This window comes from Streptomyces sp. TAA204, assembly GCF_000424965.1.
Window position 1 is genome coordinate 115,344 of the sequence record NZ_AUKW01000018.1, and the last position, 57,201, is coordinate 172,544.

Genomic DNA, 57,201 nt, shown 5'->3' on the forward strand with positions numbered 1-57,201 from the left:
GCGCCGAGTCGGTCGCGTAGTCCAGGGCGGAGAAGGAGTCGTCGAAGAGGTAGATCCCGGGGCGGTGCACCAGGACGCGCGCGATGGCCAGCCGCTGGCGCTGCCCGCCCGAGACGTTGTTGCCGCCCTGCCCGATGTGCGCTTCGAGACCGCCGTCCATGGCGGCGACGAACTCCCGTGCCTGGGCGACATCGAGGGCCTCCCACAGCTCCTCGTCGCTCGCGCCGGGACGCCCGTAGCGCAGGTTGGAGGCGACCGTGCCCGTGAAGAGGTACGGATGCTGCGGCACCAGTCCCACCGTCCGCGCCAGCAGTTCCGGATCGAGTGTCCGTACGTCCTTGCCGTCGATCAGCACGGTGCCCGCGGTGACGTCGAACAGCCGCGGCACGAGCCCCAGCAGTGTCGACTTGCCGCTGCCCGTCGACCCGATCACCGCCGTCGTCCCGCCCGGCTGCGCCAGCAGGTCTATCCCCTCCAGCACCGGCGCCTGTGCACCGGGGTAGCGGAACCCCACGCCGCGCAGCTCCAGGCGGCCCGACCGGCGCAGCGCCCTTACGGGATCGCTGGGCGGCATCACGCTGGAGGCGGTGTCCAGCACCTCCACGACGCGTTCGGCGCACACCTCGGCGCGCGGCACCTGTATGAACATGAAGGTGGCCATCATCACGGACATCACGATCTGCATCAGGTACGCGAGGAACGCGGTGAGGGCGCCGATCTCCATCTCACCGCTGGCGATGCGGTGCGCGCCGAACCAGACGACCACGACGCCGGAGAGGTTCACGACGGTCGTGACGGTCGGGAACATCAGCGCCATCAGCCGTCCGCTGCGCAGCTGCACGTCCATCAGGCCGGCGTTGTGCTCGTGGAAGCGGCGCTGCTCGTAGCCGTCCTTGACGAAGGCCCGGATGACGCGGATGCCGGTGATCTGTTCGCGCAGGACCCTGTTCACCCCGTCGATCCGCTTCTGCATCGTGCGGAAGAGCGGACGCATCCGGGCCACGATCAGTCCGACCAGCACGGCGAGCACCGGCACCACGCCCAGCAGCACCGAGGAGAGCGGCACGTCCTGACCCAGAGCCATGACGATGCCGCCGACGCACATGATCGGTGCCGACACCATCAGCGTGAACGACGTCAGCACCAGCATCTGCACCTGCTGGACGTCGTTGGTGGTGCGGGTGATCAGCGAGGGTGCGCCGAACTGGCCGAGCTCGCGCGCCGAGAAGGACTGCACCCGGTCGAAGACCGCGGCCCGGATGTCCCGTCCGATGGCCGCGGCGGTGCGTGCCGCGTAGTAGACGGCGCCGATGTTGCATGCGACCTGGACGAGGGAGACCGCGGCCATCACGGTGCCCACCCGGAGGATGTGGCCGGTGTCGCCCAGGACCACGCCGTTGTCGATGATGTCGGCGTTGAGGCTGGGGAGGTAGAGCGTGGCGGACGTCTGCACCAGCTGGAGCAGCACGAGCAGGGCGGCCGGGCGCCTGTACGGGCGCAGGTGATCGCGGAGCAGACGTATCAGCACATGGGTCCCCGTGGCGGAAAGAAGATCGGGATCGGTTGGGTGGTCCTCTCCATCTTCGAGCACGCGGTGCGGTGGCGAACCCAACACGGGGCAAAGAGCGCGCTGATCGCTCCGGGCTGAAAGCCCGGTGACGAGGGTCCCGGGCCCGTGCGTGCGGAGTCGCCGGTGTGCGGAGCCGGTCCGGGTGCGGCCGCCGTCAGTTCCCGAAGGCCCCCGGGTGGGCCTCCTCCCGGACGGTCACGTACTGCTGCCGTACGGCCTGCCCCGCGGGAAGATCCTCACCCGGGTCGAAGACCTCGCACTCGGCCTCGGGCCACCGCGGGGGCTGCGAGCCGCCCTTGAGAGCCCACGCCGCCTGCCTGGCGGCGCCGACCGCGGTGTAGTCCGCGGGCCGGGGCACGACGACACGCGTCCCGAACAGGGCCGGGGCGGAGCTCTGCACAGCGGGCAGCCCGGCCGCCTGTCCCAGCAGGAAGAGCCTGCGCACCTGGACGCCCCGTCCGCGCAGTACGTCCAGGGCGTCGGCGAGACCGCACAGCATGCCCTCCACCGCCGCGCGCGCCAGATGTTCGGGCTTCATGCTCTCGCGCCGCAGACCGTGCAGAGAACCGGCCGTGTGCGGCAGGTTCGGGGTGTGCTCGCCCTCCAGGTAGGGCAGCAGCACCAGTCCGTACGCTCCGGGGCTCGACTGCTGCGCCAGTGCGGAGAGTCCGTCCAGGTCGGTGCCGAGAAGCTCTGCCGTCCCGCGCAGCACCCGTGTCGCGTTCAGCGTCCGCACGGCGGGAAGGTGCATGCCGGTGGCGTCCGCGTAGGAGGTGATGGTGCCCGTGGGGTCGGTCAGCGCCTCGTGGTGCACGGCGAAGACGGACCCGGACGCGCCCAGTGATATCACGGCGTCCCCCGGGCCGAGGCCCAGTCCGAACGCGGCGGCCATCGTCTCGCCCGTACCGGCGGAGATCAGCAGCCCCTCCGGGGTGCGTCCGGCGGGCTCGGACGGGCCGATGACGTCCGGCAGGCCGACGCGGTGACCGAGCGCCAGCTCGACCAGATCGGGGCGGTAGGACTCCGCCATGGCCGACCAGTAGCCGGTGCCGGAGGCGTCGCCGCGGTCGGTCGTACGGCGGTAGGGGCGGGCCATCAGCTGCCACACCAGCCAGTCGTGCGGCTGGAGTACCTCCGCGACCCTGGCTGCGGCTTCCGGCTCGTTGCGCGCGAGCCAGCGCAGCTTGGAGACCGGATGACTCGCCTGCGGCACGGCGCCGACCGCCTCGGCCCACGCCTCACGGCCGCCCAGCGAGTCGACGAGATCCGCGGCGGCGGGCTGCATCCGTCTGTCGTTGCCGAGCAGCGCCGGCCCGACGGGCGCACCGGAGGAGTCCAGGGCGACCATGCCCTGCTGCTGCGCGGAGACGCCGATCGCCTGTACGTCCGCGAGCTGCCCGCTGCTCGCGGCACGCCCGAGGGAGATCAGCCACGACTGGGGATCGTCGCGTTCCGCGGGGTGCTCGGCGTGACCGTGCTTGACGACGGCACCGGAGTCGGCGTCACAGACGACGATGCGTGTGTACTCCGCTGAGCTTTCCAGACCGGCGACAATCCCCATGGCCGGAATGATGCCCTACGTGCGCTCGCGCCCCGGATACCACCCTCGGCCCACGCGGTCTGCTCATGAGGGCCGATCGGAACTAGCGTGGTCGGGGTGGACGTAGATGCGAAGAATCCGCTGCTCGAGTGCTCCCTGGACGAACTGCGCCGCCGCAGCAGTGCGAAGTGGCGTGTGCATCCCCCGGATGTGCTGCCGCTGTGGATCGCGGAGATGGACGTGCGGCTGGCCCCTCCCGTCGCCCGGGCGCTGCACTCGGCGGTGGAGAGCGGGGACACCGGGTACGCGATGGCGGAGGAGTACATCGCGGCGCTGGGAGAGTTCTCCGAACGGCGATGGGGATGGACGGTGCGGCCGGAGCGCGCGGCGATCGTGCCGGACGTGATGGCGGGGGTCGTGGAAGTGCTGAAGCTGATCACCTCCCCCGGTGACGCCGTGGTGGTCAACTCCCCTGTGTATCCGCCCTTCTACCAGTTCGTCTCCCACATGGGCCGCAGAGTCCTCGAGGCGCCCCTGGACGCGGAGGGCCGTGTGGACACCGGCACCCTCGCCGAGGCGTTCCGTACCGCCACGGCCACCGCCACGGCCACGGCCACGGCCACGGGCGGAGGCGGGGGCGGCCGCCGGGCCGCGTACCTGTTGTGCAGTCCGCACAATCCCACCGGCACCGTCCACACCGCCGGCGAACTGGCCGCGGTGACCGAGCTGGCGGACAGATTCGGCGTACGCGTCGTCGCCGACGAGATCCACGCGCCGCTGGTGCTGCCCGGGGCACACCATGTGCCGTACCTGTCGCTGCCCGGCACGGAGCGTGCCTTCTCGCTGATGTCGGCGTCCAAGGCGTGGAACCTTGCGGGACTCAAGGCGGCGGTGGCCCTCGCCGGAAGTGACTCCGCCCGTGAGCTGGCCCGGATGCCGGAGGAGGTCAGTCACGGTCCCAGCCACCTGGGCGTGATCGGGCACGTCGCGGCGCTCCGGTACGGCACGCAGTGGCTGGATGCGCTGCTGGCGGGACTGGACCGCAACAGGCGGCTGCTGACGGAGCTGCTCGGACGCCATCTCCCGGACGTACGCCACCGGCCGCACGAGGGGACGTTCCTGGCGTGGCTGGACTGCCGCGCCCTGGGCCTCGACGACCCCGCGGCGGCGTTCCTGGAGCGGGGCCGCGTCGCCCTCATACCGGGACCGGCCTTCGGTACCGGGGGCGAGGGGCACGTGCGGCTGAACACCGCCACCTCGCCGGAGATCCTGGAGGAGGCGGTACGGCGGATGGCGTCCGCCGTGTGACCCCTGCCCGGCCCCAGGTCCCGCCTCCAGCCCCGCCTCCGCCTCCGGCCCCGCCCCCGCCCCGGTCCTCCCGCGGACCGGTCCTCCCGCGGACCGCCGCGGCCTCCTGGAGCCGGAGCGTCAGGCCGCGGCGCGGAGGTCGGCGAGCACGAGATCCCGCATCTCGCCCGGGACGACGCCCAGTTGCCGGAACATCCCCTGTGAGATCTTGTCGTCGCCGCGCAGCAGGGCGAGCACGATGTGCTCGACACCGATGCGCCGGTCCTTGCGCGCGACCGCTTCCCGCAGCGACAGCTCCAGGGCCTTCTTCGCTCGGCCGGTGAAGCGGATGTGGCCGTGCGGTCCGGCCGCACCGGGGGTACCGGCGGGGGTACCGGCCGCACCGGGCGGGGCGGCCCCGGCGCCGCCCGTGCCCTCCTCGCGCCGGCGCCCGAAGGGGAACCTCCGCCGGGGCTTCGTGCCGGGATCGCCGGGGGGAGTGTCCAACGCGCCGTCCCCGAAGGAGCCTTCGGCGCGGCGCCGGATCTCGTCGAGGTCGATGCCCAGGGACTTCAGCGCCTCCGCGTCCTGGGGGCCCAGCGCGTCCCCGCCTCCACCGACCACGCTTGCGACGGCGGCACGGCAGTTCTCGCCGGTGACCCCGAGCCGTACGAGCGTCGCGGCTCCCGGCTCGCCGGACTGCCGTACCGCGGCGAGCAGCAGATGCTCCGTCCCGATCCAGTCGTGACCGAGGCCGCGTGCCTCTTCCTGTGCTCCCACGACGACTTCGCGGGCGGTGCGTGTGAATCGCTCGAACATCCTCGCCTACCTCCTCGCGTGCTTCTTGTGCACGGCCTGCCTGCTCACGCCGAGCGCCGCCCCGATCTCGTCCCAGGACCAGCCGTGGGCGCGGGCGCTGTCGACCTGGAGTGCTTCCAGTCGGTCGGTCAGCCGCCGCAGTGCGGCGACGGCTCGCAGTCCCACGTGGGGATCTCTGTGCAGGGCGGCCTCTGCGGTGTCCACTGCCTCTTGTGCGTCCGATGCGGCCATGCTGTCAACTTAGGATGACAAGCGGTCGATGTCAACTTTCATTGACGAGAGGGGGCTGTGCCGCGGTGCACCCGGCAGGTTCGGCGCCCCGTGGTCCGTCCCGTGGTCCACGGTGGGTCGGGTGTGCGGGGTGTACGGGTGTCTGCGGGACGCACGTCGCCGCTGCCGCCGACGGGCCGGAGCGCGTCACGGCGCGCCGAGAGCCGAGGAGTTGATGCCGGGTGCGGCGAGGGCCGTTCCGGGAACCGGTGCTCACGCACCGTCCGCGCGGGCACCTTCCCGGGAAGGAGGAAGTGCGGTTCCCTCCGGGGGGGGCCTGCTTGTCGCGCCGCAGGTCAACACCCTTTTCCGGGGGAGGGGTTGAGTGGGGCGGGTGGGACTCGAACCCACGGCCGACGGATTATGAGTCCGCTGCTCTAACCGGCTGAGCTACCGCCCCGTACGCCGGATCACGCACATCTGTGCGCGCGGCGTCTGCCGCAGCATAGCTGCTCATACGATCTCCCGCCCGTGCCGGGGGGAGACGTACGGGAGGGAGGACTCCGAGTACCCGGTGATCGGTTCCCGTCCTTCCCAACGGACTTGTCCAGCACAGAAAAAGAGCCCCTGCCGGGGCTCTTTCGGGTGCTCCCGCGACTGGACTCGAACCAGTAACCTGCCGGTTAACAGCCGGCTGCTCTGCCGATTGAGCTACACGGGAATGCTCTGCGTGGACGCGCCCACCTGGACTGGTCGGCGTTCCCTCGCTGCGGGCAATACATTAGCGCATGCCAGGGGGTACTCCGAAATCGGTATCGGTGCGGCCCCGTGCCCACCGGGAAGCTGATGGAATCGGCATATCCGAGAGATCCAATAGAAGGGTGGAGCCATGCGCTACCGGCTCACGTTCGTCGCTGGACTGGCCGTCGGGTACGTCTTCGGTACGCGTGCCGGCCGCGAGCGCTACGAGCGTCTTCGGCAGACGGCACAACGGCTGGCCGAGAACCCGGCTGTACGCAACGCCACCGAGACTGCCGCGCAGACCGGCCGCGAAGCCGCCACGAAGGCGGCCGGCATCGTGTCGGAGAAGGTCGGGCACAGGCTGCCCGACTCGGTGAGTGACCGTGTGCGGTCACTTCGCGTCCACAGGACACCTCTGGACGACGACTGGGGAACGGGCAACAACTAGGGTCCTGCCGGCAAGGTTTGCCGGTCACGGCGTCAGTCCCTCGCAGCAGCGCACCACGGCGGGTGGCCCGGGAAGGTGCCGGGCCGCCCGCCGTCGCGTCGTGCGTGCCCCGCAGCCGGGCCGGCCGGGCGCTGTCAGGCTCCGCCGGTCGCCGGTCGCCGGTCGCCGGTCGCCGGTCGCCGGTCGCCGTGCGCCGTCCGTGGACAAGGTCAGGGGCCGGGGAGCGGGCGCGCCAGCGCGGGGTCGAGCAGCGGCGCCAGCAGGTCGCCATGGCGCTCCAGCCGTGCGGGCAGCTGCGGGGCGAGGAAGAGGAGATCGTCGGCAGCCCGCGCGGCGGTCAGCTCGTCCCAGGTCAGCGGGGTGGAGACGCTGGGCCTGTGCATGGCGCGGAGCGTGTACGGGGCGGCGGTGGTCTTGGACGCGGCGTTCTGCGAATGGTCGACGAAGACCTTTCCCGGCCGCAGCGCCTTCGCCATCCTGCTCAGCGCCAGGCCGGGCAGTGCGGCCTCCGCCTCGACGGCCGCGCTCTTCGCGTAGCGGGAGACCGACGACGACGGTGTGACCTCGATGGGCGCCAGGAGGTGCAGCCCCTTGCCGCCGGAGGTCTTGGGCAGGGCGGTGATCCCGTCCGCTTCGAGCCGTTCGCGCAGCCACAGGGCGACGGTGCGGCACTCCAGCACGCCGGCTCCCGGTCCGGGGTCGAGGTCGAAGACCAGGCGGTCCGCCCGTGCCTCGTGCTCCACGCGCCACTGGGGGGTGTGCAGCTCCAGCGCGGCCAGGTTGGCCGCCCAGACGAGGGTGGGCAGGTCGTGCACGAGGACCTGGTGCAGCGGGGTGCTGCTCACCTCGGTGATCTTGCGTACGGTCACCCAGTCGGGGGCGCCGGGGGGCACATTCTTGGCGAAGAAGGCCGTGGCCTCGACGCCGTCGGGATAACGGAGGAACGAGACGGGGCGGCCCCGCAGGTGCGGCAGCAGCGCCTCGGCGACGGTCACGTAGTAGTGCAGGGCCTCACCCTTGGTGAATCCGGTGGCCGGATAGAGCACCTTGTCGAGATTGCTGAGAGCGAGACGGCGGCCCTCGACCTCCGTGTACGGCATACCCTGAGAGTCCCATAGAAGGGACGAACCATGCGATCCATCTGGAAAGGGTCCATTTCCTTCGGGCTGGTCTCCATACCGATCAAGGTGGTTTCGGCCACCGAGAGCCACAGCGTCTCCTTCCACCAGGTGCACACGACCGACGGCGGCCGCATCCGCTACAGGAAGGTGTGCGAGCTGGAGGAGAAGGAGGTGCCCCGGGAGGAGATCGGCAAGGGATTCGAGACCGGGGACGGGACGACCGTGCAGCTGACGGACGCCGATTTGGCCGCGCTGCCGCTGCCCACCGCCAAGACCGTGGACATCCTCGGCTTCGTGCCCTCCGAGGACGTCGATCCGATCCAGCTGGACCGTTCGTACTACCTGGCGGGCGACGGCCGGTCGGCAGCGAAGCCGTACGCGCTGCTGCGCGAGGCGCTGAAGCGCTCGGGGAAGGTCGCGGTGGGCAAGCTGGCGATGCGCGGCCGGGAGAGCCTCGGGCTGCTCAGGGTCTACGAGGACGTGCTCGCGCTGCACACGATGCTCTGGCCGGAGGAGATCCGGTCCGTCAGCGGGGTCGCGCCCGAGGAGGACGTCACGATCCGCGACGCCGAACTCGACCTGGCGGACACGCTGATGGAGACGCTGGGGGACCTGGACTGGTCCGAGCTGCACGACGAGTACCGGGCGGCGGTCGAGCAGCTCGTCACGGCCAAGATGGAGGGCGTGGAGACGGGGCCCGGCGAGGAGGCCGCCGCGGCGCCCCGGAAGGGACAGGTCGTGGACCTGATGGCCGTGCTGGAGAGCAGTGTGCAGGCGGCCAGGGAGTCCCGGGGTGAGGAAGGCCGGGAGGCCGAGGCTCCGGACGCGACCGTGCACGAGCTGCGCGGGGGGCAGAAGCCCGCGGCCAGGAAGAGCTCCGGCGGGGCGAAGAAGGCGGCCGGGAGGGGGGCGTCCGCGAAGAAGGCGCCGGCGAAGAAGGCCACGGCGAAGAAGGCGGCCGGGACGGCGGGCGCGAAGAAGTCGGCCACGGCGAAGAGCTCCGCGAAGAAGGCGTCGTCCGGGGGGAAGGCCGCGGCGAAGAAGACCACGGCACAGAAGACCACGGCACAGAAGTCCGCAGCGAAGAAGGCGCCGGCGAAGAAGGCCACGGCGAAGAAGACCGCCCGTGCGCGCAAGTCCGCCTGAGGGACGGACGGAGCTTGCGGCGGCCCGAGGCGGGCGCCCGCGGGCATTGTCGGCTCGGCGGTGCGGTGACTAGGCTGTGTTCGCGATACCGGTCAACTTTCGGTATTTCGAACCAGGAGGTTCACGCACGGAACGAGCAAGGGGAGGGCGGGACATGGGTCGTCTCGTGCCGGCCGTAACCAGGGCCCTGGACATATTGGAGCTGTTCCTCGACAGCGACGGAACCCTCTCCGCGCCCGAGATCACCCGAAAGCTACAGCTGCCCCGCACCACCGTGCACGAACTGGTGACCACCCTCACCGCCCGCAACTACCTTGTGCAGCCGCCCGGTCAGCCTGGACGCTACCGGCTGGGTGTGCGCGGCTATCAGCTCGGCAGCCGCTACGCCGAGCAGCTCGACCTCGCGGCCGAGGGGCAGCAGGTGGCGCGCAGCGTCGCGGACACCTGCGAGGAGACCGTGCACGTGGCACTCCTCGAGGGCCGCCACGTCATCTACATCGCCAAGGTCGACAGCACCCACGCGGTGCGCATGGTCTCCGCGGCCGGGCGACGGCTGCCCGCACACTGCACATCGGTGGGGAAGATGCTGCTCGCCTCGCTGCCCGAGGAGGAGTCGGAGGCGAGACTCTCCGGGGCGGAGCCTCTGGAGGCGATGACACCCGACTCGATCACTTCCCCCGGGGCGCTCCGTGCCGCGCTGGAGGAGATCCGTGCGCGCGGTGTCGCGGTGGAGCAGCAGGAGTCCAATCCGGACGTCAGCTGCGTCGCCGCACCCGTACGGGACTCGGCCGGGCAGGTCGTGGCGGCGCTGAGCATCTCCGTGCCGATGATCCGCTGGAGCGAGGAGCGCCGCGGCGAGCTGGAGGCCCTGGCGGTCAAGGGCGCGGCCGAACTGTCCGCACGGCTCGGTCACCGGGGGGCGGGCTGACCGTACGGCACGGGTCACGGACGTCGTCGAAGGAGCTGGAGGCAGCGGTGAGCGGTGTGCGCGCGGTGGAAGCGGCAGCAGGGGCCCGGGCCCTGCTGGGGGAGGGGCCGACCTGGGACAGCGCGCGCGGGCTGCTGATCTGGGTGGACATCCTCAACTCCCGTGTCCACACCTTCGATCCGTCCGACGGTGCCCGGACGGTCATGGCGACCGAACAGCACGTGGGTGCCGCGAAGCCGCGTGAGGGCGGCGGCCTGGTCGTCAACCTCCGGGACGGCGTGGGGCTCTACGGCCCGGACGGCGCGTTCTCATGGCTGCACCGTGAGGTCGTACCGGGACGGCGGGGCAACGACGCGGCCATCGCCCCGGACGGTGCCCTGTGGGCCGGGACCATGGCGTACGCCGAGAAGCCCGGCGGCGGCGACCTCAAGCGGCTGACCGGGGACGGCACGGCGGTGACGGTGCTGCCGGAGGTCACGGTCAGCAACGGCACGGGCTGGAGTCCCGACGGCCGGCTCATGTACTACAACGACACCCCCACACGCCGCATCGATGTCTTCGACGTGAGCGGTGCGGACGGCGGCCGCCCCTCCGAGGTTTCCGGACGCCGCACCTTTGCGCGGATCGAGGAGGGCGACGGCTGGCCCGACGGGCTGACGGTCGACGCCGACGGCTGCGTATGGGTGGCGCTCTGGGACGGCGGTGCCGTGCGCCGCTACACACCGGACGGCAGGCTGGACCGTACGGTTCGGATACCCGTTCCCAGGCCGACGGCCTGCGCTTTCGGAGGTGCGGAGCTGCGGGACCTGTACGTGACGACGGCGAGTGTGGGAACGGACACTTCCGCCTGGCCGCTGGCCGGGTCGCTGCTGGTGGTGCCCGGGGCGGGGCAGGGACTGCCGCAGCCGGCCTTCGCCGGCTGAGCCCGGGCGGACGGCCGTGCCGCTCCGGCCTTCCCCTAACCCCCGTCGGGGGGATCCTCGCCCAGCATGCGCTGCAACAGGTCGCGCAGTACGGTCCGTTCGGCGGGGGTGAGCCCCGCGAGCGGCTCGCGGGCGAAGTCGAGTGCGGCGCGGAGCCGCCCGGCCATGGCGACGCCCTCCTCGGTCGCGGCGGCCAGCTTCACCCGCCTGTCGGCCGGGTCCGAGCGGCGCGCGACGAGACCGCGGGACTCCAGCCGGTCGACTATCCCCGTCACGTTCGACGGCTCGCACTTGAGCGTGCGCGCCACCTGCCGCATGGGTGTGGGCTCGTGAGCCAGCAGCGTGAGGACGCGGGCCTGGGCGCCGGTCAGCGAGTGGTGGGCGGCTGCCAGTTCGTACTCGTCGTGGTAGCGCGCGACGACCGTGCCGATCAGCTCGACGACCTCCCGTGTGACGGGGTCGGGGTCGATTCTGCGGGTACCGGCGGAGGAGCGGGAGGCCATGAGGGCCACTGTAGCGCTTTGCTTGACAACATGAAACATCAAGGTGCAGGGTTCTTTCAGTACATGAAGCATCTTGCTCGAACGTCTGACTCGAACGTCTGAGAGGCCACCACCATGAGCTCGCCCGAGACCCTCCCCGCGACCGGCCGGGAATGGCATCTGATCGCCCGGCCCCAGGGCTGGCCGACCAAGGACGACTTCGCGCTGCGGGAGGGTCCGGTGGCGGCGCCCGGGGAGGGGGAGATCCTGGTCCGGAATCTCCATCTGTCCGTCGACCCGTACATGCGCGGCAGGATGAACGACGTGAAGTCCTACGTCCCTCCGTTCAAGCTCGACGAGCCGATGACCGGAGGAGCCGTCGGCATCGTCATCGCCTCGCAGGCCGAGGGATTCGCACCGGGCGACCACGTGCTGCACGACCTGGGCTGGCGGGAGTTCGCGACGCTCCGCGCCCGGTACGCCACGAAGGTCTCGGCGGACCTCGCCCCGCTGACGAGCTATCTCGGCGTCCTGGGCATGCCGGGCCTGACCGCTTACGCGGGACTGCTCGAGGTGGCTTCCCTGAAGGAGGGTGACGCCGTCTTCGTGTCCGGAGCGGCCGGGGCCGTCGGCAGCGAGGTCGGGCAGATCGCCCGGCTCAAGGGCGCCTCGCGTGTGATCGGCAGCGCCGGATCGGACGAGAAGGTGCGCCTCCTCACCGAGGAGTACGGCTTCGACGCCGCCTTCAACTACAAGTCGGACTCCGTGACGAGCCAGTTGAAGGACGCCGCGCCCGACGGCATCGACGTCTACTTCGACAACGTCGGCGGTGACCATCTGGAGGCCGCGATCAGCGTGCTGAACGTGCACGGCCGCGCCACCATCTGCGGCATGATCGCGCAGTACAACGACACGGAGTCGCCTGCCGCCCCGCGCAACCTCGCCATGGTCATCGGCAAGCGGCTGCGTCTGCAGGGCATGCTCGTGATGGACCACGCGGATCTGATGCCGCAGTTCTTCGAAGAGGTCTCGGGCTGGATCCGCTCGGGCGAACTGAAGTACCGCGAGACGGTGGTGGAGGGCGTGGAGTACGCCGCGGACGCCTTCCTCGGTCTGCTCAAGGGTGAGAACACCGGCAAGATGATCGTCAGCCTCGGCGACTGACGGGTACGTACTGCAGCACACCGAGCAGGCCCGGCCCTTCGGCGGGTTGTGAGGTCCCACGACCCGCCGACCCCGGCGCCGCGGGGGTGGTTAGGCTCGACTCCGGCCGGACGGTTTCGGGCGCGAGGCCCCGGTCACGCCACTGAACAGGAGGATTTCATGTCCATCCAGCCCATCGACGTCAAGTACACCGCGGTCGCCACCGCCGAGAACGGCCGTGACGGCCGGGTCGCCAGTGACGACGGCAAGCTCGACGTCGTGGTCAACCCGCCCAAGGAGCTGGGCGGCAGCGGTGCCGGCACCAACCCCGAGCAGCTCTTCGCCGCCGGTTACAGTGCCTGCTTCCAGGGCGCTCTCGGCGTCGTGGCCCGCAAGGAGAAGGTCGACCTCACCGGCTCGACGGTGACGGCCAAGGTCGGTTTCGGCACCACCCCGGAGGGCGGCTTCGGCCTCAAGGTCACACTCGAGGGGCACATACCCAGCGTGGACGCGGCAACGGCCAAGGACCTGCTGGAGAAGGCCCACCAGGTCTGCCCCTACTCCAACGCCACCCGCGGCAACATCGAGGTCAGCCTCGGCGTGGCCTGACGCGCAGCGCCTGCGAGCACAGCACCCAGGCGCGTACAGAGGAGGGCCGCACCCTGTCTTCCGGGCCCGTCCCGTGGCGTGCGGCCCTCAGTGCTGCCTGGGGCCTTTCCTCCCTGGCCCGGGTTCCCGGCGCGGCCGTGCCCCCGGCCCGTGTTCCCGTCCGAAGCGGGGCGGGAACACGGGCCGGCTCCGGGTGCCCGAAGCGGCGGGGTGTGCGGCCGTCCTGCCGTCTCACTTGCCGCCTACCCGTCAGGAACCCACCTTCCGCTTGTTCCAGACGTCGAAGCCGACGGCTGCCAGCAGCACCAGCCCCTTGATGACCTGCTGATAGTCGGTGCCGATCCCCACCAGCGACATGCCGTTGTTGAGCACGCCGAGCACAAGCCCGCCGATCACCGCGCCCAGCACGGTCCCCACGCCCCCGCTCATCGACGCGCCGCCGATGAACGCCGCGGCGATGGCCTCCAGTTCGAAGTTGATGCCCGCCTGCGGTGTGCCCGCGTTGAGCCGTGCCGCGTACACACAGCCCGCGAGTGCCGCCATGACGCCCATGTTCACGAAGACGAGGAAGGTGACCCGCTTGTCCTTCACACCCGAGAGCTTGGCCGCCGCCTTGTTGCCGCCCAGCGCGTACACATGCCGTCCCACCACGGCGTTGCGCATCACGAAGCCCAGCCCGATGAGCAGTACGCACATGATCAGCAGCACCAGGGGGACACCGTGGTAGCTGGCCAGAGTCAGGGTGAAGGCCACGACGGCCGCCACGATCGCCGCACACTTCAGCAGCCACAGATTGAACGGCAGCACCTCGAGCTCGTACGCCAACTGCCGCCGCCTGTCCCGCCACTCCTGGAAGAGCACGAAGGCGAGGACGACCAGACCGATGACCAGAGTGGGGTTGTGGTACTGGGTGTAGGGGCCCATCTCCGGGATGAAGCCCTGTGCGATCTCCTGGAACCCCCTGGGGAAGGGAGCGATCGACTGCCCCTCCAGCAGGATCTGCGTACCGCCGCGGAAGAGCAGCATCCCCGCCAGCGTCACGATGAAGGAGGGGATGCCTACATAGGCGATCCAGAAGCCCTGCCAGGCGCCTGCAGCCGCGCCGATCAGCAGCGAGAGCACCAGCGCCAGCACCCACGGCATGTCGTGCCTGACCATCATCACCGCCGCGGCGGCACCCACGAACGCGGCCAGTGAACCGACGGACAGGTCGATGTGGCCGGCGATGATCACCATCATCATGCCCATGGCCAGGATCAGGATGTAGCTGTTCTGCTGGACGATGTTGGAGACGTTGTTGGGCAGCAGCAGCGAGCCGTCCGTCCATATCTGGAACAGCACGACGATGAGTGCGAGCGCGACGAGCATGCCGTACTGGCGCATGTTGTTGCGGACGGTGCCCAGCAGCAGCGATCCCGCGGACGTCCCGCCGCCTGCGGGCGGTTCCGGTCGGTCGCCGGAAGGGGAACGGGTTTCGGTCGGTGTCGTCATCTCTCGGCCCTCAGCTCTTGTCACTCGTGCCGTCGGCGCCCGCGCCGGTGCTGCCGCTGGTGTCCAGGGTTTCGGTCATGTGCCGCATCAGGACCTCCTGGGTCGCGTCCTGGCGCGCGACCTCTCCGGTGAGCCGGCCGGCCGCCATCGTGTAGATCCGGTCGCACATCCCCAGCAGTTCGGGCAGTTCGGAGGAGATGAAGACGACCGCCTTGCCGCCGGCGGCGAGCTGGTCGATGACCGTGTAGATCTCGTACTTCGCGCCGACGTCGATGCCGCGCGTCGGCTCGTCGAGGATGAGCACCTCGGGATCGGCGTTTATCCACTTGCTGAGGACGACCTTCTGCTGGTTGCCGCCGCTGAGCCGCTGGACCTGCTCGTGGACGGTGGGCGCCTTGATGTTCATCGAGCGCCGGTAGCGTTCGGCGACCTGCCGCTCCGCGTGCTCGTCGACGACGCCGCGCCGGGCGAGCCCGCCGAGCGAGGCGAGGGAGATGTTGCGGTTGATGTTGTCCGCGAGGTTGAGCCCGTAGGTCTTGCGGTCCTCGGTGACGTAGGCGATGCCGTGCGAGATCGCCTCGGGCACGCTGCGGGTGAGCACTTCGCGGCCCTCGACCTCGACCGTTCCGCCCGCGTACTGACCGTAGGAGCGGCCGAAGACGCTCATGGCCAGCTCCGTACGGCCCGCCCCCATCAGCCCGGCGATGCCGACGATCTCGCCGCGCCGCACCTCGAGCGAAACGCCGTCGACGACTTTGCGCTGATGGTCGATCGGATGCCGTACCGTCCAGCCGTTCACGGAGAGGGCCACCCGGCCCGCGTCCTTGCCCTCGTAGAGGGTGCGTGACGGGAAACGCTGGTCCAGGTCGCGGCCGACCATCCCGCGGATGATGCGGTCCTCGGAGATCTCCGGCGCGTCACCGGGGCGTTCGCGCACGGTGAGTGTCTCGATGGTGCGTCCGTCGCGCAGGATGGTGACGGAGTCGGCGATCTGCCGGATCTCGTTCAGCTTGTGCGAGATGACGATGCACGCGATGCCCTGTGCGCGCAGCTCGCCGATCAGCTCCAGGAGCTTGCGGCTGTCCTCGTCGTTGAGCGCGGCGGTCGGCTCGTCGAGGATGAGCAGCTTCACCTCCTTGGAGAGCGCTTTCGCGATCTCCACCAACTGCTGCTTGCCGACACCGATGTCCGCGACGCGGGTCTGGGGCTTGTCCGGCAGACCCACCCGTTTGAGGAGCGCCTGGGCGTGCCGGAGCGTCTCGCTCCAGCTGATCACGCCGCGTGTGGCGTGCTCGTTGCCGAGGAAGATGTTCTCGGCGAGGGAGAGGTAGGGGACCAGGGCGAGTTCCTGGTGGATGATGACGATGCCGCGCTGCTCGCTCGCGCGGATGTCCCTGAAGGCGCAGGACTCGCCGCCGAAGAGGATCTCGCCCTCGTAACTCCCGTGCGGATGTACGCCGCTGAGCACCTTCACCAGCGTGGACTTGCCCGCACCGTTCTCGCCGCAGACGGCGTGGATCTCGCCGGCGCGCACGGTCAGATTGACGTCGGAGAGCGCTGTGACGCCGGGAAAGGTCTTGGTGATCCCGCGCATCTCCAGCACGGCCGGTGCGGCGGCCGTCGGTGTCTCCTGCTCCGCCGGGGCCGTCACTTGAGCTGCCCGGCCTTGTAGTAGCCGTCCTCGACCAGCCGCTGGGTGTTGGACTTGTCGATGCTCACCGGCTTGAGCAGGTAGGCCGGTACGACCTTCTTGCCGTTGTCGTAGGTCTTGGTGTCGTTGACCTCGGGCTTCTCGCCCGTGAGTACCGCGTCCCCCATCTGCACCGCCTGTTCGGCGAGTTTGCGGGTGTCCTTGTAGACGGTCTGGGTCTGCTGGTCGCGCATGATCGACTTCACCGAGGCCAGTTCGGCGTCCTGGCCGGTGACCAGGGGGAAGGGCTTGTCCCCGGAGCCGTAGCCCGCGCTCTTCAGCGCGGAGAGTACGCCGATGGAGATGCCGTCGTAGGGCGAGAGGACGGCGTCGAGGTCCTCGGACCCGTAGTTCTTGCTGAGCAGGTCGTCCATCCGCTTCTGCGCGGTCCCGCCGTCCCAGCGCAGCGTGGTGACCTGGTTCATCTTCGTCTGCTTGCTGCGGACGACGAGCTGGCCCTTGTCGATGTAGGGACGCAGTACCTTCATCGCCCCGTCCCAGAAGAACTTCGTGTTGTTGTCGTCGGGGGAGCCGGCGAACAGCTCGATGTCGAACTTCTCGTCCTTCTTCTCATCCAGCTTCAGCTTGTCGACGATGTAGCCGCCCTGCAGTTCGCCGACGCGCTCGTTGTCGAAGGAGGCGTAGTAGTCGACGTTCTCGGTGCCCAGCAGCAGCCGGTCGTAGGAGATGACGGGAACATCGGCATCCTTCGCACGCCTCAGTACGTTCGTGAGCGCGGAACCGTCGATGGCCGCGACGACGAGCAGCCGGTGCCCCTTGGCGATCATGTTCTCGATCTGGGCGACCTGGTTCTCGACCTTGTCGTCGCCGTACTGCAGATCCGCCTCGTAGCCCGCGTCCTCGAACTGCCGTGCCATGTTCCTGCCGTCGGCTATCCAGCGCTCGGACGACTTCGTCGGCATGGCGAGGCCGACGGTGCCGCCCTTGCCCTTCTCGGCCTTGTAGCGGCTGCCGCCCTTGGCCTCCTGACCGCAGGCGGCGAGTGAGCCCGTGAGGAGCGCCGCGGCGGCGAGCGCGGCGAGGGGTGCGGTGCGCCGCCGCCGGGGCGGGGACGCCCGGCCGGGTTCACGGCCGGGTCCGGGTTCGGTTCCGGGTCGGGTTCCGGTCTCAGGGCCGGGACCGCCAGCGGGGTCGGGGGTGCGGGTACCCATGGTCAGTTCCTCTCGGGAAGCGGGAATCGCTGAAGTTCGCCCGGCAGCCGGGATCCGGGCGGCGACATGCCGCCGTCCGCTCCGAGCCGGGCGAGGAGATCGAGGGCGAGCCTGCCGCGCCGGACCCGCTCGCGTGCGGAGCTGAGGGCGACGTCCCGCAGCTGCGCGCCGTAGGGGTAGATGCCGGGCGCCTTGCTGAGACCGAACTTGAGGTAGATCGGCGCACCGCGGCGGACCAGTTCGGCCGCCTCGTACATCCGCACGTACCCGCCCAGGTCGTCGGGCGCCTCCAGGTAGAAGTCCATAGGGGCGGCGCTGACGCGGCGTATCTCGGTCAGGTGTTCAAGGGTCAGGTCGGAGGGGATGTTGAGCGAGTCGGCGCCGAGGCGTTCGTACACGCTGTACGCAGCCGGGTTGACCGGGCCGATGAGCGCGGACACCTTCAGGGTGGTTTCGGCGGGCAGTTCGCCCGCGGCACGCATCCGGTGCAGCACCCACAGGACGCCCTCGTCGGCCACCAGCAGGCAGCGCACGCCGAGTCCGGTGGCCCGCAGCGCGTCCTCGACGCAGCCGGCCACGGCGTCGTGGCCGCGGGCGCGAAGGCCCCCGCCCCCGGAGTCGCTGCGGGTTGCGGCACCGATGTCCCACGTGCCGCGCGGTCCGGTGAACAGGCACAGTTCGATGTCGTGCTGTGCGCAGACACCGACCATCTCGGTGATCTCCGCGTCGGTCAGCATCCACACGCCGCTTCCCTGGCTGATGCGGTGGACGGGCACCTGGAGACGTGCCGCCTCCTCGAGCACGGCGGCCAGTACTTCCGGTCCTTCGCACGAAGGCACCTCGGTGCGCCAGGTGCCGCCGTCCGGGAAGGTGTGCGGTGAGGCGTCGGACGGGTCGGGGGCGGGGGCGCCCATGCCCACGGCGGCGAGGGCGTCGGCGCCTGGGCGGCGGGGAACCGGGGAGGCGGGGGGCACGGTGCTCCTGAGGGTCGGGGGTTCGGACTCGGGGCCGGGTTCGGGGCCGGCAGCCGGAGCCGGAGCCGGGGCAGAGCGCGGGGAGCGCTCCTTCGGGACGTTTTCCGCCAGTACCGCCGACCGGGATCGGCCCGGCCGGTCCGGCGGACGTGGACGAGTGAACGGTTCAGGGCCGCAACAGCACCTTTCCTACGCCGGGTTCACCACTGCCCACGAGCCGGACGGCCTCGCCGAAGCCGGTCAGCGGCAGTTCGTGCGTGATCAGCGGCGCCGGGTCGAGCAGGCCGGTGCCGAACGCCCGTACGGCGAACGACCAGGCAGCCGGCGGAGCACCGAAGACCGAGCGGACGGTCAGCTGGCTCACGGACAGGTGAACCGGATCGATGCCCTCCGCGCCCGGTCCGAACATGCCGGTGAGCACGGCCCGTCCGCCGCGCCGTGCGAGCAGGCAGGCGTCCCGCGCGGTGGTGGGCGCGCCCGCGGTCTCCACGACCAGGTCGTATCCGTCCGCCGCGATGTCGGAGTCGCCCGGTGGACGCACGTGCGTGGCGCCCATCGTCAGAGCCTGCTCGGCACGGGGTACCCGAGGGTCGACCGCGAGCAGTTCCAGCGGGGAGTACGCGGCGAGCAACTGCACGGCGAGCAGCCCCAGGGTGCCCGCCCCCAGCACCGCGATCCGCTCGCCGGGCCGTGGTTCGCCCGCCGTCACCGCCGCCGCGACGACGGCCGCGGGCTCCAGCAGTGCGGCGGCCCGCAGGTCGGCGTCGTCGGCGAGGAGGTGCAGCAGCCGGGCGGGCAGTACGAGGAAGTCGGCGAATCCTCCTGGCCGGGTGAAGCCCGTCTCCTCGTAACCACTGGTGCACAGGCTTGTCGCGCCCTCCCGGCAGCGCTCGCAGCGCAGACAGGCCCGGAAGCCCTCGGCGACGGCCTTCCGGCCGACGAGCAGCGGGTCGACACCCTCGCCGACCGCGTCGACCGTCCCCGACCACTCATGGCCCGGGATGACGGGATAGCGGACGTAGCCCGGAGCGCGGGTGCCGTCGTGGACCTCGCGGTCGCTGGCGCAGACGCCCGCCGCGTGAACGGCGACCCGTACCTCTCCGGGACCGGGCCGGGGCAGGGGGCCGGTGACGAGGCGGTGCCGTCCGGGGGCGTCGACCACCACGGCCCGTGCGCCGGAGAGGGCGTGAGTGCCGTCCTCGGAGGCACTGTCCGTGCCGGTCATCCCCGCTCCCCTCGTCCGCTGTTCGGGTCACGCTTCTCCCAGCCCTCGGCCCACAGATCGAACCGGGCCTGCTGCTGGGGGAACTCGGCCGCAGCGTCGGTGTCCAGCTCGACGCCCAGCCCGGGGGCGCTGGGCAGTTCGAAGTAGCCGTCGACGACCTCCGGGGCCCCGGTGACGACCTTCTTGATCTCGGCGTCGGCGAAGTCGTTGAAGTGTTCGAGGATCTTGAAGTTGGGTGTGCAGCCCGCCAGTTGAAGAGAGGCCGAGGTCAGCACCGGGCCGCCGACGTTGTGCGGGGCGACGAGTGTGTAGTGCGTCTCGGCGGTGGCGGCGAGCTTGCGGGCCTCCAGGATTCCGCCGATGTGGCCGACGTCCGGCTGGATGATGTCGGCCGCCTGCGACTCGAAGAGTTCGCGGAACTCGATGCGGTCATGGACGCGCTCACCTGTAGCGACCGGCACGTCCACCTTCCCGGCCACCTTGGAGAGGGCCTTGAGATTCTCCGGCGGCACCGGCTCCTCCAGCCACGCGGGCGCGAAGGGCGCCATCTCGCGTGCCAGCCGCACCGCTGTCGAAGGGCTGAACCGTCCGTGCATCTCCAGCATCAGCTCGGTCTCCGGGCCGATCGCGTCCCGTACGGCCTCGATGAGCGACACCGCGTACCGGGTGCCCGCGTGGTCCAGTTCGAAGTGGCCCGTGCCGAACGGGTCGATCTTCAGGGCCCGGTAGCCGCGCTCGACGACCGCCTGCGCCGCCTTGTGGTACGCCTCCGGGGTGCGCTCCGTGGTGTACCAGCCGTTCGCGTACGCCTTGACCCGGTCCGTGACCTTTCCGCCCAGCAGCTGCCAGACCGGGACCCCCAGTGCCTTGCCCTTGATGTCCCAGCAGGCCATCTCCACGCACGCGATGCCGGACATCACGATCTCTCCGGCACGCCCGTAGTCGCCGTACTTCATGCGCCGCACCAGATCCTCGACGGCGAACGGGTCGGAGCCTGCGATGTGGTTGGCCTCCGCCTCGCGCAGGTAGCCCACGAGGGCGTCGGTGTGGCCGAGCATCCGGGTCTCACCGATTCCGGTGAGACCGTCGTCGGTACGGACCCGGACGTAGGTGAGGTTGCGCCAGGGCGTACCCACGACGTGGGTGCTGATTCCGGTGATGCGCACGGCAGTCGGCCCTCCACACACATTCGCTGTTCGAAATTTCGACTATCGTTCGAAATGCTGTCGCGAATGTATTGAGGCTCGCAGAGCCGCGTCAATGGGTGGTGCACCGATGTTTCCGGCCACCGTCAGCCGCTGCGCTCGCGCTGCTTCCGACCGGTCGCCCCGGACGAACGCCGGAGGGAGTGCATGGGCGGACGCGCCCGTGGAGAACTGCCGGGACTACCCGGGCTGCTGCCCGTCGCGGGCGGTGATCCCGCGATAGGCGAGGTCGGCGAGCTTGCGCTGCCCGGCCTTGCTGGGGTGGAACCAGTCCCAGCGGCTGAGTTCGTTCTTCGTGAAGCGGTAGCGGAAGACGGCGCCGCCGTCGTAGCGGCAGCGAGGAGACTTCGCGCACTCCTCCTGCAGGACGGTGTTGTACGAGACGACCCGCTCGTGGACCTTCTGCCGGCGCGCCTGGGCGGCCTGGGACATCGACTGCGGGTCACGCAGCATCGACTGGCAGATGCCCAGTCCCCATACCTGCTCGCCCCAGGCGTCGCCGCGTCCCTGCTCCCACAGGCGCATCAGGTTGGGCACGCTCGCCACGTACACCTGGGTCTTGGGCCGTGCCTGGCGCAGCGTACGCAGTGCCTCGCTGAAGTCGGCACGGAAGTCCTCCACCGGCGTCATCCGCCCAGGGGTGGACCGGCACGCGTCGTTCGCGCCGGCCAGCACGGTCACAAGCTCCGGCCCCCGCCGTGCCGCGCGCTCCATCTGGGAGGGAAGGTCGGCCATCACGGAGCCGCTGACCGCGTAGTTCCAGCTGTTCTTCGAAGGGGCCTCGCCGATGAGGCGGCTGGCGAGGCTGCGCACCGCGGAGTCGGTCCCGGTGACCCAGGAGGCGCGTGCGCAGTCCTCCAGCAGTGAACAGGCGTCGAAGCCCTGGGTGATGGAGTCGCCGACCGCCGCGATGGACGACGGGTCGCGGTCCCACTCGGGAGTGGGGGAAGGGGAGGGGCGCGCGCTCTCGTCAGGGCGCTCCCCCGTGAGGCTCCCGCTTCCACCGCCCAGGAGGACGGCGAGGGCGATTCCGCCGATGAGCACCACGGCGAGGGCGGCGAGCGCCACGGCCCGCCCACGACGGGTTATCCGTACGCCGCCCGCTCCCGCGGCGCCCGCCCTCCAGTGGCTCTTCGGCATCTGCCCCCTCATCTCCCCGCTGTCGGTCCGACGGTACGTCACCCGGGGTCCCCGGGCGCGCGATAGCTTTGACCCGTGCTCTCCCGCAGGATGCCCGCTGTGCCGGGGCGGGGGCGTACGTTCGGCGACTGCTGAATATTACGCCGCGTCACCTCATGTCCCTTTCGGGGAGAATTGGCGCCAATGGTGTTTACTATTCGTAACCTCGGCGCTGATGACGAAGTGACCGGTGGTGCAGGATGTCAGGCGCCGGCCCGGCGCGTGACCGGCAGTAGTCGAGGCAGTCGGTGAAGACGCCCCTCGAACCGCACTGGAGGTCCCGGTGACGACACGTGGAGTTCTGTACGTGCACTCAGCGCCCCGCGCGCTGTGTCCGCACGTCGAGTGGGCAGTGGCAGGGGTTCTCGGCGCCCGCGTCAACCTCGACTGGATCAGACAGCCGGCGTCTCCCGGTACCTGGCGTGCGGAGTTCTCCTGGCAGGGCGACCCCGGCACCGCCTCCAAGCTCGCCTCAGCCCTGCGCGGCTGGCACCTCCTGCGCTTCGAGGTCACCGCGGAGCCCTGTTCCGCCGCCGAGGGCGAGCGCTACAGCTCCACCCCTGAACTGGGCATCTTCCACGCCGTCACCGGCATGCACGGAGACATCCTCATCCCCGAGGACCGGCTGCGCGCCGCGCTGGACCGCGCCTCGCGCGGTGAGAGCGAACTCGAGGCGGAACTGGCCAAGTTGCTGGGCAAGCCCTGGGACGACGAGCTGGAACCTTTCCGCTACGCGGGTGAGGGTGCCCCGGTGCGCTGGCTGCACCAGGTCGTGTGAGTCCCTTCCGCCGCCTCGTCCGCTAGCTTGCCCTCATGCCTGAAAGACTCTCAGTGGCCGTCCTCGGTACCGGAATCATGGGTGCCGCCATGGCCCGCAACCTCTGCCGTGCCGGACTCGACGTCCGCGTCTGGAACCGGACCGCGGCCAAGGCCGAACCGCTGGCCGACGACGGGGCCCGCGTCGCCGCCGGCCCCCGCGAGGCGGTGGAGGGCGCCGAAGTGGTCCTGACGATGCTGCACGACGGGCCGGTCACCTCGGAGGTCATGCGTGCCGCCGCCCCGGGGCTGCGCTCCGGCACGGTGTGGATGCAGTGCACGACCGCCGGCGTCGACGGACTTCCGCCGCTGGCCGGACTCGCTCATGACTACGGGCTCACCTTCGTCGACGCTCCCGTTCTGGGCACCCGGCAGCCCGCGGAGTCGGGACGTCTGCTCGTACTGGCGGCCGGTCCGGCGCACGCACGGGCCGGGCTGTCGCCCGTGCTGGACGCGGTGGCCGCCCGTACCGTGTGGGTGGGTGAGGAGCCGGGGGCGGCGACGCGGCTCAAACTGGTCTGCAACAGCTGGGTCCTGGCGGTCACTCACGGTGCCGCCGAGGCACTGGCGCTCGCGGAAGGGCTGGGCGTCGATCCGCAGGACTTCCTCGACGCGATCGAAGGCGGCACTCTCGACATGGGCTATCTGCGGATCAAGGCGGACGCGATCCGCTCCGGAGACTTCCGGCCCAGCTTCGCCGTCGGCACGGCCGAGAAGGACGCACGGCTCATCCTCGCGGCGGCGGAGGAGGCCGGGGTGCGGCTGGACGTCGCCGCGGCGGGTGCGGAGAGATTCCGGCGGGCGGCCGAGGCGGGCCACGCGGACGAGGACATGGCCGCCTCCTACTACGCCAGCTTCCCGGACAGGCACGCCGGGAACTGAGCGCGGGGACGTGTCGAGACGGGTGAGGGGGCGGCCCCGTCGGGGCCGCCCCCTCACTTCGTGCGGCGCGTTGTGCCGGACCGGCCGGGTCCTCAGACCGTACGGAAGGCCAGCACCACGTTGTGACCGCCGAATCCGAAGGAGTTGTTCAGGGCGGCGATCGTGCCCCCGGGAAGGGAGCGGGCCTCGCCCCGGACGATGTCGGCGTCCGCCTCAGGATCGAGGTTCTCCAGGTTGATGGTCGGCGGTGCCGTGCGGTGCCGCAGGGCCAGGATCGAGGCGACGGTCTCGATACCGCCCGCGCCGCCCAGCAGGTGGCCGGTCATCGACTTGGTGGCGGAGATGGCCATGTGGTCGGTGTCGTCGCCGAAGACCTTCCGCAGCGCCTTCAGCTCCGCGATGTCACCCAGGGGGGTCGACGTCGCGTGTGCGTTGATGTGCATGACCTCGGACGGCTTGAGGTCGGTGAACTCCATCAGGTTCTGCAGTGCGAGGGCGATGCCGTTGCCGCTGGGCTCGGGCTGGGTGATGTGGTGGCTGTCGGCCGAGATGCCCTGGCCGACGGCCTCCGCGTAGATCCGCGCACCGCGCTTCTTGGCGTGCTCCGCCGACTCCAGCACGACGACGCCGGCGCCCTCGCCCATCACGAAGCCGTTCCGGTCGGCGTCGTACGGGCGTGAGGCGCGCTCCGGATGGTCGTTGTCCTTCGACATCGCCATCATGTTGCCGAACGCCACGATGGGCAGCGGGTGTATGGCCGCCTCGGTGCCGCCCGCGACGACGACGTCCGCACGGCCGGTGCGGATCATCTCCACCGCGTAGCCGATGGCCTCCGAGCCCGAGGCGCAGGCGCTGACCGGAGTGTGCACGCCGGCACGGGCGTTGACCTCCAGACCGACGTTCGCGCTGGGGCTGTTCGGCATCAGCATCGGGACCGTGTGGGGAGAGACCCGCCGCACGCCCTTCTCCCGCAGCACGTCGTACTGGCCGAGCAGCGTGGTGACACCGCCGATGCCGGAGGCGACGACCGCCCCGAGGCGGTCGGGCGAAACGGATGCGTCCTCACCGGCCTTCGCGGTGAAGCCCGCGTCGGCCCAGGCCTCGCGGGTCGCCACGAGCGCGAACTGGGCGGAGCGGTCCAGCTTGCGTGCCTGGGGGCGCGGAATCGTCTCGGTCGGCTCCACCGCCACCTCGGCGGCGATCCTGACCGGCAGTTCGGCCGCCCAGTCCTGGGTGAGCGGGCCGACACCGGAACGTCCGGCGAGCAGACCTTCCCAGGTCGATGCGCTGTCGCCACCCAGCGGTGTGGTTGCGCCGATACCGGTGACGACCACGGAGTGTTGGGTCGTGTTCACTGGAATTCTACTCTCCACTGGTAGAGGGTGAGCCTGCGGACCACCTCACCCGCGCCCCGGGACGGAGCCCGAGGGCGCGCGGCGGATGGCGACAAACGCGCGGGCGGTTGTCTTCAGCTCTGGTGCTTGAGGATGTAGTCGGTCGCGTCGCCGACCGTCTTGAGGTTCTTCACGTCGTCGTCCGGGATCTTGACGCTGAAGCGCTCCTCGGCGGCGACGACCACCTCGACCATGGACAGCGAGTCCACGTCCAGGTCGTCGGTGAAGGACTTGTCCAGCTGGACGTCCTCGGTGGGAATACCGGCGATCTCGTTCACGATCTCGGCGAGACCCGCGACGATCTCTTCCTGCGTGGCGGCCATGTCGGCGCTCCTTCGGTGTTCTTGCGTGTTCCGGATGGTTGGCCCCACCGACCCGTACGGCGCTGTACGGAGGTGTGGATCTTGACTAGGGGAGGGTAACGACCGTTGCTGCGTAGACGAGACCTGCCCCGAAGCCGATGACCAGTGCGGTGTCGCCGCTCTTGGCTTTCCCGGTCGCCAGCAGCCGCTCCATCGCGAGCGGAATCGAGGCGGCCGAGGTGTTGCCGGTGGTTTCCACGTCGCGGGCGACCGTGACGTGCTCCGGCAGTTTGAGGGTCTTCACCATCGAGTCGATGATCCGCATGTTGGCCTGGTGCGGAATGAAGACGTCCAGGTCCGCGGGGGAGACGCCGGCGGCGTCGAGAGCCTGCTGTGCGACCTTGGCCATCTCGTAGACGGCCCAGCGGAAGACCGTCTGGCCCTCCTGGCGGATGGCGGGGAACTTCTCCATCACGCTGCCGTCGCGGTAGGCGTCCCACGGCACGGTCTGGCTGATGACGTCCGCCTTGTCGCCCTCGGAGCCCCACACGCTCGGGCCGATGCCGGGCTCCGTGGCCGGACCGACGACGACGGCGCCCGCTCCGTCCCCGAAGAGGAACGCGGTGGAGCGGTCCGTCAGATCGGTGAGGTCGGACAGCCTCTCCACGCCGACCACGAGGACGTTGTCCGCGCTGCCGTCGACGATCATGCCCTTGGCGATCGTGAGGCCGTAACCGAAGCCCGCGCAGCCCGCGTTGACGTCGAAGGCGGCGGCCTTGCCCGCGCCCATCCGGTCGGCGATCTCCGTGGCGATGGACGGGGTCTGCTTGAAGTGGGACACCGTGGCGACGACCACGCCGTCCACCTGCTGCGGGGTGATGCCCGCGTCGGCGACGGCCTTGCCCGCCGCAGTCAGCGACATCTCGGCGACCGTCTCCTCGGGGCCGGCCCAGTGGCGGCTCGCGATGCCCGAGCGGGAGCGGATCCACTCGTCGGAGGAGTCGATGTGCTTGAGGATCTCCTCGTTCGTCACGACACGGGTCGGGCGGTAGCCGCCGACGCCCAGGATGCGGGCGTACGGGGCACCTTTGGCAGGCTTGATCTTCGCGGTCATGCTCTCGAGCTCCTTGAGGCTCAGGCGGTCTGCGTGTGCTCTGCGATCAGCTCGCGCGCCGCGTCGAGATCGTCGGGTGTCTTCAGTGCCAGCGTGCGGACGCCCGGGAGTCCCCGCTTGGCGAGACCGGTGAGGGTGCCGCCCGGGCACATCTCGATCAGGGCGGTGACGCCCATCTGCTGGAAGGTCTCCATGCACAGGTCCCAGCGGACGGGGGCGGAGATCTGGTTGACCAGCCGCCGCACGACCTCGGAGCCCTCGGTGACGGAAATGCCGTCCAGGTTGGAGAGCCAGGGCAGCACGGGATCGTGGACCTCGGCGCCCTCGACGGCGGCGGTCAGCACCTCCACGGCCGGTTCCATGTGTTCGGTGTGGAACGCGCCCGCGACCTTCAGCGGAATGACCCGGGCCTTCTCGGGACGGTCCTCGGACAGCGCCGCCAACTGCTCGGCGGTGCCCGCGGCGACGATCTGGCCGCCGCCGTTGATGTTGGCGGGCGTCAGGCCCAGCGTCTTCAAGTGCGCTGTCACGGTCTCGTGTTCACCCCCGAGCACCGCGGACATGCCGGTGTCGGTGACGGCTGCGGCCTCCGCCATGGCACGGCCGCGTGCCCGTACGAGCGTCATGGCGTCCGATGCCGAAAGTACGCCCGCCACGGAGGCGGCGGCCAGTTCGCCGACGCTGTGACCGGCCACTGCGCCGATCGCGCGGGCCGGTGCCGGCTCCTCGAGGAGCGCGCCGGCGGAGACGAGGCTCGCCGCGACCAGCAGCGGCTGGGCCACCGCGGTGTCGCGGATCTCGTCCGCGCCGGCCTCGGTGCCGAAGTGCACGAGATCCATGTCGATGGCGGCCGACCACTCCGCGATCCGGTCGGTGACGCCGGGGAGTTCGAGCCAGGGCTTCAGGAGGCCAGGCTTCTGAGCGCCTTGGCCGGGAGCGACGAGTACGAGCACTCTTTCACTCTCCCTTGCCGACCCTTGTCCGCGCCGGTACGGAGCGGTACGAAGAACCGGGAGGCTAATTGTCGGAGCCCGACAAACGAGCCGTACGAGTCTAAGGCTGGCTCGAGAAGTCCGTGAGACGCCCCAGAATCAGAGCGATACGGAGCGTGAAGGCGGAGCGCACGTCGGAAGGCGACCACCCGGTGACGTCCGTCACACGTCGCAGCCGGTAGCGCACGGTGTTGGGGTGCACGAAGAGCATTCTCGCCGCCCCTTCGAGACTGCTCGCCTGTTCCAGATAGACGCTCAGAGTCTCCAGCAGCGCGGAGCCGGCTTCCTCCAGCGGTCTGTAGATCTCCTCCACCAGAAGGTCTCGCGCGGTGGGGTCGCCGGCCATGGCGCGCTCCGGCAGCAGATCGTCCGCGAGGACGGGGCGGGGCGCGTCCTGCCATGCGGCACAGGCCCGCAGTCCGGCCGCGGCGGCCTGCGCGGAGTGTGTGGCGGCCAGCAGGTCGCCGACGACGGGTCCGGCCACGACGGGGCCGGGGGCGAACGGTCCGATCAGGGACTTCGCAGCGCGCAGCGGGTCGTCGGACCCGCCGGCGACCACGACCAGACGGCTGCCCAGCACACCCGTGAGCACGTGCAGTTTCGCGTGCCGGGCGGCCCGCCGTATGGCCTCGACCGTCAACTCGCTGTCCCCGTCGGGCGCCGTGCCGAGGACCACGGCCACGTGCTCCGGGGAGTTCCAGCCCAGGGCGGCGGCGCGGGAGACGGTGCCCTCGTCGGCCTCCCCCGACAGCAGCGCGTTGACCACGAGGGACTCCAGCCGGGCGTCCCACGCGCCGCGGGCCTCCGCCGCCTGCGCGTAGACCTGCGCGGTGGCGAAGGCGATCTCCCGTGCGTAGACGAGCAGCGCCTCACGCAGCACCGACTCGTCGCCGGGCGCGGCGACCTCGTCGATCGCCGTCTCCACGACCTCGATGGTGGTGCGCACCAACTCCACGGTCTGCCGCAGGGTGATGGCCCGGGTCAGCTCGCGCGGTGCCGTGCCGAAGACGTCGGTGCTGATGGCCTGCGAGGTCTCCGGGTGCCGGAACCACTCCGTGAAGGCCGCGATGCCCGCCTGGGCGACGAGTCCGATCCACGAGCGGTTCTCCGGCGGCATCGCGCGGTACCACGGCAGCTGCTCGTCCATGCGTGTGATCGCGGCGGCGGCCAGCTTGCCGGAGGACTGCTCCAGGCGGCGCAGAGTGGCGCTGTGCGGGTGCTCCGCCCGCTCGGACCGGTCGTCGGGTGGTGGGTTCGCGGAGGGATCTGTGGATTCGGGCACATGCCAAGACTGCCTCATCGGACGGGGGGAGTGGGGGCGGGGGCGGACCTGCGCAGCCGCGAAGCGGATTAACGTGGGCACATGCTTCAGGTGTGGCGGGCGGCTGACCGGTATCGGGGCGGTGACGCGGCGGCGGGTGTCGACACCCGGCACGCCTTCTCCTTCTCGGGTTTCTACGATCCGGACAACACCGGCTTCGGGCAGCTCGTGGCATGCAACGAGGAGCGGCTGGCTCCGGGGGCGGGCTTCCCCGAACACCCGCACCGGGACGTGGAGATCGTGACGTGGGTCGTCGAGGGCGAACTGGAGCACCGGGATTCGACGGGCCGCTCCTCGTGCGTACGTCCCGGGGACGTGCAGCGGCTGGGCGCGGGCAGCGGCGTGCGGCACAGCGAACGCAACGCGGGGGAAGGGCCGCTGTGCTTCGTGCAGATGTGGCTGGTCCCCGGTGTGCGCGGCGGCAGCGGCCCGGAGGGGGCTGACGAGAGCGTCGAGCCGGAGTACGAAGTGGTGCACGGCATCGCGGACGGCACGCCCTTCGCGGTGCCGCGTACGGATGCGGTGCTGCACGTGCGCCGGCTGGCGGACGGTGAGCGTACCGCCGTCCCGGACGCGGCGTGGGTGTACGTGCACGTGGTGCGCGGATCGGCCGGGATCAGCTCGGGTGCCGTGGAGGACGGGGCCGGGGCCGGGGATCGGAACGGGGCCGGGGATGAACTGCTGCTTGCCGGCGACGCCGCCCGTATCACCGACGCGAGGGACCTGGAAGCGCGGGGTGTGGACGGTCCCGTGGAACTGCTGATGTGGGAGATGCACGCGGAGCCCGGTTACGGCTGAGGCCGCGGGGCCGGGCTCCGCGCGCGGTGCCGCGTGAGCGGCTGCCCGGTGTGCGGCCGCCGCGCGGGAACGTGCCGCGGGACGGCGGCTTTCCGGGCGGCGGCAGCCGTCACCCGGCGCGCAGTCCGGCCAGCACCGCGTCGGTGAAGGGCGGCCATGCGTCGACGGCCCACTGCCCGAAGTCGCGGTCGGCGAGGGCGACGCATGCCGCACCCGCGTCGGGGTCGACCCACAGGAACGTTCCCGACTGGCCGAAATGCCCGAAGGTGCGCGGCGAGGAGGAAGCGCCCGTCCAGTGCGGGGCCTTGCCGTCCCTGATCTCGAACCCCAGCCCCCAGTCGTTGGGTGACTGGTTTCCGTAACCCGGCAGCACCCCCTTCAGCCCGGGGAAGACGACCGAGGTCGCCTCGTAGAGTGTCGCGCTGGAGAGGAGCCGCGGCGCGAGCAGTTCGGCGGCGAAGCGTGCGAGGTCGTCGGCGTTGGACACGGCGTCCTTGGCCGGGGAACCGGGCAGTTCGGTCGCCGTCATGCCCAGCGGCTCCAGTACGGCCTCGTGGAGGTACTGCGGGAAGGGGATCTCGGTGACCTTCGCGAGATGGTCGCCCAGCGCCTCGAACCCGGCGTTGGAGTAGATGCGCCGCGTGCCCGGTTCGGCCATCGGGCGGTCTTCGTCGAACGCCAGCCCGGACGTGTGGGCGAGGAGGTGGCGGACGGTCGCACCGGCCGGGCCCGCGGGTTCGTCCAGTTCCACCGCGCCTTCCTCGACGGCGATCAGCGCGGCGTAGGCCGCGAGCGGCTTGGTGACGGAGGCGAGTGCGAAACGGTGGTCGGTGGGTCCGTGGTGGCCGGTGACGGCGGGTGTGCCGTCGCTCTCGAGTGTGACGACGACCGCCGCGGCGGTCGGCACCGGCCAGTCGTCGATCATCCGCAGGCTGTCCATGGCTCCCGAGCGTAACGCGAGGCGAATTGGCCGGAACTTTGCGCTTGCTTGGAGCGCACTCCAGGTCCGTAGCGTTCACTTATGACTGTGACGGAGACGGAGACAGCGGACGAAGCGGTCGAACCGGACGTGTGCGTCACGGGAGAGGCGCCGCACCCCAGACCGGACGGCCAGGACCGCTACACCATCAGCGAGGTCGCCGCGATCTGCGGTCTGAGCGCTCACACCCTGCGCTGGTACGAGCGGATCGGCCTGATGCCGCACGTGGACCGGTCCCACACGGGGCAGCGGCGCTTCACCAACAGGGACCTCGACTGGATCGGCCTGGTCGGCAAGTTGCGGCTCACGGGGATGCCGGTCGCGGACATGGTCCGTTACGCCGAGCTCGTACGCGAGGGTGAACACACTTTTCCCGAGCGGCACGAACTTCTCGTCGCCACGCGCGAGGACGTGCGGCACCGGATCGCCGAACTGCGGGAGACACTCGCGGTACTCGACTACAAGATCGACACCTACGCCGCGCGCCGTCCGTCGCCGCCGGCGCACGAGACGTCCGGGAGGACGGCATGAGCACGCACTCTCGCGGCAGCGAGAAGATCGCGACCGTACGGCTGGGCACCGGCGGCCCCGACGTGGGCGTGCAGGGCCTGGGCTGCATGGGCATGAGCTTCGCCTACGGGCCCACCGACGCCGACGAGGCACGGGCGACGCTCGAGCGGGCCCTTGAGCTGGGCGTCACGCTCTACGACACCGCGGACATGTACGGGGCGGGGGAGAACGAGAAGTTCATCGCGCCGTTCGTAGGGGCGCACAGGGACGAGATCACCCTGGCGACGAAGTTCGCCATCGGTCACGACCCGTCCGATCCTCACAGGCGTGTCATCCGCAACGACCGCCCGTACATGCGGGAGTGCGTCGAGGGCAGCCTGCGCAGGCTCGGCGTCGAGGCGATCGACCTGTACTACATGCACAGGCGGGATGTGAACGTCCCCGTCGAGGAGAGCGTCGGCGCCATGTCGGAGCTGGTGCGGGAGGGCAAGGTCAGGCACATCGGACTGAGCGAGGTGACGGCCGGCGAACTGCGCGCGGCGCAGGCCGTCCACCCCGTCGCGGCACTGCAGTCGGAGTGGTCGCTCTTCAGCCGCGACGTCGAGGGAAGCGTGGTGGACGCGGCCCGTGAACTCGGCGTCGCCTTCGTGCCGTACTCGCCGCTCGGCCGGGGCTTCCTCACGGGGTCCTTCGCGGACGCGGAGAAGGAGCTCACCGGCGACGACTTCCGCCGCGGGCTGCCGCGGTTCACAGGAGGAAACGCGGCCGCCAACGCGGCGCTGCTGGAGCCTGTACGGCAGGTGGCCGACGCGCACGGTGCGACGCTCGGACAGATCGCGCTGGCGTGGGTGCAGCAGCAGGCGCGGCTGCACGAAGGGCTGACGGTCGTGCCGATCCCGGGCACCCGCAGTCGTACGCGGATCGAGGAGAACACGGCGGCCACCCGCATCGAACTGACCGAGCGGGAACTGGCGTTGCTGGAGCCCATCGCCTCACGCGTGGCGGGCGACCGCTACGCCGACATGTCCTTCACCTCCGCGGGACGGGAGTGACACCGCGCGGCGGGCGGGCAGCGCGTGCCCTCCCGGTGCCCGCGCTCAGCTCGCAAGCCCGTGCGTGCACTGCGGGGACGTGTCCGCGCAGCGCACCGCCCCGTACGAACCGAGGGCGATCGCCGCGAAGCTGATCCGCGAATCCGCTCCGGGCCGGAGATATCCCGTGTGGCCCTCGGCGCGCGCGGAGGAGACCACCCGCGCGCCGAAGCCGTCCGCGGCCGGGTCGGCGCCGTGCCCGAGGCCGAGTAACCGCACGTTCGGCACCCGGCCGATCCAGTCGCCCTCGGCGCGGGCCGCCCAGATCCGTACGCGCGTGCCGAGCCCGGGCGCGGAGCGCACGTGCATGCCGGGCGAACCGAAGACGACGAGATCGGCCGCCTCCTCGCGGGTCAGCGCGTGAGCGGCCTTGCCGCACACGACGGACCCGTAGCTGTGGCAGAACACCGCGGGAGCGGGCGTCCCGGTACGGGCAAGGCCCCGCAGGAATCGCTCCAGACGGGGCGCCCCCGCCTCGGCCAGGCGTGCGGTGGCCGCGTCGGGGCCGAGTCCGACGGGCGTGGTGTAGCCGGCCCAGGCGATGACGGCGGTCCGGGTGCCGGGCTGCTCCGTCGCCATACGGGCCCGCAGCGACGTGGCCATGCCCGCCGGTGTTGCGTACCTGTCCCGGGCCGGGCCGGCGAACGTGGCCAGGTCGATGTCCGAACCCGGTACGAGGACCGCCCTGCGCTCAGCGTCCGTCAGATTCCCGAAGACCTCGGCAACCTGGCCCCGTCCGCGCGGGTCGAAGGCGAGGATCTGCCGCCCGCCGGCGAGGAGCCGGGTGTACCGGGCTGCCTTCGCCCGTGCCCGCTGCTGCTCCGGGGCGGACCGGCCGGGGCCGGCAGCCGTGTGCCGCAGACGTGCCGACTCGGCACGCAGGGCACGGCGGTTGGCCGCGTACCGAAGGGACACCGGTGCGCCGTCGAGATTTCCCACGACGAGGGGATGCCTTCGTGCCAGTGCCTGCCGCTGTTCCCGCCCGAGGCCGGAGAAGAACGCGGCGAGGCGGCCCGGACCGGTCCGGTGCGGGTCGGGCAGGGCGCGTCCCAGCGTCGCGCTGTCGGCACGCCAGGAGGCCGTTCCGGGTGGCGGCCCGGTGACGGGGGTCTGCTGCGATCCGGCCGCCCATCCCGCTGTGGCGGCGACGACGGTGCAAACGAGCGCGGCGGCGGTCAGTGCCCGCTTCAGGCGACGCTTCATCCCGTTCCTCCCTCCGGCGGCCGCCGGAGGACCCGGCGGCTCGGTGGGAGGAGAGTCGGGCGAAGGTCTGCGGCCCCGCGTCACACCGCGGGGCCAACTCCCGGGTGATACCCGGGTAGCGGGGCACCGTCCGGGGGGAGGAGGGGCGCGCGGCGGGGAGGGAGCGCCGGACGGGCGGCGGAGAAGCGGGGCGCTGCACGGGCCGGGGCGGGTCCGTGCGCCCGTACGTGCGGAGGGCCCTCAGACCTCGCCGGGCGAGACGAGCCCCGACTCGTAGGCGAAGATCACGGCCTGTGCCCGGTCACGAAGCCGGAGCTTGGTGAAGATGCGGCTCACATGCGTCTTGACCGTCTGCTCCGCCAGCACGAGGCATTCCGCGATCTCGCTGTTGGAGCGGCCGCGTGCGAGCAGTTCCAGCACCTCGGTCTCCCTGTCGGTGAGTCCGTTCAGCCGGAGGGCCCGTGACGTGCGCGGTGCCGGCCGCTGCCGTGCGAAGTCGGCGATCAGGCGACGGGTGACGGAGGGCGCGAGCAGCGCCTCGCCCGCCGCCACGACCCGTACGGCGGCGATGAGGTCCGACGGAGGGGCGTCCTTGAGCAGAAAGCCGCTGGCCCCCGCGCGGAGCGCCTCGTAGACGTAGTCGTCGACGTCGAAGGTGGTCAGCATCAGCACTCTCGGGGTGCGGGCCGTCCCGCCGGACGGTCCTGGGCCGAGCAGTTTCCGTGCGGCCTCCAGCCCGTCCGTCTCCGGCATGCGGACGTCCATCAGGACCACGTCCGGGTGCTCACGGCGGCACAGTTCGACGCCCTGCGCGCCGTCCGCCGCCTCGCCCACCACGTCGATGTCGGGCTGTGCCGCCAGGAGGGCGGCGAAGCCCGCCCGGACCATGGCCTGGTCATCGACGATGATCACGCGAGCATGAGGGCGCGTCGTCCTTCCCGGGCGCTGCTGCCAGGACCAGGGGCAGCCGGGCGGCGACGCGGAATCCGCCGTCGGGCAGCGGACCTGTGTCGAGCGTGCCCCCGACGAGACGCACGCGTTCGCGCATGCCGACGAGACCGTGGCCCGTCCCGGTGCTCTCCAGGGGCGGTCCGCCGGGCCTCGGCGCCGGACCGTTGACGACCAGGACGGTCAGGCAGGCACCGGCGTCCTCGCGTGCAGCCGTGCCGGCGCCGTTGCCGGGAGTGTCCTTCTCACCGTCCGCGCCTGCGCCGGGAGTTCCGCCCGGGCCGGCGGGGCCGCTGCGGCTGTGCCCGGTCCCGTGCCCGGTGCCGTGCCCGGTCACCAGCACCCGGGCGGACGCGCCCGGCGCGTGCCGTACGACGTTGGCCAGCGCCTCCTGGACGATGCGGTACGCCGAGAGCTGCACTGCCTGCGGCAGCCCCGACGTGCCTGGCGCGACCGACAGTTCGGTGGGGACGCCCGCCCGTACGGTCGCCTCCGCGAGCTGGGAGAGCCGGTCCAGCTCCGGCTGCGGTGCGCGTTCGCCGTTGTTCTCCTCGCTGCGCAGCACACCGAGCAGGCGGCGCATCTCGGAGAGCGACTCGCGCGCGGTGGAGGCGATCGCCCCGAACTCCTCCCGGGCCTCGTGGGGCAGCCCCGCCAGCCGGTAGGGCGCGCTGTCGGCCTGGACCGTGATGACGGACATGTGGTGCGCGACCACGTCGTGCAGTTCGCGTGCGATACGGGCGCGCTCCTCCAGCAGCGTGCGCCGTGCCCGTTCGGCTTCGCTGATGGTCTCCTGCTCGGCCAGCCGCTGCTGCGCGTCGGCCCGTTCGCGCAGCGCCGCACCGAAGAGCAGGATGATCCCGCTGAGCACGATCAGCAGCACGTTCGTCCCGTCGCTGCGGTCCTGCGCGAGGAAGCCGAGCGCGAGGGAGAGCGTGACGGTCACCGACCAGACGGCGACGAGTGTGCGGCGGCTCTCCCGCAGCGCGAGCGCCAGGCACAGCGCCAGATAGCCGACGATCACCGTGGCGGGCCAGGGCCAGGAATGACCGCCGGGTGGGGTGACCAGGACGAGCACGGCCCCGGCGGTGTCGGCGGTGATCACGATCCACCAGGCCTGCAGCGGGCGGGTCACCGCGAGGAGCAGGGGAGCGGCCTGCACGAAGCCCAGCGAGATGGCCACCGCGCCGGGCAGCCGGTAGTCCTCGGCGAGAACGTTGGAGGTGACCGGTACCAGCACGGCGACAAGGGCGAGGGCGAGCAGGTACGCCAGCTGCCGTCTCCGCCGCCCGTTCCGGGGCGCGGGCGGCGGCTCGCCCAGGCCCGCCCGCGGGGCCAGGGCCGTCCCGAGCGAACGCAGTCCGTGCAGCGCCGTACGCACGGTCCCGTTCAGCGGCTGTCCGGACCCGTGCGGCGGTTCGGCGGGCTGTCTGACCCGCGGCGGAGAGGTGGACATGGCGCGCTCAGCGTATGGCGCGGCTGCCGTGCCCCACGTCATGCGCGGGTACCGGACGGACCCCCTACCGCAGTAGGGCCCGGCCCGCCGTGCGGATACTGCGGGCCGGTGCGCTCAGAGCTCGGCCAGCAGGTCGGCCTTCTTCTTCGTGAACTCGTCTTCCGTCAGCAGTCCCGCCTCGTGCAGCTCTCCGAGGTGCCGTATGCGTTCGGCGATGTCCGCGGGGTCCGAGCGTCCGGGGTGCGCGGTGCGCGACGCTCCGGCTGCCGAGGCCGAGGAGGCCGAAGAGGAAGGCGAGGAGCACACCGGTGCGGTCTCCGGAGCCGCCACCCGTACGGATTCCAGCACCGAAGCGGCGAACGGCAGCGATTCGTGGACCAGCCCGTAGCCGATGCCGAAGACCACCGAGGCCGGGTCCTTGTCGGGCACTCCCTCCTCGGGGGCCCTGCCGGACCGCGGCAGCACACGCAGATGTCCGCCCGCGATCTCGGGCGAACGCCACTCCACGTCCTCCAGCTCGCTCACCGCGAAGCTCTGGTCGCCCGCCTTCCACTTCGTGGACGAGGCGCCCGTCCAGAACCAGCGGAAGAAGACCGTCTTGCCGTCGAAGGAGGCCTTGCCGTCGTACGCCTTGAAGCTCTGCGGTGCAGCGGGAGCGGCCACCAGATGGTGCTCGGCGGGCTTGTCGGCGTCCGCGCCCAGCACGGCGCGCAGCTCCGTGGCGTAGTAGTCGGCCAGCGTCTCGCGCTCGAGGGGCAGCACCAGGCGGTAGGGGTCGCAGCCCTCCTTGAGCTGCCCCGCGGCCGCCTCCATCAAGGGGTCGGCGCCCGCGCGGGGCTCGGCGCGCAGCACCACCGTGCCGCGTTTGCCACCCGGCGCCAGTTCGACAGCGCTCAACGCCTCGTACGGAACGCGCCGCTCCCCGAGCACGTGGAAGAGCTTCGGTGTGCGGATCCCCCGTTCGAAGCGGATGAGCACGGAGTCCGTGTCGAACTCCCAGGTGGAGTGAATTCCAGCCAGTACGTCACCCATGCGGCCCATCGTATGCGCGAGGCGCCCGCACGTCCCCCCTACCGGCGCTACGCGCGTAATTCCTTGGCGCGAGACGCATCGGGCGGCTACAAGGTGCGGTCGGAGGTGCCGAGGCAGCCGGGGTCGCTGGGGGCGCAGTGGACGGTGGAGTACGAACCTGTGGCGATGCCGGCGAAATTGTCCAGGCTCTCCGTGCCAGGCACGTAGTAGCCGGTGTGTCCCCTCGCCCCGTTCGCGGAGAGCCTGCGTGCGCCGAAGGCGGCCGAGACGGGATCGGCACCGTGACCCAGTCCGCCGACCTCCATGTGCGGCACGTCCGCGATCCAGTCGTCGCTGTCACGCACGGCCCATACGCGGGCGTGGGTGCCGAGTTCACCGGCGTGGTCCACCCGCATCCCCGGGCTGCCGGACACGGCGATGTCGGTGACCTTCTCCGGCAGTTCCGTCGCGGCCTCGCCGCACACGACGGAGCCGTAGCTGTGACAGAACAGCGCGATGCGGGAGTTTCCGCGCAGCCCGTCCACGAAGCGTTCGAGCCGCTCGGCGCCGTCCTCGGCGAGGTGGCCGGAGGCGGCCTCGACTCCCAGGCCGGTCGGTGCGGTGTAGTCGGCCCAGGCGACGGTCGCCGTCGGCACGGCCGGTGCGGCGGCGGCCTGGCGATCCTGCAGGGCCCGTGCCATCCCGGCGGGCGCGGCGTAGGGCCGGTCGGACTTCTCGAAGGTGAGCAGTTCGGTGTCCACGCCCGGCACGACGACGGACACCCGGCGCGCGCTGCCGAGATCACCGAAGACCTCCGCTGCCCGTCCGCGTCCTGTCGGGTCGAAGGCGAGGATCTGGCGTCCGGGCCGGAGCATGGAATCGAAGCGTTCCATGCGGCTGCTCGCCGTGAGCCGTCCCTCTTCGGTGAGCCGCTCGTCCGTCACGCGCTCGCGTTCCACGTCCCGTGCCTCGGCCAGCGCCTTGTGGTTGGCGCGGTAGCGCAGTTCCAGGGGGGCTCCGCCCAGGTTGCCGACCACCAGGGGATAGCGGTCGGCCAGCCGTTGCCGCTGGACGGGCGTGAGTGAGCGGAAGAAGCGGGCGACGGCGGCCGGCTTCCCGTCCGGTGCGGGCAGCGAACGTCCGGCGATGGTGCCCTTCTCCCAGGCCAGCAGTCCCGCGGCGTACGGACCGGGAGTGCCGTCGTAGTCGCGGACGGCCGTCCAGCCGGTCGTCATCAGCAGGACCAGCACCACCGCGAGAGCGAGCACCGCTCGCAGCGCAGTGCCGCCCGGGGTTCCGGCAGTCGGAATGCCGGAACCCGACAGGGGGTTGCCGAGGGCGGGGAAGGAAGTCACTGGGCAGCCACCCTAGGAGACGCGGCGGTGTGCTCGTGACCGCCGTGAGCCATCTCACGTTTCGCCACGCCTGATCGGGTCAGTTCCGGAGCGAATGGAGGCTGCCGCACAGCGCGGGGGCGTGCGGCGGGGCGCCCGGGGAGCCGTGCCCGCGGGTCAGTTGGGGGACGGCGGTCCGGGCGCGGGCGGGACCGGAGCCGTCGGCGACTGCCGGCCCCCGGGTGCTGCGCGGCCTGCGGTCCAGTCCTGGCTGAGGGCGGGGCCCAGCTGGTTCACATAGGACTCGACCGCGTCGCGGGCGGCGTGCACGGTGATGTCCTCGCCCGAGCTCCAGCCGCGGATGGCGGCCCTCATCACCCCGGAGAACGCCGCGACAAGCACCCGTGGCCGCGGGTCGACGTCCGGGTCCAGGCCCTCGCGGCGGGCGATCTCGGCGGCGAGGCGCTCCTCCATCTCCACGGAGCGGCGCAGGTCGACGGCGACGAGGGCCGGTGTGGTCTCGATGATCTGCCACATCCTCATGTGCAGCGGGATGGGGACGATCTCCTCCAGGGACTCGCCGATGCTCTGCCAGGTCTCGTCGAGGGTGCTGCGCAGCACCTCCACCGGCGAGCCTCCGGGCGGGCGGCGGCGTACGGCCTCCAGGTAGCGCTCCGAGACGAGTGTCTGGAGGGCGAAGGCCACCTCCTCCTTGCTGGAGAAGTACCGGAAGAAGGTGCGCTGGGAGACGTCCACGGAGGCGACGATCTCGTCCACGGTGGTCGCCTCGTAGCCCTGCTCGACGAAGAGTTCGTGGGCGGCGCGGATGAGGGCGTCCCGGGTGCGCTGCTTCTTGCGCTCACGCAGTCCGGTCACTTCGGCCACCTCCCAGTGGATTCGTGCTGCTCACCGTGGTGTGAGCAGCCTGACATCTACCGACGATCGATTCGGTTTGTCAATTGTCAGCGACTGTCACTATTCTCGCGCCATGAGTTCCCAGACCAGCATCGTCAAAGGCCAGGAGGCTGAACCGCCCGGTTCGCGCGACTCAGGGATACCGGGAAGGGGGCTCCGCGGCCACCCGTGGCTGACCCTCGTCACCGTCGCCATCGGGATCACGATGGTGGCCCTGGACGCCACGATCGTCGCCATCGCCAACCCTGCCATTCAGCAGGACCTCGGCGCGTCACTCGCGGACGTCCAGTGGATCACCAACGGATATCTTCTGGCCCTCGCGGTCGCTCTGATCACCGCGGGAAAGCTCGGTGACCGGTTCGGACACCGGCAGACGTTCCTCGTCGGCGTCGTCGGCTTCGCCGCCGCGTCCGGGGCGATCGGCCTCGGCGGCAGCGTCTCGCTCGTGATCACCTTCCGTGTGCTGCAGGGACTCTTCGGCGCGCTGCTCATGCCCGCCGCCCTGGGACTCCTGCGTGCCTCGTTCCCCGCCGAGAAGCTGAACGCGGCCATCGGCATCTGGGGTGCGGTCATCGGCGCCTCGACCGCGGCCGGCCCCATCGTGGGCGGTCTCCTCGTCGAACACGTCAACTGGGAATCCGTCTTCTTCATCAACATCCCCGTCGGCCTGGTCGCACTGCTGATGGGGCTGGTGATCCTCCTCGACCACCGCGCGCAGAACGCCCCCCGCTCCTTCGACGTCCCGGGCATCGTGCTGCTGTCCACCGCGATGTTCTGCCTCATCTGGGCGCTGATCAAGGCGCCTGCCTGGGGCTGGGCCGACCCCGCGACGGTGGGCTTCCTCGCCGCGGCGCTCGTCACGTTCCTCGTCTTCGGGTTCTGGGAGTCCAGGGCGCACGAGCCCCTGCTTCCGCTGAGCATGTTCCGCTCCGTCCCGCTCACGGCCGGAACGGTGCTGATGGTGCTGATGGCCTTCGGGTTCATGGGCGGCATCTTCTTCGTCACCTTCTACCTGCAGAACGTGCACGGCATGGCCCCGGTGGACAGCGGCATCCGGCTGCTGCCCCTGACCGCGATGATGATCGTCGCCTCACCGCTCGCGGGTGCGGTGATCTCCAGGATCGGGCCCCGTGTGCCGCTCGTCACCGCCATGATCATCGCGGCGGTGGCGATGTTCGGGCTCTCCACGCTGGACGCGGACAGCGGCGCCGCCGTCACCTCGCTCTGGTTCGCACTGCTGGGCCTGGGGCTGGCGCCGGTGATGGTCGGCGCGACCGAGGTCATCGTCGGCAACGCGCCGCTGGAGCACGCCGGTGTCGCGGGCGGGCTGCAGCAGGCCGCGATGCAGGTGGGCGGCAGCCTCGGTACGGCCGTGCTGGGCGTCGTCATGGCCTCGCGGGTGGACACCGAACTGCCCCGGAAGTGGGCGGAGGCCAAGCTTCCGCCGCTCGGGCCCGGGCAGGAGGACAAGCTGAAGGGCGCCGCCGAGGTCGGGGTCGCCCCGCCCGCGCCGCAGGGAACCCCGGAGCAGATCGCCGCGGCGATGAAGTCGGTCGTGCACGAGTCCTTCATCTCCGGCATGGGGCTCGCCTTCACCTGCGCCGGCATCGTCGCCGTGCTCGCCGCGGGCGTGGCCTTCTTCACCAAGCGCGGCACGAACGACTCGGGGCCGTCCGTGCACGTGTAGACACTTCGCGCCGCGAAGCGCAGCGCATGCGTGGCGGCGCGTCATGAGCGGGGGGATCGGGGCGGAACGGCACTGGCCGGTCCGCCCCGATACCTGTGCGGCGCGGAGCAGAACCGCGCGGGCCTTGCCTGTGGACAACTTCGCCACCTGTCCTGGTGAAACGGCCGGACATCTCTTGGCCGGGCCCGCACGCCCGGACATCCTGATCACGACGCCGGGTGAACGAGCCCGGCCGGATACGGGGAAGTGATCGAGATGACCGAAGCGGGCACGCGTATGTCCGGACGGAGCCGGAGGGGTACGGCACGGGCCGTCATGGCCGTGACGCTCGCGGCGGCCGGGATCGTCCCGGCGTCGGCACCGGCGGTGGCGACGGAAGCGGCGGCCTCACGGTCGCACGCCGCGCCGCCGCACACCGCAGTCGACCGGCTGGACGGAGCCGGGGCGCGGCAGGACGGAGAGCGGACGAGGCTGGGGGAGTGCGCCGCGGGGGAGCTGTGCCTGTGGGCGCGGCCCGGATTCCGGGGCGACCGGCGCACTTACGAACTGAGCGGAGTTCCGGTCGAGAGCTGCGTGCCGCTGCCGAAAGGGGTGAGCGCCCTCTCCTTCGCCAACCGCACCGGACGCCCCGCGACCGTGTACCAGAGCGGTGAATGCGCCGAGACGGGCGAGTTCCACACCCATCCCTCCGGCTCCTGGACACCCGAGGGGGAATACCGGGTGCGGGCCTTCAAGCTCTGGGAGCGCTGAATGACGCGCCGTGCAGCGGGGAGAGGGCCGGGCAGCGGGAAAGTCCGCGGCCGGGGGATCACACCTGTGCCGGTCCCCGCCCGGAGGCGGGGACCGGCACGGCACGGACCGGGCTGCGGCTCAGGCGTCGCCGCCGGCCGCGCCCGGGTCCGCCGCCGCCACATCCAGCAGCTGGTAGCGGTCCACGGCCTGCTTCAGCGCCGAGCGGTCCAGCTTCCCCTCACGCGCCAGCTCCGTCAGCACCCCGAGCACGATCGACTGGGCGTCGATGTGGAAGAAGCGCCGGGCCGCGCCGCGCGTGTCGGCGAAACCGAACCCGTCCGCACCCAGCGACTGGTAGGTGCCGGGCACCCAGCGGGCGATCTGGTCGGGGACGGCTCGCATCCAGTCGGACACGGCCACCTTCGGACCCTCCGTGTCCTGGAGCTTGCGTGTCACGTACGGCACGCGCTGCTCCTCCTCCGGGTGCAGCAGGTTGTGCTTCTCGGCCTCCACCGCCTCGCGTCGCAGCTCGTTCCACGACGTCGCCGACCAGACGTCCGCCTTGACGTTCCAGTCCTCGGCCAGGATCTGCTGGGCCTCCAGGGCCCAGGGCAGGGCCACGCCGGAGGCGAGGATCTGCGCACCGAGCGTCCCCGCGGTGCCCTCCCGATAGCGGTACAGGCCCTGCAGGATGCCCTCGACGTCCACGTTCTCCGGCTCCGCGGGCTGGCGGACCGGCTCGTTGTAGACGGTGAGGTAGTAGAAGACGTCCTCTCCCTGCGGGTGCTCCGGGCTGGAGCCGTACATCCGCCGCAGGCCGTCCTTGACGATGTGCGCGATCTCGAAGCCGAAGGCCGGGTCGTAGGCGACGGCGGCCGGATTGGTCGAGGCGAGCAGCTGCGAGTGGCCGTCGGCGTGCTGCAGGCCCTCACCGGTCAGAGTGGTGCGGCCCGCGGTGGCGCCCAGCACGAAGCCGCGGGACATCTGGTCGGCCATCTGCCAGAACTGGTCGCCGGTCCGCTGGAAGCCGAACATCGAGTAGAAGACGTAGATCGGGATCAGCGGCTCGCCGTGTGTGGCATAGGCCGAGCCCGCGGCCGTCAGCGCCGCGGTGCAGCCGGCCTCCGTGATGCCGTCGTGCAGCATCTGGCCGCTCGGCGACTCCTTGTAGGCCAGCAGCAGTTCGCGGTCCACGGACTCGTAGCTCTGGCCCAGCGGGTTGTAGATCTTGGCCGAGGGGAAGAAGGAGTCCATCCCGAACGTGCGGTACTCGTCCGGTGCGATCGGCACGAAGCGCTTGCCGATCTCCTTGTCCCGCATCAGATCCTTCAGCAGCCGCACGAAGGCCATCGTGGTGGCGATCTCCTGCTGCCCCGAGCCCTTCTTGACCGCCGCGTAGGGCTTGTCGCCGGGGAGCTTGAGCGGCTTGGACCGGTTAACGCGGGTGGGCACGTAGCCGCCCAGCTCCTGGCGCCGGTCGTGCATGTACTGGATCTCTTCGGAACTCTTGCCCGGGTGGTAGTACGGCGGGGCACCGGACTCCAGCTCCTTGTCCGGGATCGGCAGGCGCAGCCGGTCGCGGAAGCCCTTGAGGTCGTCGACCGTCAGCTTCTTCATCTGGTGCGTGGCGTTGCGGCCTTCGAAGTTCGGCCCCAGCGTCCAGCCCTTGATGGTCTGGGCGAGAATCACGGTGGGCTGGCCCTGGTGCTCCTTGGCCGCCTTGTAGGCCGCGTACACCTTGCGGTGGTCGTGACCGCCGCGCCCCAGGTGCAGCAGCTGGTCGTCGGTCATGTTCTCGGACATGGCCCGCAGCCGCTGGTCGCCGCCGAAGAAGTGATCGCGGATATAGGCGCCGCTCTCCGTGGCGTAGGTCTGGAACTGCCCGTCCGGAGTGGTGTTGAGCTTGTTGACCAGCACGCCGTCGCGGTCCTGGGCCAGCAGCGGGTCCCAGGATCGGTCCCAGACCAGCTTGATCACGTTCCAGCCGGCGCCGCGGAAGTAGGACTCCAGCTCCTGGATGACCTTGCCGTTGCCGCGTACGGGTCCGTCCAGCCGCTGCAGGTTGCAGTTGATGACGAAGGTGAGGTTGTCCAGGCCCTCACGGGCCGGCAGCGAGAGCTGGCCGAGCGATTCCGGCTCGTCCATCTCGCCGTCGCCGAGGAAGGCCCATACGTGGGACTTGGAGGTGTCGGCGATGCCGCGTGCCTCCATGTACCGGTTCATCCTGGCCTGATGGATCGCCCCGATCGGGCCGAGCCCCATGGAGACCGTGGGGAACTCCCAGAAATCCGGCATGGACCGCGGGTGCGGATAGCTGGAGAGGCCGTCGGCTCCCTTGCTCTTCTCCTGCCGGAAGCCGTCGAGCTGTGCCTCGGAGAGCCGGTCGAGCAGGAACGCGCGGGCGTAGATGCCGGGAGAGGCGTGGCCCTGGAAGAAGACCTGGTCGCCGCCGTCGCCCTCGTCCTTGCCGCGGAAGAAGTGGTTGAAGCCCACGTCGTAGAGGGAGGCCGAGGAGGCGAAGGTGGCGATGTGTCCGCCGACGCCGATGCCGGGCCGCTGTGCGCGGGAGACCATCACCGCGGCGTTCCAGCGGGTCGCGTTGAGGACCTTGCGCTCGATCTCCTCGTTGCCGGGGAAGAAAGGCTCGTCCTTCGTCGCGATGGTGTTGACGTAGTCCGTGCTGCGCATCTCCGGTACGGCGACACGCTTTTCGCGTGCCCGCTCGATGAGGCGGAGCATGAGATAGCGGGCACGTCCCCGGCCCCGCTCGTCGACGGCCGCGTCGAGCGAGTCGAGCCACTCCTGGGTCTCCTCGGGATCAAAGTCCGGGACCTGGCTGGGAAGGCCGCCAATGATGATCGGGTTGCGATCGGATCCGGAAGCCACGCTGTTCCTTCGCTGTTCGTTATTGCTCTGCATGGTGTCGCGCCGCCTCCATCGTGTACCGCCGCCGCGCTCACGTCATCTCTACCGGGAGGTAACCCGGTGCCTCCGCGCAGTGCTTCGGGGGAAGGATCAAGAAAGGGGGCCGAATTGCCACCCTACGCCCGGGGCGGCCTCGCCGTGCCGCCCGTGGGACGGCAGAGACAGAAGGGGGCAAAGTCGGTCATCCACATCGGGGCGCTGTGGTGTGAATCACTGTTCATCGGGCATTGTGGGCTGACACGTCAACGTTTGGGCGGGAGGCGTGGTGGGGTACTTGCGCGATCCGCCCTGCCCGTGTGGACTACGGCCATCGCCTCGCGTGCGCGCGGGGCGCAAGGCACATTCCAGCAAAGGACAGGAGGCAATCCGTGAGCGCGACCGCGGACCACGCGGAGGAGCGGACCAACCCCGCCGCAAGGCTGGGTTTCCAGCCCGGACAGGTGGTCCAGGAGCTCGGTTACGACGACGACACCGAGCAGGCACTCCGTGAGGGAATCGAGGCCATCACGGGTACGGAGCTCGTCGACGAGGACTACGACGACGTGGCCGACGCCGTGATGCTGTGGTTCCGCGAGGAGGACGGTGACCTGACGGACGCGCTGGTGGACGCCACCACGATGATCGATGCGGGTTCTCCGGTCTGGCTGATGACGCCCAAGACGGGCCGCGAGGGATACGTGGAGCCGAGCGAGATCGGCGAGGCGGCGCAGACCGCGGGACTTGCCCAGACCAGCACCGTCAACGCGGGCAAGGACTGGAGCGGCAGCCGCCTCGTGACGCCCAAGGCCGCTCGGTCCGGCAAGCGGTAGGCGCGCAGGCGCTCCGGAGAGCGGTGAAGAAGACGCGGACAGGGGCCCCCGGCAGTCAGGCTGCCGGGGGCCCGTCCGCTTGTCACCCGGGGGTGAAAGACTGCGCCGGTGCGTCCCGCGGAGCCCGTCGCCGCGGCTTCCGCCCAGGGGCGCACGCACCGTCTTCCGTACAGAAGGGACCCCTCACCCCATGGCCATCGAGGTCGGCACCAAGGCACCGGACTTCACGCTGAAGAGCCAGCACGGCGAGTCGGTCTCGCTCTCCGACTTCCGGGGCAAGAAGAACGTCGTTCTGCTCTTCTACCCCTTCGCCTTCACGGGAGTGTGCACCGGCGAACTGTGCGCGCTGCGCGATGAACTGCCCGCGTTCGTCAACGACGACGTGCAGTTGCTCGCCGTGTCCAACGACTCACCCTTCGCTCTGCGTGTCTTCGCCGAGCAGGAGGGCCTGGAGTACCCGCTGCTCTCCGACTTCTGGCCGCACGGTGACGCCTCCCGGGCGTTCGGCGTCTTCGACGAGGAGAAGGGGTGCGCGGTACGAGGCACCTTCATCATCGACACCGAGGGCGTCGTCCGCTGGACCGTGGTGAACGGGCTGCCCGACGCCCGCGACCTGAACGACTACGTCAAAGCACTCGAAACCCTCTGAGAACCCCTGTGGTCAGGGGGAACCGCTCACTAGGATCAACTCGTTGATCTGAGGTAACCGAAATACGGGCGCACGCAGTGCTCCGTTCGACAGAAACCCTGGAGGACTCGTGGGAGTCAGTCTCAGCAAGGGCGGCAACGTCTCGCTGACCAAGGAGGCCCCGAACCTGACGGCCGTGATCGTCGGACTGGGCTGGGACGCCCGTACGACCACGGGCTCGGACTTCGACCTGGACGCCAGTGCCATCCTGGCGAACGCCGAGGGCAAGGTCGGCAGTGACCAGAACTTTGTCTTCTTCAACAATCTCAAGAGCCCCGACGGCTCCGTCGAGCACACCGGCGACAACCTCACCGGTGAGGGCGAGGGCGACGACGAGGTCGTCAAGGTGAACCTCGCGGGTGTGCCGGCCGAGGTGGACAAGATCGTCTTCCCGGTCTCCATCTACGAGGCGGAGAGCCGCCAGCAGAGCTTCGGCCAGGTGCGCAACGCGTACATCCGCGTCGTCAACCAGGCGGACAACAACGAGCTGGCCCGCTACGACCTGAGTGAGGACGCATCGACGGAGACGGCCATGGTCTTCGGCGAGCTCTACCGGCACGGCGCGGAGTGGAAGTTCCGGGCAATCGGCCAGGGCTACGCGTCGGGCCTGCGCGGCATCGCGCAGGACTTCGGCGTCAACGTCTGAGAGATCTCGGCAGCCACCGGCGCCGCAGGCTTCCGTAAGCAGGAGGTGTGCGGCGCCGGTGGTGTCGGCACACTGGGCGCATCACCACCGGGGAGAGGAACAGATCATGGGCGTCACGCTCGCCAAGGGGGGAAATGTCTCCCTCTCGAAGGCCGCACCGAACCTGACCCAGGCGCAGATCGGTCTGGGGTGGAGGTCCCGCTCGACCACCGGCGCGGCCTTCGACCTGGACGCCAGCGCGCTGATGTGCGCGAACGGCCGGGTGCTCGGGGACGAGTACTTCATTTTCTACAACAACCTCAAGAGCCCCGACGGATCGGTCGAGCACACCGGTGACGAACTGGTCGGGGGCACCGGTGGCGATGACGACGAGACGGTCCTGGTGGATCTCTCACTCGTCCCCGCCCACGTCGACAAGATCGTCTATGCGGTCTCCATCTACGACGCCGACACCCGTCAGCAGACGTTCGGCCAGGTCACGGACGCCTACATCCGCGTCGTCAACCAGGCGGACGGCCAGGAACTCGCGCGCTACGACCTCACCGAGGACGCCTCCTCCGAGACGGCGATGATCTTCGGTGAGATCTACCGGCACGGCGGGGAGTGGAAGTTCCGGGCCGTTGGGCAGGGGTACGCCTCGGGCTTGCGCGGCATCGCTCTAGACTTCGGGGTCAACGTTTCGTAAGCCAAGGTCATTTGTTCGTAAAGCTGATTGGGTAGCCCAGTGCTTCTGAAAACCTTCGGCTGGTCCTTCGGTGTCACCGCCGGAGGACTCGCCCTCGCCGCGTTCTTCTGGGGGTGGAAGGGCTTCGCCGTGGTGGCGATCCTCTCCGTCCTCGAGATCTCGCTGTCCTTCGACAACGCCGTCGTCAACGCCGGCGTGCTCAAGAAGATGAACGCGTTCTGGCAGCGGATCTTCCTCACCATCGGCATCCTCATCGCGGTGTTCGGAATGCGGCTGGTCTTCCCGGTCGTGATCGTGGCCATCAGCGCCAAGGTCGGGCCCATCGAGGCCGTGCAGCTCGCCATGGACGAGCCCGAGACGTACCAGCAGCTCGTCACCGACGCCCACCCGTCCATCGCCGCCTTCGGCGGGATGTTCCTGCTGATGATCTTCCTCAACTTCATCTTCGAGGAGCGGGAGCACAAGTGGATCCCCTGGCTGGAGCGCCCCCTGGCAAGGCTCGGCAAGGTCGACATGCTCTCGGTCTGCATCGCGCTGATCGTGCTGATGCTCTCCGCGATGACCTTCGCCGTCGAGGCGCACCAGCACGGCGGCACGACCGCCGACAAGTCCGCCACCGTGCTGCTCTCGGGCGTCGCGGGGCTCATCACCTACCTCCTCGTCGGCGGACTCTCCGGGCACTTCGAGAACAAGCTCGAAGAGGAGGACGAGCGGAAGCACGAAGCCGAGGAGCAGGCCAAGCGTGAGGGCAAGGACCCGACGATGGTCGGCCTCGCCGGCAAGGCGGCGTTCTTCATGTTCCTCTACCTCGAGGTGCTCGACGCCTCCTTCTCCTTCGACGGCGTCATCGGCGCCTTCGCCATCACCAACCACATCTTCTGGATGGCGCTCGGCCTGGGCATCGGCGCGATGTACGTCCGTTCGCTCACCGTCTACCTGGTCCGCCAGGGCACGCTCGACGACTACGTCTACCTCGAGCACGGTGCGCACTACGCCATCGGTGCCCTGGCCACGATCCTGCTGATCACCATCAAGTACGAGATCAACGAGGTGATCACCGGTCTGATCGGTGTCGCTCTGATCGCCGCGTCCTTCTGGTCCTCGCTCCGGCGCAACCGGGCGATCGAGGCGGGTGACGGCGACGGGGGCAAGGAGCCCTCCGAGGAGTCCGAGGTCGGCAGCAAGGCGTAGAACTTCCGTGTGACATCGGCCTCGCGGCGGCTGCCGTGATCCGTGTGTCACCGGGGCCTGTTTGCGGAACGCTCTTGGCGGGGCGGCACCGAGTCGCGGCTCGGCGCCGCCCCGCGGCGTTGTGGAGCACTAGTGGGGGTGCGTGATGGTCTCTCTGTGGGAGAACTGGCGTAGCGGTCTTCGGCGGGGACCCAAGTTCGACACGATCGGCGGACCTTCGACCTACGCGGTCGAGCTGACCAAGCGTCACGCGTCGGTCTCGCTGACCGAACAGGGCGCGGACAGCGGCAGCCTCCGGGTCAATCTCTCCTGGCGCATGCGCACGTCGGACTTCGACGACACCGGGGGCGGCGCATGGCTCCGCAACCCGCTGCAGGCGCTGAAGCCGAAGGTGGTGCAGGCCCACACCCAGGGTGTGGTCGATGTGGACCTCGACCTGGCCTGTATGTACGAACTGACCGACGGTTCCAAGGGAGTGGTGCAGCCGCTGGGCAACTTCCTCGGCGACTGGAACTCCCCGCCGTTCGTGAAGCTCACCGGTGACGACCGTTTCGGCTCGCCGTCGGGCGAGACGATCTATGTCAACCTCGACCACAAGGACAGCATCAAACGGCTGCTCTTCTTCGTGTACATCTACGACGGCACCCCCGCCTTCGACCGTACGCATGCGATCCTCACGCTCCACCCCAGCAACGGCCCGCGCGTCGAGGTCGGACTCGACCAGCGGGCACCACAGGCGCGTTCGTGCGCGGTGCTGCTCCTGCACCATGAGAAGGACCAGCTCGTGGTCCGGCGTGAAGCGCGCTACGTGTACGGCTTCCAGGCGGAGTTGGACCGCCTCTACGGCTGGGGGCTGCAGTGGGGCCGCGGATACAAGACCGGAAAGGCGTGAAACGGGCCGGCCGCCGGACGTCCGGCCCGTCGCGGCGCGGCCCGCTGGGCGGTGTCCGGAACCGCCGGTCCGGCACCGCCGACGCCGGTGACTACCGGCTCTGGAACTGAGGTCCCTGGGGCGGAAGTGTGAAGTCCGGATCGGGCTGCGGATAGCCGTAGGCCGGCTGCGGGTAGCCGTACGCGGGCTGGGTGGCGGGCGGGTGCTGAGGGGGCTGCGGGTATCCGTACGCCGGCTGCGTCGGCGCCTGAACGGCCTGCGCCTGTGCCTGCGCCGCGGGCGCCGCCGGTCCGGGTGCCGGTGCCATGAGCGGGAAGTCGGGCTCCGGCTCGGGGGCGGGCGGCGCAGGCGCAGTCATCGCCGGTACGGTCGCGTCCTCCGGTGCGTGGCGAGGCGGGGGCGGGACCTCACCGCCGCCACCCGTCCCCGCGTCACCGGATTCCGGCTCCTCCACCGTGATCCCGTACTCCGTGGCCAGACCGAGCAGCCCGGTGGCGTAACCCTGCCCCAGAGCGCGGAACTTCCAGCCGTCGCCGCGCCTGTAGAGCTCGCCGCAGATCATCGCCGTCTCGGCGCCGGTCTCCGGCTCGATGCCGAACTCCAGCAGCGGCTCTTCGCCGGCGGTGGCGTCGGCCGCGCCGAAGAGCAGCAGCCGCAGTCCCGGTACGTCGGCGAAGGTGCCGCCGTCGGCGGAGGCTGCCAGCAGCACGCGGTCCACCTCGGGGCCGACGGCGGCCAGGTCCGCCTCGACGGAGTCGCGCACCGCGTCCGCCTGCCGGGACTTGGCCAGATGACGGACGACACCGGTGGGGTGCTGCGGCTGGTTGTAGAAGATGAAGTCCTCGTCCGAGCTGACCTTGCCGCTGTCGTCGAGCAGCAGCGCCGAGGCGTCGACGTCGGGTACTCCCGAACCCGGCGACCAGCACAGGACGGCACGCACCGCCACGGTCTCCAGCTGAATGTTCGAACCCTTCACCATGGCGTGCGTCATGGGCTCATCCTGCCTTCCGTTCCGGCTCCGCGACAACGCGAGGAGACCGGCGGGCACCTGGCGGTAACGTGATTTTCACCCCCGAGCGGAACTATCTGCCCCCTCCCGTACGTACGATGAACGGCTGGTTCTCGCCACAGGGCCGGAGCTCCCGTGAGGCGGGCGAGGCTCATTCACGAAGGTCGCGTCGGCCACGCCGGATGCCGCGCGAGGGGAAACGGGGTCAAGCATGCGGCATTTCGGCCACCTCTCACCCGAGGTGAGGCACGGGCTCTTCCACCATGAGCCCGTCGAGTTCACCGCGGACGCCCCGGGGCACACGCTCGCCGTCGCTCTGGGGGCCACTCTCTACTGCCCGGCGACGCGCCCCGGTCTTGCGGCCGACGTGGTCAAGCAGGCCGGGCTCGGGGTGGTGTCGATGGTGCTGTGCCTGGAGGACTCCATCGACGACGCGGACGTCGTGGCGGCCGAGACCAACCTCGTCGAGCAGCTGGAGCAGCTCGATCAACTGGTGTGCCCCGAGGGGCAGGAGCAGTGGCGGGGGCAGGAACGGCCGCAGCATGTGCCCCTGTTGTTCATCCGCGTACGCGCGCCCGGCCAGATCACGGATCTGGTGGCCCGGCTCGGCCCCGCCGGACGGCTGCTGTCCGGATTCGTGCTGCCGAAGTTCACCGAGGAGAGCGGCATCCCGTTCCTGGAGGCCCTCGCCGAGGCCGAAGCGGCCACCGGGCGGCGGCTGTTCGCGATGCCCGTGCTGGAGTCGCCGGAGCTGCTGCACATGGAGACGCGCCCCGGGACCCTGGCCGGGATCGCCCGCACCGTGGACAAGTACCGGGAGCGGATACTCGCTCTGCGGCTGGGCGTGACGGACTTCTGCTCGGCCTACGGGCTGCGCCGCACCCCGGAGATGACCGCGTACGACGTCCAGCTCGTCGCCTCCGTCATCGGCGACGTGGTCAATGTGCTGGGGCGGGCGGACGGCACGGGCTACACCGTCACGGGCCCGGTGTGGGAGTACTTCCGCCTCCAGGAGAGGATCTTCAAGCCCCAGCTGCGGCAGAGCATCTTCACCGGACGTGCGGAGGAGCTGCGGACCGCGCTCATCGACCACGACATCGACGGGCTGCTGCGCGAGATCGAACTCGACCGTGCCAACGGCCTGATGGGCAAGACCTGCATCCACCCCTCGCACGTGCTGCCCGTGCACGCCCTTTCCGTGGTGAGTCTGGAGGAGTACAGCGACGCCACGGACATCCTGCGGCCCGAGCGCAGCGGCGGGGGAGTGATGCGCTCCGCCTACACGAACAAGATGAACGAGGTGAAGCCGCACCGCGCCTGGGCGGAGCACACGCTGCTGAGGGCGGAGCTGTTCGGCGTGGCCCGCGAGGGGGTCGGTTTCGTGGACGTACTGGCAGCGGGAGCCAGGGTGTCCGGCGGCGCCGGAACCGGAGCGGTGCCGGGGGCGCCGGCCGCGGCACCTGCGGGCCGAGAGGCATGAGCCCGCGGGGCGCGGGCGCGCGCGGGAGAGCGACGAGGGACGGAATGGGCGAAGTGGTGTGGTCCGGTCAGTGGGTTGCCGAACGTCTGGACGTACGGCTGAGCGGCGACGGCCTGCGGGAGCTGATGGGCCTCGCCCTGCGCCGTAACCCGAAGCGCGCCCATCTCCTCGTCTCGCAGGTCCTGGGCAAGCACATCCCCGGGAGTCCCGGGAGGGTCTACGGCATCGGGCTCGAACTCGGCCGCCGGGTACGAGCGTTGCTCGGTGACGCTCTCGCGGACGAGGCGGTGGTGCTGGGGTACGCGGAGACCGCGACCGGGCTCGGCCACAGCGTCGCGGACGGCATCGCGGGCGTCACCTGTCTGCACTCGACCCGGCGGCCGGTGAGGGGAGTCGAGGCGGTCGGCGGGTTCGAGGAGGAGCACAGCCACGCGACGTCCCATCTGCTGCTCCCCGAGGACCCGGCGCTGCTGGACGGTGACGGACCGCTCGTCCTGGTCGACGACGAGTTCTCCACCGGCCGCACCGTGCGCAACACCATCGCCGCGCTGCACCGCGGCCGCCCGCGCGAGCGGTACGTGGTGGTGGCGCTCACCGACATGCGGTCCTCCGGCGACGTGGCGGCGCTGGAGAAGTTCGCCGCCGAACTCGGCTCCCGTGTGGAGGTGGTGGCGCTGGCGAGCGGCCAGGTCTCCCTCCCGCACGACGTGCTGGAGCGCGGCCTCCGCCTCGTCGCCGAGGCGGAGTCTGAGGCGGAGTCTGAGGCGGCGGGAGCCCGCGCGCCCGTCCCCGCCGGAGGGCACGCCGGCAGCCGAGAGCCGGCCGCCCCGGTGACACGCGTGGAGACCGGCTGGCCGCGCGGCCTTCCGGACGGCGGGCGGCACGGCTTCACCGCGGCCCACCGCGCACGGCTCGACGCCGAACTGCCCGCCATGGCCGCCCGCCTGGAGGCCGCGCTGAGCGAGTCGGGGGCCCTTCCCGCCCTCTCCGGCGCCCCGGACGGGGCCCCGGTTCCGCGCGTACTGCTGCTGGGCTGCGAGGAGTTGATGTACGCACCGCTGCGCCTCGCCGAAGCACTGGAGCGGCAACTCGGTGACCGCGCGCAGGTACGGTTCTCCACCACGACCCGCTCGCCGGTGCTGGCTGTGGACGACCCGGCGTACGCGGTGCGTACGGCGCTCGCCTTCCCGGCGCACGACAACCCCGCGCACGACAACCCCGCGCACGACGGCCCACCGGGTGGGGACCGGGCGGCAGCCACCCGCTACGCCTACAACGTCGCCCCGGGCAGCGACCCGGACCGCCGCTTCGACGCGGTCGTCCTGGTGACCGACTCGGTCGCCGACACCCCCGCGCTGCACGCTCCCGGCGGGCTCCTCTCCCGGCTCGCCGAGCACACCGGTGCCGTGCTGCTCGCGGTGCTGCCCTCCTACGTACCGCTGCCGCCCCCGCTGCGCGGACCGGGATTCTCCTCGTACGCCGCCGAGGACGTCGGCTGGCTGCTGCGGGACATCTCGGACGTGCAGTTGGAGGCACCCCCCGAGGAGCGGGAGGAGGCGATCCAGAGCGGCGGAGCGCACTACGCGGAGTCGCTGCCGGTCGAGTACCAGCCCAGCGCGGAGTACGAACGGCTCTTCCACAGCGCCCTGGAGGCTTCCGCAGCACGCGTCGCACGCGCGGTCGGCACGGTCACCGACACCGTGCTCGCGGAGCGCGGGCCGGGACGGACACCGGGACCGGGCACGCACGGCACCGGCGGTACGGGACATACCGACGGTTCGGGACGCACCGGCGGCCCTCCCGGACGAACGGCCGGACTGCCCGTCCTTGTCTCACTTGCCCGTGCGGGCACGCCCGTCGGCATCCTGATGCGCCGCTGGGCGCAGCGCGTCCACGGCCTCGACCTGCCCCACTACACCGTCTCCATCGTGCGCGGCCGCGGCATCGACACCAACGCGCTGCGCTGGATCGCGGCCCACCACGACCCCGCCGACGTCGTCTTCGTCGACGGCTGGACCGGCAAGGGAGCCATCACCCGTGAACTCGCCGAAGCCGTCGCCCCCTTCGACGGCTTCGACCCGGAACTCGCCGTCCTCGCGGACCCGGGCGGCTGCGTGCGCACCTACGGCACACGTGAGGACTTCCTCATCCCCTCCGCCTGCCTCAACTCCACCGTCTCCGGACTGATTTCGCGCACTGTGCTGCGCGCGGACCTCGTGGGCCCGCACGACTTCCACGGTGGGAAGTGCTACCGGGAACTCGCCGGTTCGGACGTCTCAGGGCTCTTCCTGGACACGGTCACGGACCGCTTCGAGGAGGTGCGTGCCCTGGTCGCCGAGGACGTCCCGGCGCTGCTCGCCTCCGACCGCGCTCCCACGTGGGCGGGCTGGCGGGCGGTGGAGCGGATCAGCGAGCAGTACGGCATCGGTGACGTCAACCTCGTCAAGCCGGGGGTCGGTGAGACGACACGCGTACTGCTGCGCAGAGTGCCGTGGAAGGTGCTCGCCCGGCGTGGCGCGGGCTCCGACCTCGACCATGTGCGGCTGCTGGCCGGACAGCGCGGAGTACCGGTCGAGGAGGCCGACGGGCTCCCCTACAGCTGTGTCGGCCTGATCCACCCGCGCTACACGCGGGGCGCCACGGGCGCGGACGGCAGGGCAGCCGTATGACGGGCGCCGACAGCACAGCCGACAGCACGGCCGACAGCCCGGTCGGCGGAGCGGGCGGCAGCACGGACGGCAGAGCCACCGGCAGAGCTACCGGCAGAGGGACCCCGAGCGGACTCCCCCTCATCGCCAGCGACCTCGACCGCACGCTCATCTACTCCGCTGCGGCGCTCGGGCTGACCATGCCGGATGCCGAGGCGCCGCGACTGCTGTGTGTGGAGACCTACGAACGCAGGCCGCTGTCGTACATGACCGAGACGGCCGCCGCCCTGCTGGACGGACTGGCCGGCCGGTGCGTGTTCGTGCCGACCACCACCCGTACCCGCGAGCAGTACCGGCGTGTACGGCTGCCCGGCCCGCCGCCCCGCTACGCGGTCTGCGCCAACGGCGGACACCTCCTGGTCGACGGCGAGTCCGACCCCACCTGGCACGCGCGCGTGCTGCGCGGCCTGGAATCCTGCGCTCCGCTGGACGAGATCACCGGGCATCTGCGCCATGCGGCCGCCGGAGGGGACTGGGTGCTCAAAGAGCGCGTCGCCGACGAACTGTTCGCGTATCTGGTCGTCGACCGCGACCGTCTCCCGGACTCCTGGGTCAAGGAGCTGACGGAGTGGGCGGGGGAGCGCGGGTGGACGGTGTCGCTGCAGGGACGCAAGATCTACGCCGTGCCCGGACCGCTGACCAAGAGCGCGGCCATCGAGGAGATCGCCCGGCGTACCGGCACGGAGCACACGTACGCCGCGGGCGACTCGCTGCTCGACGCCGACATGTTGCTCGCCGCCGACGGCGGCTGGACGCCCGGTCACGGTGAACTCGCAGACAGCGGCTGGAGGGCCGGTCACATCACCGCACTGAGCGAGCGGGGCGTCGCGGCGGGGGAGCGCATCCTGCGCGGGATGAGCCGGGCCGCCGCCGCGGGACGGACCTGAGCGCACGGCGCCCGGCCGGTGCCTCCGGCTCCGTGCCCTGCCGTGCCCTGCGGCGGCCCGGTCCATCCTTCACCCGTCCGTGGGGGACGCACAGGGGCCGCGTCCACACACCCCGCTCCGGTCCGTGCCCTTCCCTCCACCATCCGTCCCGGCCCGCCGCCCCCACAGCGGCACTCGAGGTGCGGCTGCCGGTGCCGGGCAGGACGCTTGAGCCATGTTGACGCTCGGCCACCTGACCGCCTCCGAGCCGCCACTGCTGCGGTGGGCGGCCGGTGACGACGCGCCCGAGGACCCGAGCCGGGTGGTCGACAAGATCGTGCGGTGCGGCCCGGACGGACCGCGCATCGGCGAGCGTACGGCGCGCGCGCTGCTCGTGACCCCCGGCGGCGGCAGCCTGAAGTGGGTCTCGCTACGGGCCGGCGACGCGGCGGGAGTGGTGGTCTGCGGCGATGACGAAGAGGTGGGCGGCAGTGGGCTCGTACCGGTGCTCAGACCGGCGGTCCCCGGCGACCCGGTACGGGTGACCGAAGCTCTGACAGGCGCACACGTCGCGGCACTGCAGACACAGATCCGCCAACTGGAGGGCTACTCGAACCTCGCGGCGCAGGCCATCGCCCAGGGCGACGGCCCTGCCGGCCTGCTCGAATGGGTGGCACAGGAGACCGGGGCGGAGATCGAGATCGTCGACGGCCACCGCGAACAGGCGTGGCCCGAGGAGCTGCGCAGACAGGCGGGGCCGCTGCGGGAGCTGGTGCGGGGACGGGAACGCGGCCCCGTACGGGGCACCTCGGAGGGGCGCCGCTACGTGGAGGTGTGGCCGGTCGGCGTCGGGCCGCCGCACCGGCTGCTGATCGCCTCCCGCGAGGAGCCGTGGACGGGACGCGGCCAGCTCGGCCTGAGACAGGTGGCAGTGATGGTGGCCGGGCTGCTGCGCGAGGAGGACGTCTCGGAGCGCGAACACCGGCTGCGGGCGGCGGTGCTCGCGGCACGGACCTCCGCCTTCCAGTACCTGATGGTGGGCGATGTGACCTCAGCCGGACGGGCCGTGGAACCGCTCGCACCGGGCCTGACGGCTGCCGGTGTCATGCAGATGGCAGTGGTCGAGACGGCGCCGGGCGAGGAGCGTGCGGCTGTCGCCTCCGAGGTGGAGGAGGCGCTGCAGTGGGGGCGTTCGCTGACCGTGCTGTGTCCCGTGGACGAGGCCCAGGTCATCGTCATCTGGGACGGGTCGCAGCCCCCGGTGCAGACCGTCCTGGAACCCGTGGCGGAGGCGCTGCCGGAACGGGCCGTCGGCGTGAGCGGGCGCGGCCCGCTGGAGCACGCGGCACGGCTGTACGGCGCGGCGGCCGCGAGCGTCGAGGCGGCACGGCGCACCGCGGGCGGGGTGGCGGTGCACGACGGGCGGCCTCCGCTGGCGGAGATGCTGGACGCCTCGGCGCGTGCCTGGGCGCGCGAGCTGCTGGCGCCGCTGGAGGAGAACCTGGCCGCGGTCGAGCTGCGGCGGCTGCTGGAGGTGTGCCGGGCGGCGATCACGATGGGCGCGGAGGGCGCCGGCAGACTGCTCGGACTGCACCACGACACGATCTCCGCCCGTCTCGACGAACTGACGTCCCGGGCCGGGCTCGACCGGCGGAGGCTGGGCGACCGGGCGGCTCTCGATCTCGCACTGCAGCTCGCCGAGCTGCCGCCGCCCGTTCCCGGAACGGCACCGGCCGCGGGCGGCGTACGCGAGATCCTCTCCCAGGACGGTGCCGCGATGTGGGGCGGCGGGGTGCTGTCCGGGCTCTCCACACGTCTGCTGTCCGCGCTGTCGGCCTGGGCGCACCACGAACTGGACAACCACGAGACCTCCTGCGAGCTGGGCATCCCGCCCGGGACGCTGACGGGCTGGCT

At 70.8% G+C, this 57,201-nt stretch carries 51 protein-coding genes and 2 tRNA genes (2 of these 53 running past the window's edge); 24 read left to right on the plus strand and 29 right to left on the minus strand.

Annotated features, from left to right (window positions below; translation table 11 throughout):
* Window positions 1-1,528: the 5' portion of an ABC transporter ATP-binding protein gene (locus tag H343_RS0119960; protein WP_028432596.1), read on the minus strand. It extends 206 nt beyond the left edge of the window; the window shows 1,528 of its 1,734 coding nt (coding positions 1-1,528); it begins with the start codon at window positions 1,526-1,528; its stop codon lies off the left edge, out of view.
* A gap of 196 nt (window positions 1,529-1,724) precedes the next feature.
* Window positions 1,725-3,131 carry an FGGY family carbohydrate kinase gene (locus tag H343_RS0119970; RefSeq protein WP_028432597.1) on the minus strand — a complete coding sequence of 469 codons (1,407 nt, stop codon included), beginning with the start codon at window positions 3,129-3,131 and terminating at the stop codon, window positions 1,725-1,727.
* 96 nt (window positions 3,132-3,227) lie between these two features.
* Here H343_RS0119970 and H343_RS0119975 point away from each other — a divergent pair, with 96 nt between their 5' ends.
* Complete coding sequence (locus tag H343_RS0119975; RefSeq protein ID WP_486586975.1) at window positions 3,228-4,418, plus strand: MalY/PatB family protein; 1,191 nt, start codon at window positions 3,228-3,230, stop codon at window positions 4,416-4,418.
* A 120-nt stretch (window positions 4,419-4,538) separates the two neighbouring features.
* Here the strand turns inward: H343_RS0119975 and H343_RS0119980 are convergent, their stop codons facing one another.
* The 4 genes from H343_RS0119980 to H343_RS0119995 all read right to left on the minus strand — a co-directional run bounded on the left by H343_RS0119980 (window position 4,539) and on the right by H343_RS0119995 (window position 6,147).
* Entirely contained in the window at window positions 4,539-5,216 is a 678-nt protein-coding gene (locus H343_RS0119980; protein WP_028432599.1) for a Clp protease N-terminal domain-containing protein, read from the minus strand.
* Window positions 5,217-5,222: 6 nt separating this feature from the next.
* Window positions 5,223-5,447, minus strand: coding sequence for a hypothetical protein (locus tag H343_RS0119985; protein ID WP_028432600.1), 225 nt, complete (start codon window positions 5,445-5,447; stop codon window positions 5,223-5,225).
* A gap of 365 nt (window positions 5,448-5,812) precedes the next feature.
* A tRNA-Ile gene (locus H343_RS0119990) sits at window positions 5,813-5,886 on the minus strand.
* A 188-nt stretch (window positions 5,887-6,074) separates the two neighbouring features.
* Window positions 6,075-6,147: transfer RNA gene (locus tag H343_RS0119995), tRNA-Asn, on the minus strand.
* A 168-nt stretch (window positions 6,148-6,315) separates the two neighbouring features.
* On the opposite strand from H343_RS0119995, the gene H343_RS0120000 reads away from it, so the two are divergent.
* Window positions 6,316-6,615, plus strand: a complete 300-nt coding sequence (locus H343_RS0120000; RefSeq protein ID WP_028432601.1) for a YtxH domain-containing protein — start codon at window positions 6,316-6,318, stop codon at window positions 6,613-6,615.
* Window positions 6,616-6,824: 209 nt separating this feature from the next.
* On the opposite strand, the gene ligD is transcribed toward H343_RS0120000, so the two are convergent.
* The gene (gene ligD / locus H343_RS0120005; protein WP_028432602.1) at window positions 6,825-7,715 is read right to left on the minus strand and encodes a non-homologous end-joining DNA ligase; all 891 of its coding nucleotides are present in this window, start codon (window positions 7,713-7,715) and stop codon (window positions 6,825-6,827) included.
* A gap of 30 nt (window positions 7,716-7,745) precedes the next feature.
* Between ligD and ku the strand changes: the two genes are divergently transcribed.
* The 3 genes from ku (at window position 7,746) to H343_RS0120020 (ending at window position 10,733) form a co-directional block, all read left to right on the plus strand.
* Window positions 7,746-8,882 (plus strand): non-homologous end joining protein Ku, encoded by a 1,137-nt coding sequence (ku, locus tag H343_RS0120010; RefSeq protein ID WP_028432603.1) that lies wholly within the window; start codon window positions 7,746-7,748, stop codon window positions 8,880-8,882.
* 154 nt (window positions 8,883-9,036) lie between these two features.
* The gene (locus H343_RS0120015) at window positions 9,037-9,810 is read left to right on the plus strand and encodes an IclR family transcriptional regulator (RefSeq protein ID WP_028432604.1); all 774 of its coding nucleotides are present in this window, start codon (window positions 9,037-9,039) and stop codon (window positions 9,808-9,810) included.
* 47 nt (window positions 9,811-9,857) lie between these two features.
* Window positions 9,858-10,733 (plus strand): SMP-30/gluconolactonase/LRE family protein, encoded by an 876-nt coding sequence (locus H343_RS0120020; protein ID WP_037904412.1) that lies wholly within the window; start codon window positions 9,858-9,860, stop codon window positions 10,731-10,733.
* A 35-nt stretch (window positions 10,734-10,768) separates the two neighbouring features.
* Here H343_RS0120020 and H343_RS0120025 read toward each other — a convergent pair whose 3' ends face one another.
* Entirely contained in the window at window positions 10,769-11,236 is a 468-nt protein-coding gene (locus H343_RS0120025; protein ID WP_051265599.1) for a MarR family transcriptional regulator, read from the minus strand.
* A 114-nt stretch (window positions 11,237-11,350) separates the two neighbouring features.
* Between H343_RS0120025 and H343_RS0120030 the strand changes: the two genes are divergently transcribed.
* Entirely contained in the window at window positions 11,351-12,379 is a 1,029-nt protein-coding gene (locus H343_RS0120030) for an MDR family NADP-dependent oxidoreductase (protein ID WP_028432607.1), read from the plus strand.
* Between the two features lie 159 nt (window positions 12,380-12,538).
* Window positions 12,539-12,967: an organic hydroperoxide resistance protein gene (locus tag H343_RS0120035; RefSeq protein ID WP_028432608.1), complete on the plus strand. Its 429-nt coding sequence runs from the start codon at window positions 12,539-12,541 to the stop codon at window positions 12,965-12,967.
* A 249-nt stretch (window positions 12,968-13,216) separates the two neighbouring features.
* Here the strand turns inward: H343_RS0120035 and mmsB are convergent, their stop codons facing one another.
* From mmsB to H343_RS0120070, 7 genes are all read right to left on the minus strand, one after another.
* A complete protein-coding gene (gene mmsB / locus H343_RS0120040) occupies window positions 13,217-14,458 on the minus strand; it encodes a multiple monosaccharide ABC transporter permease (protein ID WP_028432609.1) in 1,242 nt (413 codons plus the stop codon).
* A gap of 10 nt (window positions 14,459-14,468) precedes the next feature.
* Window positions 14,469-16,052, minus strand: coding sequence for a multiple monosaccharide ABC transporter ATP-binding protein (gene mmsA / locus H343_RS31700; RefSeq protein ID WP_051265601.1), 1,584 nt, complete (start codon window positions 16,050-16,052; stop codon window positions 14,469-14,471).
* A 53-nt stretch (window positions 16,053-16,105) separates the two neighbouring features.
* Window positions 16,106-17,320: a multiple monosaccharide ABC transporter substrate-binding protein gene (chvE, locus tag H343_RS31705; protein ID WP_078505932.1), complete on the minus strand. Its 1,215-nt coding sequence runs from the start codon at window positions 17,318-17,320 to the stop codon at window positions 16,106-16,108.
* Window positions 17,321-17,322: 2 nt separating this feature from the next.
* A complete protein-coding gene (locus tag H343_RS0120055; RefSeq protein WP_486586979.1) occupies window positions 17,323-18,234 on the minus strand; it encodes a hypothetical protein in 912 nt (303 codons plus the stop codon).
* A 226-nt stretch (window positions 18,235-18,460) separates the two neighbouring features.
* Window positions 18,461-19,519, minus strand: a complete 1,059-nt coding sequence (locus H343_RS0120060) for an alcohol dehydrogenase catalytic domain-containing protein (RefSeq protein ID WP_051265576.1) — start codon at window positions 19,517-19,519, stop codon at window positions 18,461-18,463.
* A complete protein-coding gene (locus H343_RS0120065) occupies window positions 19,516-20,685 on the minus strand; it encodes a mandelate racemase/muconate lactonizing enzyme family protein (protein ID WP_028432612.1) in 1,170 nt (389 codons plus the stop codon). Before H343_RS0120065 ends, H343_RS0120060 begins: the two co-directional genes overlap by 4 nt.
* Window positions 20,686-20,904: 219 nt before the next feature.
* Entirely contained in the window at window positions 20,905-21,864 is a 960-nt protein-coding gene (locus H343_RS0120070) for an SGNH/GDSL hydrolase family protein (protein ID WP_106958892.1), read from the minus strand.
* A 322-nt stretch (window positions 21,865-22,186) separates the two neighbouring features.
* Here H343_RS0120070 and H343_RS0120075 point away from each other — a divergent pair, with 322 nt between their 5' ends.
* A complete protein-coding gene (locus H343_RS0120075) occupies window positions 22,187-22,681 on the plus strand; it encodes a DUF3145 domain-containing protein (protein WP_028432614.1) in 495 nt (164 codons plus the stop codon).
* A gap of 35 nt (window positions 22,682-22,716) precedes the next feature.
* Window positions 22,717-23,601 carry an NAD(P)-dependent oxidoreductase gene (locus H343_RS0120080; RefSeq protein WP_028432615.1) on the plus strand — a complete coding sequence of 295 codons (885 nt, stop codon included), beginning with the start codon at window positions 22,717-22,719 and terminating at the stop codon, window positions 23,599-23,601.
* Between the two features lie 92 nt (window positions 23,602-23,693).
* Here the strand turns inward: H343_RS0120080 and fabF are convergent, their stop codons facing one another.
* The 5 genes from fabF to H343_RS31710 form a co-directional block, all read right to left on the minus strand.
* Window positions 23,694-24,956 carry a beta-ketoacyl-ACP synthase II gene (gene fabF, locus H343_RS0120085; protein ID WP_028432616.1) on the minus strand — a complete coding sequence of 421 codons (1,263 nt, stop codon included), beginning with the start codon at window positions 24,954-24,956 and terminating at the stop codon, window positions 23,694-23,696.
* 113 nt (window positions 24,957-25,069) lie between these two features.
* A complete protein-coding gene (locus H343_RS0120090; RefSeq protein WP_028432617.1) occupies window positions 25,070-25,318 on the minus strand; it encodes an acyl carrier protein in 249 nt (82 codons plus the stop codon).
* A gap of 85 nt (window positions 25,319-25,403) precedes the next feature.
* The gene (locus tag H343_RS0120095; protein ID WP_028432618.1) at window positions 25,404-26,411 is read right to left on the minus strand and encodes a ketoacyl-ACP synthase III; all 1,008 of its coding nucleotides are present in this window, start codon (window positions 26,409-26,411) and stop codon (window positions 25,404-25,406) included.
* Window positions 26,412-26,431: 20 nt separating this feature from the next.
* On the minus strand, window positions 26,432-27,364 hold the full coding sequence (locus H343_RS0120100; protein ID WP_028432619.1) for an ACP S-malonyltransferase: 933 nt from the start codon (window positions 27,362-27,364) through the stop codon (window positions 26,432-26,434).
* Window positions 27,365-27,464: 100 nt separating this feature from the next.
* Window positions 27,465-28,685 (minus strand): PucR family transcriptional regulator, encoded by a 1,221-nt coding sequence (locus tag H343_RS31710; RefSeq protein ID WP_486586976.1) that lies wholly within the window; start codon window positions 28,683-28,685, stop codon window positions 27,465-27,467.
* 81 nt (window positions 28,686-28,766) lie between these two features.
* Between H343_RS31710 and H343_RS0120110 the strand changes: the two genes are divergently transcribed.
* Window positions 28,767-29,522, plus strand: coding sequence for a pirin family protein (locus H343_RS0120110; RefSeq protein WP_028432620.1), 756 nt, complete (start codon window positions 28,767-28,769; stop codon window positions 29,520-29,522).
* A 109-nt stretch (window positions 29,523-29,631) separates the two neighbouring features.
* Here H343_RS0120110 and H343_RS0120115 read toward each other — a convergent pair whose 3' ends face one another.
* Window positions 29,632-30,462: a serine hydrolase domain-containing protein gene (locus H343_RS0120115; RefSeq protein WP_028432621.1), complete on the minus strand. Its 831-nt coding sequence runs from the start codon at window positions 30,460-30,462 to the stop codon at window positions 29,632-29,634.
* A gap of 81 nt (window positions 30,463-30,543) precedes the next feature.
* Here H343_RS0120115 and H343_RS0120120 point away from each other — a divergent pair, with 81 nt between their 5' ends.
* Window positions 30,544-31,032: a MerR family transcriptional regulator gene (locus H343_RS0120120; protein WP_028432622.1), complete on the plus strand. Its 489-nt coding sequence runs from the start codon at window positions 30,544-30,546 to the stop codon at window positions 31,030-31,032.
* Window positions 31,029-32,063, plus strand: coding sequence for an aldo/keto reductase (locus H343_RS0120125; RefSeq protein ID WP_028432623.1), 1,035 nt, complete (start codon window positions 31,029-31,031; stop codon window positions 32,061-32,063). The genes H343_RS0120120 and H343_RS0120125 overlap by 4 nt, the downstream gene beginning before the upstream one ends.
* A gap of 45 nt (window positions 32,064-32,108) precedes the next feature.
* Here the strand turns inward: H343_RS0120125 and H343_RS0120130 are convergent, their stop codons facing one another.
* From H343_RS0120130 to H343_RS31715, 6 genes are all read right to left on the minus strand, one after another.
* Complete coding sequence (locus tag H343_RS0120130; RefSeq protein ID WP_028432624.1) at window positions 32,109-33,305, minus strand: alpha/beta hydrolase; 1,197 nt, start codon at window positions 33,303-33,305, stop codon at window positions 32,109-32,111.
* A 240-nt stretch (window positions 33,306-33,545) separates the two neighbouring features.
* On the minus strand, window positions 33,546-34,193 hold the full coding sequence (locus H343_RS0120135) for a response regulator transcription factor (RefSeq protein ID WP_051265603.1): 648 nt from the start codon (window positions 34,191-34,193) through the stop codon (window positions 33,546-33,548).
* Window positions 34,194-34,200: 7 nt separating this feature from the next.
* Window positions 34,201-35,709, minus strand: coding sequence for a histidine kinase (locus H343_RS0120140; protein ID WP_028432626.1), 1,509 nt, complete (start codon window positions 35,707-35,709; stop codon window positions 34,201-34,203).
* A 114-nt stretch (window positions 35,710-35,823) separates the two neighbouring features.
* The gene (locus H343_RS0120145; RefSeq protein WP_028432627.1) at window positions 35,824-36,741 is read right to left on the minus strand and encodes a DUF4429 domain-containing protein; all 918 of its coding nucleotides are present in this window, start codon (window positions 36,739-36,741) and stop codon (window positions 35,824-35,826) included.
* An 86-nt stretch (window positions 36,742-36,827) separates the two neighbouring features.
* On the minus strand, window positions 36,828-38,075 hold the full coding sequence (locus H343_RS0120150; protein ID WP_028432628.1) for an alpha/beta hydrolase: 1,248 nt from the start codon (window positions 38,073-38,075) through the stop codon (window positions 36,828-36,830).
* Window positions 38,076-38,231: 156 nt separating this feature from the next.
* Window positions 38,232-38,930 carry a TetR family transcriptional regulator gene (locus H343_RS31715; RefSeq protein ID WP_078505942.1) on the minus strand — a complete coding sequence of 233 codons (699 nt, stop codon included), beginning with the start codon at window positions 38,928-38,930 and terminating at the stop codon, window positions 38,232-38,234.
* 112 nt (window positions 38,931-39,042) lie between these two features.
* On the opposite strand from H343_RS31715, the gene H343_RS0120160 reads away from it, so the two are divergent.
* Together H343_RS0120160 and H343_RS0120165 are read left to right on the plus strand one after the other, a co-directional pair.
* On the plus strand, window positions 39,043-40,656 hold the full coding sequence (locus tag H343_RS0120160) for an MFS transporter (RefSeq protein ID WP_028432629.1): 1,614 nt from the start codon (window positions 39,043-39,045) through the stop codon (window positions 40,654-40,656).
* Window positions 40,657-40,971: 315 nt separating this feature from the next.
* Window positions 40,972-41,406, plus strand: coding sequence for a peptidase inhibitor family I36 protein (locus H343_RS0120165; protein WP_028432630.1), 435 nt, complete (start codon window positions 40,972-40,974; stop codon window positions 41,404-41,406).
* Between the two features lie 120 nt (window positions 41,407-41,526).
* Here the strand turns inward: H343_RS0120165 and aceE are convergent, their stop codons facing one another.
* Complete coding sequence (aceE, locus tag H343_RS0120170) at window positions 41,527-44,274, minus strand: pyruvate dehydrogenase (acetyl-transferring), homodimeric type (protein ID WP_028432631.1); 2,748 nt, start codon at window positions 44,272-44,274, stop codon at window positions 41,527-41,529.
* 407 nt (window positions 44,275-44,681) lie between these two features.
* Between aceE and H343_RS0120175 the strand changes: the two genes are divergently transcribed.
* The 6 genes from H343_RS0120175 (at window position 44,682) to H343_RS0120200 (ending at window position 49,224) form a co-directional block, all read left to right on the plus strand.
* On the plus strand, window positions 44,682-45,122 hold the full coding sequence (locus tag H343_RS0120175) for a DUF3052 domain-containing protein (RefSeq protein ID WP_028432632.1): 441 nt from the start codon (window positions 44,682-44,684) through the stop codon (window positions 45,120-45,122).
* Between the two features lie 190 nt (window positions 45,123-45,312).
* Entirely contained in the window at window positions 45,313-45,771 is a 459-nt protein-coding gene (locus tag H343_RS0120180) for a peroxiredoxin (protein ID WP_028432633.1), read from the plus strand.
* Window positions 45,772-45,880: 109 nt separating this feature from the next.
* Window positions 45,881-46,456, plus strand: coding sequence for a TerD family protein (locus H343_RS0120185; protein ID WP_028432634.1), 576 nt, complete (start codon window positions 45,881-45,883; stop codon window positions 46,454-46,456).
* A gap of 106 nt (window positions 46,457-46,562) precedes the next feature.
* Window positions 46,563-47,141 (plus strand): TerD family protein, encoded by a 579-nt coding sequence (locus H343_RS0120190; protein ID WP_028432635.1) that lies wholly within the window; start codon window positions 46,563-46,565, stop codon window positions 47,139-47,141.
* Window positions 47,142-47,180: 39 nt separating this feature from the next.
* Entirely contained in the window at window positions 47,181-48,332 is a 1,152-nt protein-coding gene (locus tag H343_RS0120195) for a DUF475 domain-containing protein (RefSeq protein WP_028432636.1), read from the plus strand.
* A gap of 145 nt (window positions 48,333-48,477) precedes the next feature.
* Entirely contained in the window at window positions 48,478-49,224 is a 747-nt protein-coding gene (locus H343_RS0120200) for a Tellurium resistance (RefSeq protein WP_028432637.1), read from the plus strand.
* 91 nt (window positions 49,225-49,315) lie between these two features.
* On the opposite strand, the gene H343_RS0120210 is transcribed toward H343_RS0120200, so the two are convergent.
* Window positions 49,316-50,215, minus strand: a complete 900-nt coding sequence (locus H343_RS0120210) for a TerD family protein (protein WP_028432638.1) — start codon at window positions 50,213-50,215, stop codon at window positions 49,316-49,318.
* Window positions 50,216-50,444: 229 nt separating this feature from the next.
* On the opposite strand from H343_RS0120210, the gene H343_RS31720 reads away from it, so the two are divergent.
* From H343_RS31720 to H343_RS35625, 4 genes are all read left to right on the plus strand, one after another.
* A complete protein-coding gene (locus tag H343_RS31720) occupies window positions 50,445-51,713 on the plus strand; it encodes an HpcH/HpaI aldolase/citrate lyase family protein (RefSeq protein ID WP_078505933.1) in 1,269 nt (422 codons plus the stop codon).
* Between the two features lie 44 nt (window positions 51,714-51,757).
* On the plus strand, window positions 51,758-54,382 hold the full coding sequence (locus H343_RS0120220; RefSeq protein WP_028432639.1) for a phosphoribosyltransferase: 2,625 nt from the start codon (window positions 51,758-51,760) through the stop codon (window positions 54,380-54,382).
* Window positions 54,379-55,308: an HAD family hydrolase gene (locus tag H343_RS0120225; protein ID WP_486586977.1), complete on the plus strand. Its 930-nt coding sequence runs from the start codon at window positions 54,379-54,381 to the stop codon at window positions 55,306-55,308. The genes H343_RS0120220 and H343_RS0120225 overlap by 4 nt, the downstream gene beginning before the upstream one ends.
* Window positions 55,309-55,522: 214 nt before the next feature.
* Window positions 55,523-57,201, plus strand: the 5' portion of a protein-coding gene (locus H343_RS35625; RefSeq protein WP_199778961.1) for an SAM-dependent methyltransferase. 973 nt of this gene lie beyond the right edge of the window; only the first 1,679 of its 2,652 coding nucleotides appear in the window; it begins with the start codon at window positions 55,523-55,525; its stop codon lies beyond the right edge, outside the window.

Coding starts and splice junctions, on each gene's coding strand:
- H343_RS0119970 (WP_028432597.1), bottom strand. CDS start 3,131: ATGGGGATTGTCGCCGGTCTGGAAAGCTCAGCGGAGTACACACGCATC.
- H343_RS0119980 (WP_028432599.1), bottom strand. CDS start 5,216: ATGTTCGAGCGATTCACACGCACCGCCCGCGAAGTCGTCGTGGGAGCA.
- H343_RS0119985 (WP_028432600.1), bottom strand. CDS start 5,447: ATGGCCGCATCGGACGCACAAGAGGCAGTGGACACCGCAGAGGCCGCC.
- H343_RS0120000 (WP_028432601.1), top strand. CDS start 6,316: ATGCGCTACCGGCTCACGTTCGTCGCTGGACTGGCCGTCGGGTACGTC.
- ligD (WP_028432602.1), bottom strand. CDS start 7,715: ATGCCGTACACGGAGGTCGAGGGCCGCCGTCTCGCTCTCAGCAATCTC.
- ku (WP_028432603.1), top strand. CDS start 7,746: ATGCGATCCATCTGGAAAGGGTCCATTTCCTTCGGGCTGGTCTCCATA.
- H343_RS0120015 (WP_028432604.1), top strand. CDS start 9,037: ATGGGTCGTCTCGTGCCGGCCGTAACCAGGGCCCTGGACATATTGGAG.
- H343_RS0120025 (WP_051265599.1), bottom strand. CDS start 11,236: ATGGCCTCCCGCTCCTCCGCCGGTACCCGCAGAATCGACCCCGACCCC.
- H343_RS0120030 (WP_028432607.1), top strand. CDS start 11,351: ATGAGCTCGCCCGAGACCCTCCCCGCGACCGGCCGGGAATGGCATCTG.
- H343_RS0120035 (WP_028432608.1), top strand. CDS start 12,539: ATGTCCATCCAGCCCATCGACGTCAAGTACACCGCGGTCGCCACCGCC.
- mmsB (WP_028432609.1), bottom strand. CDS start 14,458: ATGACGACACCGACCGAAACCCGTTCCCCTTCCGGCGACCGACCGGAA.
- mmsA (WP_051265601.1), bottom strand. CDS start 16,052: ATGCGCGGGATCACCAAGACCTTTCCCGGCGTCACAGCGCTCTCCGAC.
- chvE (WP_078505932.1), bottom strand. CDS start 17,320: ATGGGTACCCGCACCCCCGACCCCGCTGGCGGTCCCGGCCCTGAGACC.
- H343_RS0120055 (WP_486586979.1), bottom strand. CDS start 18,234: ATGGGCGCCCCCGCCCCCGACCCGTCCGACGCCTCACCGCACACCTTC.
- H343_RS0120060 (WP_051265576.1), bottom strand. CDS start 19,519: ATGACCGGCACGGACAGTGCCTCCGAGGACGGCACTCACGCCCTCTCC.
- H343_RS0120070 (WP_106958892.1), bottom strand. CDS start 21,864: ATGCCGAAGAGCCACTGGAGGGCGGGCGCCGCGGGAGCGGGCGGCGTA.
- H343_RS0120080 (WP_028432615.1), top strand. CDS start 22,717: ATGCCTGAAAGACTCTCAGTGGCCGTCCTCGGTACCGGAATCATGGGT.
- H343_RS0120090 (WP_028432617.1), bottom strand. CDS start 25,318: ATGGCCGCCACGCAGGAAGAGATCGTCGCGGGTCTCGCCGAGATCGTG.
- H343_RS0120095 (WP_028432618.1), bottom strand. CDS start 26,411: ATGACCGCGAAGATCAAGCCTGCCAAAGGTGCCCCGTACGCCCGCATC.
- H343_RS0120110 (WP_028432620.1), top strand. CDS start 28,767: ATGCTTCAGGTGTGGCGGGCGGCTGACCGGTATCGGGGCGGTGACGCG.
- H343_RS0120115 (WP_028432621.1), bottom strand. CDS start 30,462: ATGGACAGCCTGCGGATGATCGACGACTGGCCGGTGCCGACCGCCGCG.
- H343_RS0120120 (WP_028432622.1), top strand. CDS start 30,544: ATGACTGTGACGGAGACGGAGACAGCGGACGAAGCGGTCGAACCGGAC.
- H343_RS0120125 (WP_028432623.1), top strand. CDS start 31,029: ATGAGCACGCACTCTCGCGGCAGCGAGAAGATCGCGACCGTACGGCTG.
- H343_RS0120130 (WP_028432624.1), bottom strand. CDS start 33,305: ATGAAGCGTCGCCTGAAGCGGGCACTGACCGCCGCCGCGCTCGTTTGC.
- H343_RS0120135 (WP_051265603.1), bottom strand. CDS start 34,193: ATGGTCCGGGCGGGCTTCGCCGCCCTCCTGGCGGCACAGCCCGACATC.
- H343_RS0120140 (WP_028432626.1), bottom strand. CDS start 35,709: ATGTCCACCTCTCCGCCGCGGGTCAGACAGCCCGCCGAACCGCCGCAC.
- H343_RS0120145 (WP_028432627.1), bottom strand. CDS start 36,741: ATGGGTGACGTACTGGCTGGAATTCACTCCACCTGGGAGTTCGACACG.
- H343_RS0120160 (WP_028432629.1), top strand. CDS start 39,043: ATGAGTTCCCAGACCAGCATCGTCAAAGGCCAGGAGGCTGAACCGCCC.
- H343_RS0120165 (WP_028432630.1), top strand. CDS start 40,972: ATGGCCGTGACGCTCGCGGCGGCCGGGATCGTCCCGGCGTCGGCACCG.
- H343_RS0120180 (WP_028432633.1), top strand. CDS start 45,313: ATGGCCATCGAGGTCGGCACCAAGGCACCGGACTTCACGCTGAAGAGC.
- H343_RS0120190 (WP_028432635.1), top strand. CDS start 46,563: ATGGGCGTCACGCTCGCCAAGGGGGGAAATGTCTCCCTCTCGAAGGCC.
- H343_RS0120200 (WP_028432637.1), top strand. CDS start 48,478: ATGGTCTCTCTGTGGGAGAACTGGCGTAGCGGTCTTCGGCGGGGACCC.
- H343_RS0120210 (WP_028432638.1), bottom strand. CDS start 50,215: ATGACGCACGCCATGGTGAAGGGTTCGAACATTCAGCTGGAGACCGTG.
- H343_RS31720 (WP_078505933.1), top strand. CDS start 50,445: ATGCGGCATTTCGGCCACCTCTCACCCGAGGTGAGGCACGGGCTCTTC.
- H343_RS0120220 (WP_028432639.1), top strand. CDS start 51,758: ATGGGCGAAGTGGTGTGGTCCGGTCAGTGGGTTGCCGAACGTCTGGAC.
- H343_RS0120225 (WP_486586977.1), top strand. CDS start 54,379: ATGACGGGCGCCGACAGCACAGCCGACAGCACGGCCGACAGCCCGGTC.